This window comes from Ignavibacteriales bacterium (assembly GCA_026390595.1).
Lineage (GTDB): Bacteria > Bacteroidota > Ignavibacteria > UBA10030 > UBA10030 > UBA9647.
In genome coordinates this window covers 1-57,671 of record JAPLFQ010000016.1, presented here as the reverse complement: position 1 = coordinate 57,671, position 57,671 = coordinate 1, and the positions used below count along the sequence as shown (strand labels likewise).

Here is a 57,671-nt window from a genome sequence, read left to right as displayed (position 1 = left end):
GCTCAAGCTATATCGCTCCGATGAAGAAGGCGAACATCGCCATCGCTGCCGGACCTCCGGTGAGTTCGAACGATTATGGAGAGCTTTGGTTCCTCTTCGAACGGGAATTGCATATGCCATTTACCGGAGTCCGAACCACCGAGTTGGCGGATGCCGACCTCTCGAAGTTCGATGTGATCATTCTACCGGATGCCTCGAATTATCAATCGGCATTTGATAGTGCAAAGACCGAGAAACTGAAGAGATGGATCCAGAACGGAGGCGTTTTGATCGGGATTGAAGGCGGAGCCCAATTCATGACGAAGGGGAAATCAGGAATCACCGGCGCATCACCCAGGGCCGAGAAGAAAGAGGATGAGAAGTCCAAGGAGGAAAAGGAGCAGGAGAAGTCAAAGAAGGAGCTTAGCAAACGTCAAACGCTGTTCGAAAAAGAAGAAAAGGACAGGCTGGGACGGATTCCCGGGACGATTTTCAGGGTTCTCGTTGACACGACTCACCCCATTGGATTCGGGGTTCCAAGAGAGATTTATGTTTTGAAGAACGACGCCCTTCCCCTCGATCTGAGCGAAACAGGTCATAACGTAGCCAGGTTTGCCAAAGACTCGGTTCAAACGAGCGGCTATGCCACCAAAGAGAAGGCACAGAAGATCTCCGAGTCGGCATACATACAGGATTTCCGCATCGGACGTGGCAGGGCGGTCCTTTTCGCTGAAAATATTACATTCAGACGGTTCTGGTCCGGACTCGAGAAGCTCCTGTTGAATTCGATCCTGTTCCTGCCGCAACCTGACTGAAACGGTGCATCGTGGACTGCGATTTCGAGAATTTCGTTGACTACTAGCCCCATTTTGGCTATCTTAGAAGCCCAATTCTTTTCTGAGTTGGGCTTTGTTTTTTGTAAAGTGGCCCCTTTTTCAACGGTCAGCCTGCATTCCCCACCGCGACGGGAAGTAGCTCGCTTCGCTTTTGCTGAGGGCACTTTTTGGGATTCGCTCTTTATCTCCATTGGGGTGTAGCCAAGCGGTAAGGCAGCGGCCTTTGGAGCCGCCATTCCCAGGTTCGATCCCTGGCACCCCAGCAAGATCAGTAACATGGGTCGGCTCATGTATATCGTCTGCGTGTTGCTGAGTAAGACAGAATAAAAGTTTAGTATCGGACAGTCAAGCGATCAGGCCGACAGAATATTGCGTCACAATGGAGGAAGAGTGCGGGAGAACAAAGGCAGGCATCCCGTCAGCTTTTCTGACGGGCATTCCCAGGTTCTGCGCCAAAGGCGCATCCGCTTTCAGCGGAGATCCCTGGCACCCCAGGAACGCGGATCGGCTAACAGATCTGCTTAACCATGTCGAATCGTCATCGCAGGTCCGATTATGAGTGATCTCAAGATCTTCTCGGGCAGAGCAAACCGTCCGCTGGCAGAGAAAATAGCGAAAGCGGCGGGCATTCCGTTGGGTCGGATCGAGTTGAAGAGTTTCAGTGACGGCGAGATTTGGGTCAAATATACTGACAACATCAGAGGCGACGACGTCTTCATCGTCCAGTCGACTCAACCTCCGGCGGAGAATTTGCTGGAGCTCCTGATATTGATCGATGCGGCACGTCGCGCATCTGCACGGAGGATCACCGCGGTGATCCCCTATTTCGGATACGCCCGCCAGGACAGAAAGGATCAGCCTCGCGTGTCGGTAACTGCGAAGCTTGTTGCGAACCTGATCACGGAAGCCGGCGCCGACCGTGTCATCACCATGGATTTACACGCAGCACAGATTCAGGGATTCTTTGATATTCCGCTCGATCACTTGTACGCATCAGCGGTCTTCGCCGATTATTTCCGGAAGAAGAAGATCCCGAACCTGGCCGTCGCGTCCCCCGACGTGGGCAGCCTGAAAATGGCCCGCTCGTATGCGCGCCGACTCGACGCCGAACTCGTCTTGATCGACAAGAGACGTCCGAAAGCGAATGAAGTCGAAGTACTGAACATCATCGGAAACGCTAACGGAAAGAACATACTGATCGTCGATGACCTGATCGACACTGCCGGGACATTCGTCAACGCGGTGAAGGCGCTTCGGGAAAAGGGAGCGAGAGATATCTACGGGGCATGCACGCACCCCATTCTCTCTGGCAAAGCGATGGAGCGAATCAACGAATCAGAAGTGACCTCGGTCATCGTCACAGACAGCGTCCCGCTTCGATCGGACTCGTCAAAGATTGAACTGCGGTCCGTCGCAAAGATCTTCGCAGAAGCGATTATTCGTACACACAACAATCAGTCAATAAGCTCGCTCTTTGACGTCGACAAGGATAAGATTTATTAGTTCAGTATAACTGAGGAGAAGGTACAATGTCAGAAATAGCAGTCACCGCTGAAGTCCGAACGGACATCGGGAAAAAAGCCAAACTATTGGTCAGGCAGGGCAAAGTTCCGGGGATTTATTACGGCCACGGACAAAACAATATTCCAATTGCCATTGGGGAATTGGTCCTGCAGCCTTTGTACAAATCTTCGGCGGCAAGCGTTATCAATCTCACGCTCGACGACGGTTCGAAGCACATGTGCATCCTGCGCGATGTGCAGTTTGATCCCGTCACAGACCGTCCGGTCCACTTCGATCTCTTCGGTTTGAACGAGAACGAAGAGGTGACGATAGAGGTGCCGGTGTCAGTCAAGGGGACAGCGCAAGGCGTCCGTGATGGTGGCATCCTGCAGCACATCATCCACCGTCTGCGCATCTCGTGCCTGCCAAAGAACATCCCTGATCGCATCGAGTTGAATGTCGAGGGTCTTGAGATCAACAAGTCGATCCACGTCCGGGACCTTTCGATCCCGAACGTCAAAGTGCTCGAAAACGAGAGCAGCACCGTCGTGGCTGTGGTTCCGCCGACCGTCCTGAAGGAAGCTGAGGCAGTTCCGGGTGCGGTGGTGGCAGAAGCGGCAGCCGAACCGGAAGTCATCACCAAGGGCAAGAAGCCTGAGGATGGTGCGGAAGAAGGCGCCAAAGAGGGCTCAGGCGGCAAAGCTCCCACTGTCGGCGGAAAAGCTCCCGCTGCCGGCGGCAAAGCTCCTGCAGCAGACAAAAAGTAATTTTGTTCTGATTCGCTAACCTATGTTCTTTGTCATCGGACTTGGCAATCCTGAAGGCAGGTATTCCGGAACGAGGCATAACATCGGGTTCGAAGTTGCCGACAGAATTGCGCGACGGCTCAGGTGTTCTTTCAAAGAAGGTCGGGGCGAATATCTGATCGCCAGAGGAGAAGCCGGCGAGACACCGCTGGCCATCGTGAAACCTCAGACTTACATGAATCAAAGCGGTCTTGCGGTGATGGAAATCCAGGAGGAGTTCGGGGTCACACCAGAGCAGTTCCTCGTCGTCTGTGATGATTTTCAGATTCCACTGGGCCAGCTTCGACTCCGTCTGCGGGGAAGCGACGGCGGGCACAACGGCCTCTCCTCGATCATCTACCACCTGCAGTCAGAAGAGTTTCCGCGGCTCCGGTGCGGGATTGCCTCTTCCTCGATGCCGAAGGAGAAAGACCTGCTGGCCGAATTTGTTCTAGAGCAGTTCACGGCAGTCGAACGTCCCGTGATTGACACTATGGTAGACGATGCCGCTCAAGCATGCCTCCTCGCTGTGACAGAGGGAATGGCCAGGTCAATGAACGAGTTCAACAAGAAACAATCATCCGAACAAGATCCAACACATAATCCATAAACCCTGCTCCGGCTTGCTCAACGCAAACAGCCGGGGCCGAATCTCATACCAGTCCAAAGGGAACAAGCACCATGTCAGACGTAAAACGGGTCTACGAAACGACCTTCATTGTCAATGCTTCCCTCGATGACCATCAAATCGATGCGGTGATCGAGAAAGTGAAGGACCTCATTATTAAAAACGGCGGAGAAATCCGCGAGTTCGTGAAATGGGGACGGAAGCGCTTTGCCTATCCGATCAGGAAAAAGAACAACGGTTTCTATGTCGTCATCGAATTCAGCGCACCCGGTGAAGTCATCGCGAAACTTGAACGGCATTATTTCCTCGATGAGAACGTGCTCCGGTACCTGTCTCTCGTGCTTGACAAGCGAGCACTGAAGGCCCGCACCGCTGCGGCTCTTCTTGCTGCTGAACAGCCCGCAGCAGAGGTCAAACCGGAAGAAGCACCGAAGCCCGTAGCGCCGGAAGCGGCGGCGGCTCCGACACAGGCGCCAACAGTGGCACCGGCCTGAGCCGTCATTTCGGGTCTCGACTAACTCATCGATCTCTGGAAATATTTCAAAGGAATTTTAACAATGGCATATACAAGGAACAGCACAAGCCGTCAGGGCGATCGCCGCGGCTCCTCACAGCGTGGCTCATCTGGTCAGGTAAGAAAGAAGCGTACGTGCCGCTTCTGTGACAACAAGGAAGATTTTGTTGATTACAAGGCCGACAAGAAACTTCAACGCTTCGTGTCTGAGCAGGGTCGAATTATTCCCAAGCGTATCACGGGAACATGCGCCAGACATCAACGGATGCTCGTCACCGCCATCAAGCGGGCGCGCCATCTCGCACTTCTCCCCTTTGTCTCAGATGCAGTGAAGTAATAAAGAACTGTTTGAGTCTCTATTCGATCGAAGGAGTTTGACAATGAAGGTAATCTTACGACAGGAATTCGGGCAGCTCGGGCACATTGGTGACGTCGTTGATGTGAAGGACGGATATGCACGCAACTACCTCATTCCCCGCAATATCGCTTTTCTGGCGACCGCAAGCAGCGTTCAGCGGCTCGAAGAAGAGAAGAAACAGCACGTTCGTGCGATCGACAAGGAAAAACGCGCTTCAGAGGCGCTCGCAGCCGAACTCGAGAAAGTCTCCATCACGATTCAGATGAAGGTTGGCGAAGACGAGAAGCTGTTTGGCTCGGTGACATCACAGATGATCGCCGATTCTCTCAAGGAGAAAGGGCTTACGATCGACAAGCGGAATATCGAGCTTGAGGATTCGATCAAGGCGCTCGGCATCTACACCGTCAACGTGAAGTTGCCCGGAGGCGTGATCGGAAACGTCAAGGTTTGGGTTGTCCGCGAGTAGACCCCGGCGTATTCCCCGGTTTAAGAAGCCCATCGCTGAAGAACCAAGCGGTGGGCTTTTTTGTTCAGAATTGGTAGACGATCCCTCCGGATCCGAATCGATACTGGATTCGGCGCATCAAAATGGCAATGGCGATACCTTGACTTTTCGTGCAAAAAATGAGAAATTGTCATAGTTTGATTGAATAATGGGTTCATTTTACGAAGGATAACTGTAAGGAAATCAGGCATTTATGTCACAGAAGACGATAGAAAACGTTGATGAAGTAACGATTCGTTTCGCAGGCGATTCGGGCGATGGAATGCAGATAACGGGAACGCAGTTCACCAACACTACTGCAATTCTCGGAAATGACTTGAGTACGCTCCCCGACTATCCCGCCGAAATCCGTGCCCCTGCAGGGACTCTCTTTGGCGTCAGCGGATTTCAGATCCATTTCGGAAGCACTGAGATTCACACCCCCGGCGATCAATGTGATGTTCTCGTGGCCATGAATCCCGCTGCGCTCAAAGTCAATGTCGGCAGCCTTGTCTATGGGGGTTCCATCATTGTCAATACTGACGGCTTTAATGACAAGAATCTCAAGCTCGCCGGTTATGACCAGAACCCTCTCAAGGATGGATCGCTGGAGAAATTCCGGGTCTACGAGGTCGACATCAGCAAGTTGACCGCCCTCGCACTGCAGGATCTCAACATCTCCAGCAAGTTCGTGGACCGTTCCAAGAACTTCTTTGCATTGGGGATGATGTACTGGATGTACGGACGGCCGCTTGAAACGACGATCGAGTGGTTGAAAGGAAAATTCAAGGACAAGCCAGACATTCTTGAAGCAAATACGAGAGTATTGAAAGCAGGATGGAATTTCAGCGAGACGACGGAAATTTTCGCCGTCCGGTATGATGTGGCGCCGGCGAATCTCCCCCCCGGGAGGTACCGCAATATTACGGGAAATCAGGCAGTCGCGTGGGGCTTCATGGCCGCTGCAAAGAAAGCCAACATGGAGCTCTTTCTTGGCAGCTACCCCATCACTCCCGCCAGCGACATTCTTCATGAACTTTCCCTCTACAAGAGCCACGGAGTGAAAACCTTCCAGGCTGAAGATGAAATTGCCGGAATCACCTCAGCGATCGGCGCATCGTTTGGAGGTGCGCTCGGCATCACCACGACAAGCGGTCCTGGAGTTGCACTGAAGAGCGAAGCGATGGGCCTTGCGGTGATGGTTGAACTGCCTCTGGTCATCTGCAATGTCCAACGGGGCGGCCCGAGCACGGGACTTCCGACAAAAACCGAACAGGCAGATCTGCTCCAAGCATTGTACGGCCGAAACGGAGAAGCTCCGATGCCGGTGATCGCCGCCGCGACGCCGTCCGATTGCTTCGACGCAACCTTCGAGGCGTGCCGGATTGCAATCAAATACATGACGCCGGTGATGATTTTGACTGACGGCTATCTCGCAAACGGATCCGAGCCATGGCTCATCCCGGACTTCGACAAGATGGCAGACATTTCTCCAAGCTTCGTTACGAACCCCGAGGGCTTCATGCCTTACGCCCGTGAAGAGAAGACACTCGCGCGTCCGTGGGCCATACCGGGAACTCCTGGCCTGGAACATCGGGTTGGCGGATTGGAGAAGCAGAACATTACCGGGAACATCAACTACGAACCCGAGAATCATGATCTGATGATTCGTCTACGCGCAGAGAAAATCCAACGCATTGCCAACGACATACCGCTCGCAAAAGTCGAAGGCGAACCACAAGGTGAGCTCCTCGTCGTCGGCTGGGGCGGCACCTATGGCGCGATTAAAACTGCCGTCGCGCGGCAGCAGAAGCAAGGCAAATCAGTTTCTCACCTGCACCTCCGCTATCTGAACCAGTTGCCGAAGAACCTCGGCGAGGTTCTCGGACAATTCAAGCAGATACTCGTACCGGAGATCAATCTTGGTCAGCTCGTGAAAGTGCTGCGCTCGGAGTTCCTAGTTCCCGCGAAAGGGTTCAATAAGGTTCGCGGTCTCCCCTTCAGGTCTGTCGAACTGGAGAAAGTAATTGAAGACACTCTGAAAGGGATATCATGAGCACGCTTGTTGAAGAGACAATGAAAAACGCAAACGAGATCCCAGTGCCGAAATATACGGCGAAGGACTTCTCCAGCAACCAGGATGTTCGCTGGTGCCCGGGCTGCGGAGACTATTCGATCCTCGCTCAGACGCAGCGCGTGATGCCCGATCTCGGGATCCCAAAGAACAAGATGGTCTTTGTGTCGGGAATCGGATGCTCAAGCCGCTTTCCCTACTATATGGACACATACGGTTTTCACAGCATTCATGGTCGAGCGACGGCGATAGCGTCCGGTCTGAAAATTGCGCGGCCCGATTTGTCGGTCTGGGTTGTCACAGGCGACGGTGACGGGATGAGCATAGGCGGTAACCATTTCATCCATCTGATGCGGCGCAATCTCGATCTCCAGGTTCTCCTGTTCAACAACCAGATCTATGGGCTGACGAAGGGGCAGTATTCACCAACTTCGGAAATGGGAAAAGTCACGAAGTCCACGCCATACGGATCCGTGGACTATCCGTTCAATCCGGCGGCCCTGGCACTTGGCGCGAGCGCCACGTTTGTCGCGAGGACCCTCGACCGGGATCCCAAACACATGCAGAACGTCATAAGGCGCGCCGCCGGGCACAAAGGAACCTCCTTCGTAGAAATCTATCAGAATTGCAACGTGTTCAACGACGGTGCGTTCTTCCCTTTCACCGAGAAAGAGACCAAAGACGACAACGTCGTGTTCCTCGAGCACGGGAAACCCCTTATCTTCGGCAAGGAGAAGGACAAAGGCATACGGCTGAACGGATTCAGCCCCGAAGTCGTGTCCCTGAAGGATGGCAAGGTTTCTATGGACGACCTCCTGGTCCACAACGAGAAAGATACAACCCTGTCCTTCATCCTGGCAGATATGACGTATAAGCCGCACCTCCCCCGGCCAGTCGGGATTTTCCTTGCCATTGATCGGCCGGTGTACGAAGCCGAGATGGAGCGCCAGATAGCATTCGCGCAGGAGAAACGAGGAGTTGGCGATTTCAAGAAGCTCCTGAACTCCGGCGAAACCTGGGTTGTTCAGTAACTCTTCTGCAGGGGCGATTGAAGGTGTGGCTCGGTAGTTCGGTCACACCTTTTTTTATACCCGAATCATTATCGGATCGAACATGGAAAAAGCCTTCGAAGAGCTCCAACACATCATCGGACAACACAGCCGGTTTGTCCTCACAACTCACGTCAATCCGGATCCTGATGCTATCGGAAGCGAATTGGCTCTTGCGCGCTATCTCGCCGCCCATGGCAAAATCGTGGCGGTGCTGAACCATAGCCCGCTACCGGCGAATTGCGCATTCCTCGATCCGAAAGGCGTGATTGAGCAGTTCGATCCCGCTCAACACGCAAACATGGTCCTCGACGCGGATGTCATCATCGTCGTCGACGCGAACCAGCTGGACCGCCTCCAGGGGTTGAAACCGTACATCTCCAACAGCAAGGCCGTCAAAGTCTGCATCGACCATCATCTCGACAAACTCCCGTTTGCCGATCTCTATCTTGTCGATCCAGAGACGGCTGCGACCGGTGAAGTCTTGTACAATTTGTTTCTCTTCCTCGACAAAGATTCTGTTACGACCGAGATAGCGATACCTCTGTACGCAGCGATCATGGCCGACACCGGCTCTTTCCGGTTCCCGAAGACCGACTCCACAATTCACCGCATCGTCGCCGATCTCCTCGAGCGGGGTGCTGATCCTGTCGAGATCTACCGGAACATCTACGACCAGGGGACTGCAAATCGCCTCCAACTGCTTGGGCATGCTTTGTCGACGCTGCAGCTTGCTCACGGGGGCAAAGTCGCTCACTTGTCGGTTACGCGGGAAATGTTCAAGCAGACAGAAACCACGGAAGAGGACATTGACAACTTCATCAACTATACGCTCACGATTGCCGGAGTGCAGATTGGTTTAATGTTCACCAATCTGGGAGAAGCGATCAAGGTAAGCTTCCGGTCGCGGGGCGACATTGCCGTAAACATGCTCGCACAGGAATTTGGCGGCAACGGCCACAAGAACGCGGCCGGCGCCCGGATTCCCGGGGCAGGACTCGATGCAATCCGCGCACAGGTCATAGCAAGAGCAGAACACTACATCGTATGACGGAGTCTTCATGAAGCTCGCATTCGAACAATCATCACTGCGCACAAGCACTGCTGATGTCACAGCCCTGTTTGTGCATCAGGACAGATCGCTTTTCAAATCCGAAACCTCCTCAATTGCGCGGAGACTTGGCGTCCGCATGCCGGCTGTTGAGACCGGCGACTTCGTTGGAAAGGAAGGGGAGTCGATCGTGCTCTATTCCCCGAGAGCTGGCAAAGCACGTCGGATTATTCTGGTGGGACTCGGAGAACGGCAAAAACTCTCACCCGAGCGTTTTCGCCGATGCGGGGCAACGGCGGCGAAAAGAGCCCGTGCACTGAAAGCGAAGAGCCTTTCAATATTCATTCCTCCTGCTCTCGCTGCCTACGAGTCTGTCGTAACCGCCATTGCTGAAGGCGCATTTCTAGGATTGTATCGATTCGACAAGTACGTTTCGAAGAAATCAGACGCTCCTCCAAGCCTGGAACAGATCACTCTTTTTACAGAAGACTCCGGCAAAGTGGCACGAGGCAGGACGGCCGTCCTGCGGGCACAGATCGTCTGTGAAGCGACGATTCTTGCGAGAAACCTGGCCAATGCTCCGGGAAATGAAATCTATCCGGAAACACTTGCCGAGGCAGCCCGCCTCTCAGCACAACGCAGCCAGTACTCAGCGACTGTCCTCGATGAAAGGGAGATTAAGGAACTCGGAATGGGCGGTGTGCTTGGAGTGAGCCAGGGAAGCATCCGGCCACCCAGGTTCATCATTCTTGAATACGGCAATGTGAAGAAGCGTCCGGTGGTCCTTGTCGGAAAAGGCGTCACGTTCGATTCTGGAGGTATCTCCATTAAACCTTCTGCAGGTATGGCAGAGATGAAAATGGACATGTCCGGTGCTGCCGCAGTCATCGGCGCCTTCGAGGCAGTGGCCAGATTGAGACTCCCCGTCCACATCATCGGTCTCATTCCAGCCGTGGAAAACATGCCCAGCGGCAATTCCATTCGCCCCGGCGACATTGTCCGGCACTTCAATGGCAAGACGTCCGAAGTCGACAACACGGATGCCGAAGGCCGGCTCATACTCGCCGATGCCCTCGCATATGCGGAACGGTACAAGCCCTCAGCTGTGATCGATCTGGCAACTCTTACGGGAGCCGTTGTCGTTGCGCTCGGCCATCATGCTGCAGGGATGATGGGCAATAATGACGGGCTGATGGCGAAACTTGAACTGGCCGGTGACGCGACGTACGAGCGTGTGTGGCAACTCCCCATGTTTGACGAATATGAGAAATTGATCAAGAGTGATATCGCAGACGTCAAGAACGTGGGCGGACGATGGGCTGGTGCCATCACGGGTGCATGGTTCTTGAGGAAGTTTATCGGACCGTATAGATGGGTACACCTCGACATCGCCGGGACAGCGATGCTCGAAGAGAATGAAGATTATACTCAGAAGGGCGCATCAGGCTTCGGCGTACGTCTCCTCACGGAGTTTCTCCGGGGATGGAAGTGACAAAGTCATGAGCAAAAACAAGAGGGTTGCATTGCCCTCTTAGCGTTTTCTTGTTACCTTAGACAACCAGGACCTGCACCGCTCCTGGGCCGTTGCTGACGAAGCGAACATGGAGCTGGAGGAAACTATGAGATTCACATCACTGCTTGCAGCGTGCTGGTTGCTCGGCGGACTCGCCGCTTTTTCGCAAAACCACTTTGAGCAGAGCGAAAGCAGGAGCCCGAGTTCTCCTATATCGTACGAAGCAGTCGCCCTCTTCAATGCCGATTCCTCAACGATGACGGTCAATGTCCACTATCGGATCGGTCAGAATTTCTTCATCTTCGTCCGCAACGAGCGTGCACCGCAGCGATCCGATTATGTCGCCCGCGGCGAGCTCCTCGTGGAGCTTGTGAACGAACAGAAAGTCTCGGTGGCACGACAGATCCTTCAGCTGCCACTTACCCGCACAACCTTGCCGAGAGATTCCGATCGACCTATCAGCTTGCAGGGAGTCATCTCCTTGCAGGCGCCTCCCGGAAAATACACAATCGTGTTTTCAGTCGATGATCGTGAGTCCGGCCGCGCTTTCATCGAGAAGACAAGAAAAGTAGCATCTCCGGAGCCCAAACCTGCGGCGCTATATGTGTCTGATCTCATAATGTGCAGGCAGCCGGTCCTCGGCAAACAACCACAATTGTTCGTTCCGATGAATCGCGGTGGCAACGTCCTTTTCGCTGATGCCGGCGGATTTTTGACCGAGGTATTCCTCCCGTCCGCTTTGGACACCCTGCGCCTGACGTGGAAACTTACCGGCCAGGCCGAAGGGTTTGGCGAGAGAATACAGAAGCTCGAAGGATCCACATTCACGATTCTCGATGGAGTGCTGCACCTTCTCCCGCAAGAGCAAGGAGTGCTCTATGGATTGAAAGCGATCGTCCATAACTGGAAAGCCATCTATGTTCCCCTCCCACTGGAGAAACTTCAGCCAGGAGCGTATACTCTTGAGGTGCAATACCGCCTCGGCAAGGCTTACAAGATGGACAACCACGAATTCCGCGTGTCGTGGCCTTCCCATCCGTTCTCGCTGACCGATCCGGAACTCGCAGTCGACGCTCTCCGCCATATTGCGAAGGAGTCCGAAATCGACGGCATGCTCTCAGGTTCAGCCGAACGACGCTCAGATGCGTTCTACCGCTTCTGGAAGGAACGCAGCCGGGATACAACAACCGCTTACAATCACGCATTGGCTGAGTACTACTTCCGTGTCGACGAGGCGATGCGAAAGTTCTCGACGGCCAAGGAAAACGACGGCTACAAGACAGACCGCGGCCGGATCTACATTCTCTACGGACCGCCGCCGAAATCGGAACGAGTGCTCCAGCCGAGCTCCGGGCCCAAGGAAATCTGGACATACGAGCGGGTTCAACGGAGGTTCATTTTCATCGATCCGGCCCGAAACGGCAATTATATCCTTAGTCAAGCTGAGAATCTGTGAAACCACTGATCGCTGTAACCCTTGGTGACTTCAACGGCGTCGGGCCTGAAATAGCTCTGAAGGCGGCAACGCACGCTTCAACCCGCAAACTCTGCACTCCTCTTCTCGTGGGACCGCTCAATATTTTTGAAAGCGTCCGCGACAAACTAAAAATCAAGGCCAAGCTTCAGAGAGTTGTATTCCCGTGGAAGGAAGGCATTGCGCTGCCTGTCCTCGATGTAGGGGACGGCCTCTGGGCCGATATCCGGTACGGGGAGGTCACGAAGGCCGCGGGCAAATCAGCCGGCGTCGCGATCGAAAAATCGGTGGAGCTATGTACGTCGCGCAAAGTCGCTGCAATGGTCACTGCGCCGGTATCGAAGGAAGCCATGCAGCTGGCGGGCTACAATTTCCCGGGGCAGACGGAAATGATCGCTCTTCTGAGCCGCTCGAACAAGGTCGCCATGATGCTGGTCTCCGAGAAAATGCGCATCGGCCTGGTAACCATACACGCCCCGCTGCGATCTGTTGCAGAGAGCATTTCAAAAGAAAAGATTGTCGACAAGACTACGATTATCTTCGAAGCGTTGAAGTCGAACTTCCAGATCAGCAAACCGCGGATTGCGATCCTGAGCCTCAACCCTCATGCGGGTGAACATGGTTTACTCGGATCTGAAGAGGACGACATTCTCAAGCCGGCGATCGAGGAACTCACGGCATCCGGCTTACAGGTTGTTGGGCCTGTTTCGGCCGACGCGTTTTTCGGGACTGCGGCCTACAAGGCATTCGACGCAATTCTGGCAATGTATCACGATCAGGGACTCATACCGGTAAAAATGAGTTCTTTCAAGACGACAGTCAATTTCTCGGCAGGGCTCAGTATCATTAGAACTTCCCCAGGCCACGGGACGGCATTCGACATCGCCGGCAAGGGGACTGCTGACATCTCCAGCATGCTCGAAGCCATCAAGTATGCAGTTCGATTTTCAAAAACTCGATGATCGACCTCAAAGACGTGACGGTGGCATTTGACGGACAGGTAGTGCTTGACCGTCTCAATCTCTCGATCAAAGACGGGGAGTTCGTCTATCTGGTGGGAGCAACCGGCGCAGGGAAGAGCTCATTGCTCAGGCTTCTCTACATGGACCTCAAGCCTGATTCAGGATCGGTCCGCGTATTTGAGTACGATTCTGCGACTACGAAAGCGGACGACGTGCCACGGCTCAGACGTACGCTGGGAATTGTTTTCCAGGATTTCAAGCTCCTTGAAGACCGCGATGTTTTTGAAAACGTAGCGTTTGCGCTCTACGTGACTGATGCACGCCGAAGTGATATCAAGAAAAGAGCATTCCACGCGCTCTCGGACGTCGGCGTCACTCACAAGCGCAGTCAGATGCCCCATGAGCTGTCCGGCGGCGAACAGCAGCGCGTCGTGATTGCACGGGCACTGGTAAACTCTCCCTCCCTTCTGTTGGCCGATGAGCCAACAGGGAACCTTGACCCGACCTCTTCGTCAGAGATCATGGAGCTTCTCAAGAAGATCAACATGCGCGGTACGGCCGTGCTCATGGCAACACACAACTATGATCTGGTTCGCAAGTATCCCGCCCGAGTCATACAACTGAAAGACGGCAAGCTGGTCGATATCGAGTTCAAATAGAAAAGGCGCTGACACTCTTCGTGCCAACGCCTTGTGAGAACCTTCACCCCCACCCTCAACGGACCTGTTCCACTCTTCGAATTTCCTGATGAGCCAGCAATAACGAGCGCTCAATGCCTGCACGCAAGGTCATCAACGACATCGGGCAGGATAAGCACGAACCTGTCAGACGCACCTCAACGATCCCATCATCCGTGATCCCAACCAGTTCGACGTCACCGCCGTCTCGCTGAAGATAGGGGCGAACATGCTCAAGGCTCTTCTGAACGATTTCATGAGTGAGCATCGCTCACATCTCCTTTAGTTAGACCCTCCCAGAAGGATTTCCACCCTCTGCGAAGGCGGTGCTGAAACATGGAGCATGCTGATCTGTGACGCGAGATTCCGGGCAATGCTGCGTATCGTCTGCGCGTGCTGGGAGGCTTCGTCCATCACGACAATCGGCGTCCCTTCGTCCCCGCCGACTCTGATCCTCGTGTTGATAGGAATCTCACCCAGGAACGGAACATTGAGTTCCTTCGCAGTCCGGCTTCCACCTCCAGAGTCGAAAATATTCTCTCTCTGTCCGCAATGGCTGCAAACAAAGAAGCTCATGTTTTCCACGATTCCAAGAACGGGGACGTTTACTTTGTTGAACATCACTAGCCCTTTCCGGGCGTCAGCCAATGCGACATCCTGCGGCGTCGTCACAATAACCGCTCCGGTCAAAGGGATGGTCTGCACCAGCGTAAGCTGGATGTCCCCCGTTCCCGGCGGAAGGTCAAAAATCAGATAGTCCAGGTTTCCCCAGTTCACGTCGCTCATGAACTGCTTCACCGCCCCACTCGCCATAGGCCCCCGCCAGATCACGGCCTGCATAGGGTCAACAAGAAATCCAATCGACATGATTTTCACTCCATACCGCTCAAGCGGCACAAGCTTGTTCTCCGAAAGCTTCGGCCGCTCATTCATGCCGAACATCAGAGGGATGCTGGGACCGTACACATCGGCATCCACCAGGCCAACACTCGCCCCGTCGAGAGCAAGGGAAACCGCGAGGTTTACGGCAACAGTTGACTTGCCAACTCCCCCCTTGCCGCTGGCAACTGCAATGGTGTTCTTGACTCCGGGGAGAATAAGATCCTTCTGTTGATTCGTGTGTGTTGCAACGGACGCGGTCATTTGGATGTCAACGTCGCCCACATCTGCAATTGTGCTTCTGATTGCTCGTTCGCAATCGACTTTGAATTGATCCCGCACGGGACATGCGGGGGTCGTGAGTTCTAATGTAAAACTGACATTGTTCCGGTTAATCTTTAGGTTCTTTACAAAATTCAGGGCGACAATATCCCGATGCAAATCAGGATCCTTGACAGACTTTAGTGCCTGGAGGACATTGGCTTCAGTAAGTGGCAGCATTGATACTCCGTAGTATTTCGATTTGGTGAAAAGAAAAGAACACAGAACAATACACTTGGTGAAACGAGAAAGGCGCGCCCTTGGTTCCGACCGTCTCGGCATCGCAGGTCTTCATTACCCTTTGATAACGCCGATGGGCACCATCTTTGCCACTTTGCGCGCAATGCCCGCATTATGCACAACATCTACAACGGCACTAACATCTTTGTAAGCGTCCGGCTTCTCCTCGGTGAGACCACTCTTCGATGCTCCCCGGACGTGAATCCCTTTCTCCCTCAGATCCTGCAGCAGCTCGTCTGCGGTAGTGTCCTTTTTCGCAGCATGCCTGCTCATCGCACGTCCGGCTCCATGGCACGACGATCCGAACGTCTCCTCCATAGCCCGCTCCGTGCCAACCAATACATAAGAACATGTCCCCATACTCCCAGGTATGAGAACCGGCTGGCCCACCTCGCTGTAATCTGATGGTATCTCGGGACGATGCTTTGGAAATGCCCGGGTGGCTCCCTTCCGATGGACCAGAACTCTCCGCGCGGATCCCTCGATGCGATGAGTCTCCTCCTTGGCTATGTTATGGCACACGTCATAGACAATTGTCAGATCTCCGGAACCAAAAACTTGCTCAAAGGCCTGTCGTATCCAATGCGTGATCATTTGCCTGTTCGCGAACGCGAAGTTGGCTGCGCAAGCCATTGCCTGCAGATAGCTCCTCCCTTCCGGTGTCTGGATCGGCACGCACGCGAGCTGGCGGTCGACAACCGAAATTCCGTACTTTCGCATCGCCTCCTGCATAGTTTCAAGGTAATCTGTGCATACCTGATGGCCCAGTCCCCGGGAACCGGTGTGAATCAGTACCACGATCTGGTCCCTGAAGAGACCGAACGCTGCGGCGGCCTCGTCGTCGTACAGTTCCGCAACAAACTGGACCTCCGCAAAATGATTCCCTGATCCGAGTGTGCCAAGTTGATCCCTTCCACGCTCTTTGGCCCTTCTGCTCACCTTGCTCGCATCAGCGTTCCGTAGCTGCCCCTCCTCCTCAGTGTGCAGGAGATCTCCGGCCGTCCCATATCCGTGCTCCACAGCCCAGAGAGCCCCGCGCTCCAACACGCGGTCCAGTTCAGTGTCACTGAGGCCGGCGAGGATTCCTTTCTTGCCGGTTCCGCACGGGATGTCCCGAAACATCTGGTTGAGGAGAACATCGAGCTTATGCTTCACCTCATTGAGGCGATACTCCGAGCGAAGAAGTCGCACGCCGCAATTGATGTCGAATCCGACACCTCCTGCGGAAACGACTCCATGCTGAATATCCGAGGCGGCTACGCCGCCGATGGCAAACCCGTAGCCCTGATGAGCGTCGGGCATTGCCAACGATCGGCCCACCAAACCAGGAAGCGTGGCGACATTTGCTACCTGCATCAAGGTCAAATCGTTCTCAATCGCTTTGATCAATCCGCTGCTGGCATAGATCAGTCCTTCGATCTTCATCCCATCCCGAAATGTCTTCGGTATCAGGTAACGATATTCGTCAAGTTTCTGCAGCATGTTAGATGTCGAAGAAGACTCTCGCTGTCCATATCCCGTTCTCTTGTATGACCTTCAGCTGATGGTAGGTAATCGCCTTGACGTCTAATCCGGACTGATGCCTGACAGGATCGAGGCTCTCTCCACGGACCACTGCTTCGACGGAGAAATCGTTCAGGCTCGTGATTTCGACATTTGCCATCAGGAAGTCCTCGCCGTCGTAGAGATAGAGAATCTCCGAGAGCCAGCGAACAAGGAGGTTGTCGGTGTCACTCCCCGAGACCCGCATCCTTTTCTCTTCGCGTTCCCTGATGGTCGTGGGATCGACGATAATCGACACAAGACCAAAAGCGGCCTGCCTGAAGGCGTCACTGAGGGTGGGCCCCCAAGCTTCAATCCCCAAATCTGAGGGATGCTCCAGTATGCGAAAGCCGCTATTCATATCGACGTGGCCGAAACGGGCGTCCCAGAAAACGGCATTAGATCAAGGTCTTGCCACTCAATCGTTTGAGCGCTTCCAGATACAATGCCGTCGTCTTGAAGATGATATCTTCCGGGAGACGCGGTGCCGGCGGTTGACGATTGAAATCGATGGAATCGAGGTAATCGCGTACATACTGCTTATCGAAGCTCTCCTGCCCCTTGCCGGGAGTGTATTTGTCCTTAGGCCAGAATCGCGAAGAGTCCGGCGTCAGTAATTCGTCGATGAGAATCAGTTCCCCTTTGTCGTCGATGCCGAACTCCATTTTGGTATCGGCGATGATGATCCCCTTCTTCTCGGCTATGGCCGCTGCCCGCGAATAGATCGCGATCGAGACGTCGCGCACGCGTTCGGCTATTTCCTTCCCGACGATGCCTGAAGCCCGAGCAAAATCGATGTTTTCATCATGCTTCCCGACGTCCTCTTTTGTCGCCGGTGTAAATATAGGCTCTGGCAGTTTGTCCGATTCCACAAGCCCGGGAGGCAGTTTGATGCCACACACACTTTGAGTTTGCTTGTACTCCTTCCAGCCCGATCCCGACAAATACCCGCGGACCACACACTCGATGGCAAGCGGTTTTGTCTTCTTCACATACATGGAGCGTTGCTTCAGATCGCCCCAATACGGTTTGCACTCCGACGGGAAGTCGTACTCAATCGTCGAAAGCAGATGATTTGGAATAATATCCGTCATCTGCTCAAACCAGTAGTCGGAAATCTGGGTGAGCACCTTCCCTTTGAACGGTATCCCTTCCCCCATAATGACGTCATAGGCCGAGATGCGATCGGTCGCCACAATCAGCAAAGCCTCTCCGAAATCGTAAATATCCCTCACCTTGCCCCTATTGACGAGCTTCAATCCGGGGAAATTTGTCTGTGTCACAACTGGTATCTTGAACGATGACGACATCGGACCCCTCTTGTTTGGTCGCTTTAATATGTACGGGAATGTTTGCTTTTGCCCGGCATCGAACTTTCTACTCTCAAATACCGATGGTTATGGATAGAATGTGCATTCTTGCTTCAGAGCCTTTTTCAGGCGACGGAGGTATTCATCCCTTGTGATTTCCTTAGCCCCAAAACGGGCAAGGTGCTCTGTGACAAACTGCGTATCCAGCAGTTCATACTCTCGTTCCCGGAGTCGATCAACAAGCGACACGAGCGCAACCTTTGAAGCATCACGCATCCGGCTGAACATCGACTCACCGAAAAAGGCACCCCGGATCGCCACACCATACAGTCCGCCCACAAGCACGTCCTCCTTCCAACACTCCACGCTGTGTGCGAATCCCATCTGATGCAACCTTACATAACTTTGGATGATTTCTTCAGAAATCCAAGTCTCTTTTCTTGCAGCACACTCACGCATCACATCTTCAAACCGGGTATCGATGAGAATCTCGAAAGGTTGTTTCTTGATCGTGAGGGAAAGGCTGCGGGGAATCTGTAATTCGTTCAGTTCAAATATTGCGCGCGGGTCCGGTGAATACCATCCGATCTCCCCGTCAACGCCGTCGGCCATGGGAAAAAATCCAGAACAGTAGGCCTTCAGAAGGAAATCGGGATCTATAATGCCAACCCACGTTTGATTCTCTTTCATTGTTCCCAGACGAAGAAATGGCTTTCTGCGTACAGACAATTCAGATTCCCGAAGCCCCGACCACCGGTTGCCCCTGTCACTTCCCCTCTCCCACGGTCACCACCACCTTGCCGACACTCTGCCGGGACTGAAGGAACGTATGTGCTTCCCGGATCTTCTCAAAAGGATAGACGGCACCTACAACGGGACGCACTAGACCTTTCTTGTACCAGGACATCAGCATCGCCATCGTTTCCTGCAGGTAGTCAACTCTGTCGAAAAGAAAATACAAGTTGAACCCCATGAGACTGACGTTTTGTGAAACCAGAGACGGTGGATAAATGTGTGGAACCGATGCGGCTTCGATCAAGGCTTTGACCTTTGGTACACCCTTCCTGCCTGCAACGGCTGAGAACCCGTACAAAACGTATCGTCCCATCGGTGCAAGCAGCTTCCACCCTTTTCGAAAAACCCTTCCTCCCACAGAATCGAGGATGACATCAACTCCCTGCCCATCTGTCTCGCGTCGGATTATTTCAGCAAAGTCCTGATCAGAGTAGTTGATGACGACCTCAGCTCCGAGGTCCCGGGCAATCTGGATCTTGGCATCGGAACCGACCGTCGCATAGACGCGAACCCCAAGATGTCTGGCGATCTGGAGCACAGCTGTTCCAACTCCGCCGGCGGCGGCGTGCAGCAACAACCTCTCACCTTTCCTGATTTGACCAAGCGTGACCAGCCCGTGATACGCCGTCAGAAACGCGACACCGATAGCCGCGCCCTCCTCAAAGGACATCCCGACCGGCATTTGAGTCAGCAACGAGGCGGGGACCGCGACAAACTCCGCATACGCTTTCTGCCTCGTAAACCCCACCACGCGGGACCTTCGTCGAAAACCTTTGACGCCTCTCCCAACCTCTTCAACGATTCCGGAGAACTCGAGACCGGGGATGAAGGGTGGCTTTGGAATCGCGGGGTAGTAACCAAGCCGGGCAAAAACCTCTGCGAAATTCAGCCCTATAGCCCGTACGCGCACGAGGACATCTCCATCTCCAACTTCCGGCCGCGGCACTTCACAGATCCTCAGCACTTTAGGATGGCCGAATTTTGAAATCTCTACAGCCTTCATGACCCAGACTCCTTCTTATCCCTTCACCAGCTTTATTTCGAGGTTGGATTGAGGTTCTCGAGTTCGATGACAGACCCTTTCGCCACTTGTTTGCTCATCTGGTATGGAATCCTGGCTTTCCGCAGGTCGTTACGGGTGAGAAGGATATTGGATGATTCCGCTCCTGCGATGCTGAGAAATACAGAAGTGCCATCCAGAGCCGTGGAATTACGGACGACCGCTCCCTGGACGCGATTGAACTCCAACGCGGGGGTCACAGACGGGATGTCTGCCTGGCGCCCTGCGAAATTATCGATCTCGAGGTCCTTCACGTCTTCAACATACAACGCAGAACGCCACTGATTTGACCCAGGCTTACCCCAGAAGACTTCGACATTCCTGAGTTTCAGGTTTCTTGCCATCTGGAACTTCAGAGCGTGCACTGCCTTGTCGTACGCGACTGTTGTATCCGACGAGACATAGAGCTTCACGTTTTCAAACGTCAGACCATCCAGCCAGCTTTGCGGGTGTCCGTTCATGATGCTCGAACCCTTGCCGTGGGCGATGACATTCTGGATCAGGACGTTACGAATGAAACCTGCAGGGGGTTCGTTGTCGAACTTCACGTGCTTGTGCACTTCGCTGCGCCGTTTGATGTTAATATGGAACGGGTCGCCATCTCCCCACCAAAACCAGTCGTACCGACGGCAGTCTATCGTCAGGTTGGAGAGCACAACGTCGCTGACATAGCCGCCATCGAATACCATGAATGCTATTCCGCGGTTGGAGTTCGTGATCGTGCAGTTGTCGATCGTCACGTTCCGCACACAGTTCATATTTCCGTCGCAGAACTTGATCGCGCTGGAAGCAGAAGAGAGACGGCAATTCGTAACAGTGATATTCTCGCAAGGGAGCGCGGGTCCGAACCAGTTCATCGAATAGAAAACAATCGCATCGTCTCCGGTCTCAATGGTGCAATTCGATATGTGGACGTCCTTGCAGCCGTCCGGATCGATTCCATCTGCCCAAACACCCTCCGGGAGGCTCGATTGGATGAATACACCATCGATCACTAATCGTTCACAGCCGTACGGATGGATAGTCCATGACGGAGATCGTACCAACGACAACCCTGTGATGTACACATCCTTGCACCGGAGGAGGAGGATAAGCTTGCCGAACTGATCCTTCCTGGGGAAGGATCGCATAAGGGGTTTGCCGAGTGCTTCCATCCTCTCCATGTTCGGGCGAATGAAGTCATCCTGGATATCATTGAGCCTCCACTCGTATGCTCCCTGACCATCGATCGTCCCACGCCCCTCGATAGAGATGTTTTCCAGATCTTCGCCGTAGATCAGAGCGTCCTTGTCGAACGCTTCCTTCAGCTTGATTGAATAGAGTGTAGCCCCCGCTTCAATGTGGAATCTGATGTGGCTTCGGAGATGGAGTGTGCCGGAAGAATACTCACCCGGAGGGAGGTACACCAAGCCACCGCCAGAAAGGGCGCACGAATCGATCGCGCGTTGGATGCATTGCTGCGCATTCTGAGTTTTCTTCCCGGTGGCACCAAACTGCCGCACGTTGAAAACATTATCGTCGCCTCGTGCAGGCGTGACCAGGAAGAAGAGAGAAATCAGTGCACATCGATGGAGGATGTGAGACTTCATCGCGGGTGTCCTCGCAGGTTCACAGAAATTGTGATACAGCGGTGAAGCAGAGAATGGACCGCGGCCCGATAGGGCCGCGGTATGTCATCGGAATATACGAAATGATGGTGACTCAGTCACCAAAAGAAGTGCCTACTGCCCTTGCAGCCCGGACCAATTGAGAATCCAGCGGGACGGTACGTAATTTCAGAATAGCCTCCTTCACTGGAACGGAGGTGACTTCATTCCCCTGCAGGCTTACCATGTGGCCGAATTTCCCCTCTGAAGCGAGTTCAAGGGCCTTCGTACCGTACTTGCTGGCGAGTATCCGGTCGTACGGCGTGGGGCTCCCGCCTCGCTGTAAATGCCCCAGAACCGTCACGCGCGTCTCCAGCCCCGTCATCTCGGTGATTTTCGATCCTACCACATCGCCAATGCCCCCGAGACGTATCGGGTCGGTGCGCTTCGAATCCTGTTCGCGCACAACGAGGCCTCCTTCAGCCGGTTTTGCGCCTTCTGCTACGCACACGATGCTGAACTTGCTTCCATGTTTTCCGCGTTTGAGAACATGCTGGCAAATCTTTTCCCATTGGAAAGGAATCTCGGGAATGAGGATAACGTCAGCGCCTCCAGCCAATCCAGAACCGAGGGCAATCCAGCCTGCATACCGTCCCATCACCTCGATTATCATGACTCTGTGATGTGCTGATCCTGTGGTATGAAGGCGATCGATCGCCTCCGTCGCCACCGTGACAGCCGAATCGTATCCAAACGTGACGTCCGTGGCGGAAAGGTCGTTATCAATCGTCTTGGGAACACCGATGAGGTTCAGACCGAGGTCAGTGAACTTGTCGACGATATGCATCGTCCCGTCCCCGCCGATGGCTATCAGTGCGTCGAGGTGCCAGTCCTGATAGTTCCGTATTGCATTCTCTGAGCAATCCAGTATGTCAATACCATGGGGAGTCTCGACCGGGAAATGGAACGGATCTCCCTTGTTTGATGTACCCAGGATGGTTCCGCCAAGGTTGACGATTCCCGAGACATCCCTCGGTGCGAGCTCACGCATCCTCCCTTCAACCAGGCCTTCAAAACCGTCCAAGATGCCCACAACCGTAGCACCGAAATATGAGATGGCAGGCTTAGCGATACCCCGTATTACGGCATTCAGGCCGGGACAGTCGCCCCCGCCAGTTAATACGCCAATTCTTTTCATAGATTTCATCAGAATCCCCTAGTCTGCAAACTTCTTTATGAAACGACTTGTCAGAGTGCCTCTCATAGTATATCGGTAAGTATAAGTAAATTCTTCAGCGATTTCCAGAGAGATGCCCGGAATCGCGGAAATTGGACCACTTCCTGAATTTTTTCTTGTTTGTCAGCCGAAATTGGATTACCTTTCATCTGCAAATTAACGTACACCTCAAAGCCGGCGAATGGCGCGACCTCGCTATTTGCTGAGCAGACGTAGCCTAGCTTGTGCGTCGGCGCTGTTGATGCATTGTTCTTGTCCTCTTTTCGTGACCTTCCATTCTTCACGAGGCCAGGCACCAGAACACATCTATAGCACGCAAGAACGTTTCGTCTAGTTGCCTCGTGTACATCTACATTCATCATTTCCGAAAGGAAGTTCCATGGAAAAAGGAACAGTTAAGTGGTTCAACGGAGCCAAAGGCTTTGGCTTCATCACACGTCAGAACGGCGAAGATGTTTTCGTCCATTTTAAGGCGATTCGTGGTGATGGCTACCGTACTTTAAACGAGGGCGACCAGGTTCAGTTCGATGTCCAACAAGGACCGAAGGGTCTGCAAGCCGCGAACGTAGAGAAGGTCTAATTTCATTTACTCTCTATACAACCCCAGCGAGATATTCTCCTGGGGTTTTCTTTTTCAGTCGCTCACGATGGGAAGTTGACTACCTATGAACAATGGGACCGTAAAGTTCTTTATCGTGTCGAAGGGTTTTGGTTTTATCGTGACCGAGGCTGGCGATGAGATTTTTTTTCACAAAAGCAACGTGAAGAGTACCGGTTTTCGTGATGTTCTCTCTCAGGGCGATACAGTGAAGTTCGAACTCAAAGATGAACAAAAAGGAAAACGAGCGTACAACATCGTTCGTGTCTAGACCCTACTAACAAACGAAAGTCCCCGCAAGGGGACTTTCGTTTTGTACTCGCTTCTCCCGCCCTTTGTTCTATTTCGTCCCCCCCGACTGATCCAATTGTTTCGTTGTTCCGGCTTCCGGAATTGACTGAATCGTCCTGAACTTCTCAGTGAGCGTGTTGAGTTGTTTGTCGGCCTTGTCGAAATTGTTCTTGGCGTTGCCCAACTGGGTCCCAAGCGTCTCGAACGTTTCCGAGAACTTCCCCAAGTCGGATCCGAGCCGCTCCAGGCTCTGGAAAATCTCTTTGGCGCTCTTCTCAATCTGGAGTCCTTTGAAACCCATGGCAATCACACGCAGGTGCGCATAGAAGCTGTTTGGCGAGACCGGTATCACTCTCTTCTTCATCGCATAGCTGTATAATCCTTCTTCCTCTGAGACCGATTCGTCCTTGATAATCGTCTCATAGTATATGTTCTCCGCCGGCACGTACATCAGCGCGAAATCGAACGTCCCCTCATCCGGCAGGATGTACTTGTCCGCAATCGCATCAATGTGCTTCTTCACATCCGATCGAAATGTCCTGACAGCGGTCCTTTTTTCCTGCTCACTCTTCGCCTCCAGCATTTTCTGGAAGTTCTCAAGGGGGAACTTGGAATCGACCGGCACCATTCCCCCCGACAGGTGGATAACAGCGTCTACCGCCTGCCCGCTCTTGAACCGGTACTGCATCTCGAATGACCTGATGGGAAGCACCTGCCTGAGGAGGTCCTCCAGAAGAAGCTCGCCGAGTCCCCCCCGCAATTTTGGGGCTTTCAGCATTTCTTCAAGCTTCGAGACACTCTGTCCAAGTTCTTTGATCTCCTTCGTGGCCTGACCAAGCTCGCCAAGCTTGTTCTGGACATCCTGGATGACTTTCGCGGCATTGTCGAGCCGGGATCCGACCTGGCCGGTGTTGTTCTGCAACTGCTGCGTAACGTTGGAGAGTTGCGCCGTTACGACATTCAGCTGCTGGTTCATCGTTTCCGAGGTCATCTTAAGGCTCTGGTACAGCGCGTCCTGAGTGCCCTTGAGCGAGAGACCCAGCGAGTCGGAGGTGTTCCTCAGGCTCGAGTTCACCTCTCCGCGCAGGGAATCAATTTGCTGTTGAATCAATACTGCTGCCTGCGTACCGTCCTGCTGCTGGGGCGCGCGGAGACGAAGTACAATCACGATCAGCAGCCCCGTGATGATGAGAAGCACAAGACCAAGGACAAGTTCCATTCACACTCCACAGTTGTCGTAACCCCTGGGATATCACCCCAGCGTAGACCAAAACGTGCAGTTCAATAAACTCGGACTATGAAGACGGCAAGCAGGATCAACCCTGTAGCATAGGAGATGATACGGGCCCACCGCATAGACTTCTGTTTTATCGCAGACCAAGCTCTCGCGAATACGATCATGACGACAATCAGTGCGATGGTTGCAATGATTGCCTGAAAGACAGTAAAAGATTCTCCATAGTTGAACGCAGGACTGTTCCCATCCCAGAACCTTCCGTAGATCACCAGAAGATGCGCTGTATATACCAACAACGATTCCTTGCTCGCGTCGAGCACAAACGATTTCTCCGTCTTCCTCCATTCCGAGTAGTACCAGCATCCAACAAGAAGCAGGCATACTATACCCAGCCTTGAGGCGAAAAATATCGGATTTGCCCGTATCGCCGTTGACATATGCGGGATATACGCGGGGAGACCAACCAGAAGGGTTCCGGCGATGACCAGAAACGAGCCAAGTGCGGCAAGGATCAGGAAGTAATTCCTTACCTCTCCTCCGGCGCTGGCTTTCTTGTACGCAAATGCCGCAAGCGCCCCAAACATGAGAAACCCAAGCCATGGGAAGAGTGGAAAGATCGAACCCTGATGGTCATTGAAATACGGCGCAATGAATCCGGGCAGGTAGAGAGAACAATCGATTTCCCAGATAAACGGAGCGAGGAGAACCATAAGACTACCAAGCATCGCCAGAAACCACTGGTAGTTCAAATCCCTCCTGATGACAATGCGCCCGAGGAAAACGATGAGAAGACCGATAGCGATGCAATGAAGGATGTCGGATTGACTGAAAAGGAGGATCTGCGCAGCAGTTGAGTCACGCACAGTCCGTGTAAGCGAAAAGTACGGGAGATGAAGTCCGTACCCAATAACCCAGATAAGTACAATCCGGCTCAACTGCCTCCAGTAGGCCTTACCGAAGGTCCGGAATTCCTCGAGCTTTCGGTCACTCGCAACGACAAACACAAATCCAGCAACGAAAAGGAAACTGGGTGCTACCAGGCCATTGACAAAATTGACCCACCCGAACCACGCAGCGTTCTTGATGTCCGCCAACAGGAACGCGTTGAAGACATGGACTTCAATCATGATAATCGTGGCCCAGCCCCGGAGCAGATCCACAAAGACCAGTCTGTTCTTCACGTCCAGTGTTCTCCCCATTGAAGATGCGAAGACGCATCTAAAGCGCTCACATCACGAGCACCTATGTAATCACACCAAGATTCTTGCCGACTTTCGTAAAAGCCTTAATCGCCTTGTCGATGTGATCCTTCTCATGTGCAGCGGAAAGCTGAACCCGGATCCTCGCTGTCCCCTTCGCCACGACCGGGTAAAAGAAGCCGACGACGTAGATCCCTTCGGCATACAATTCGCGCGCCATCGTCTGGACAAGCCCGGCATCGCCGATCATGATCGGTACGATCGGATGGAAACCATCCTTGATCTTGAATCCTGCTTCACGAATCTTCAGTCTGAAATAGCGGGCATTTTCATCGAGCTTATCCCGGAGCGCAGTCGATTCGCTGAGCAAATCAATGGCCTTGATCGTGGCACCGACGACAACCGGACTCAGCGTATTCGAAAATAGATAGGGCCGAGACCGCTGGCGGAGAAGATCGATGAACATTCTGGGTCCGGCCACACAGCCGCCTGCAGCACCCCCCAGTGCCTTCCCAAATGTCGTCGTGATAATATCGACCTTTCCCATTACTCCATGATGTTCATGCGTCCCTCTTCCGGTCTTCCCGACAAACCCGGTGGCGTGGGAATCGTCAACCAGCAGGAGAGCATCGTACTTCTCGGCGAGGATCGTGATCTGGTCGAGCTTCGCCACATCACCGTCCATGGAGAACACCCCATCTGTGACAATCATGCGGAAACGCCTGGCCCCAGTCTCCTTTAGTTGTTGCTCAAGATCGGCCATGTCAGCATGCTTGTAACGGCGCCGCTCTGCCTTGCAGAGCCGGATCCCATCGATAATTGAAGCATGATTCAGTTCATCGGAAATCAGAGCGTCTTCTTCTCCAAGCAACGCCTCGAAGACACCGCCGTTGGCATCAAAGCACGATGAGTAGAGGATGGCGTCTTCCATGCCCACAAACTCGGCGATTTTCCGTTCCAGCATCTTGTGGCTGTCCTGCGTCCCACAGATAAACCGGACAGAGGACATTCCGAATCCCCTTTCATACAGGGCATTCTTCGCAGCCTCAATCAACGCAGGGTGACTCGAAAGCCCGAGATAGTTGTTCGCACAGAAGTTCAGAACCTCCTTGAGCTTCGAATGCGCGGGGTATTCGACAAAAATATCCGCCCCCTGCGGCGAATGAATGAAACGTTCCTCCTTATAGAGATTTGCCTTCCTGATCTCTTCAAGGATGCCCTGGTAATGAGTTCGTACTCGTTCGTGCACTGCCATGGACTTATCTGCCTCCTCCTGATGTTGCCAATAGAACAGATCCTCGAATTGGCCTGTTCGACGCGACGACGATTGTTCCGTTTAGGGCTTGAAGAGCACCTTGTATGCATCGCCGTTGCGAATCGCCTGGAAGCCCTCCTCGAAGCGCTCGAGCGGCAATTGATGCGTGACAAAGCCGGTCTTCATCAGCTGCTTCGCAAGCCCTGCTTTCAACAACAGTTCCATTTGGTCCCATGTCTGGAAAACCCGTCGTCCGATGATGCCGTGGACGGTCATCCCGCTGAAAATGATATTCTTCGCGAAGTCGACCTGCATCGTACCTGAGGGGATGCCGAGGAGAGAAAAAGTGCCTCCCATGCGAAGCACACGCGCCGCATCTTCGTACGCCCGATAGTTTCCCGACATTTCCAGGGCAACATCGACGCCGGTGTTCTCGGTCTCGCTCATGATCGTATCGACAAACGCAGCCCTGTCATCACCTATCGCCATGTCGAAGCAATGATCTGCCCCGTACTTCTTCGCGAGGGTGAAACGACGCGAGACGAGCTTCTCATGCGAGAAATCCTCATGGGACGCGTCGGTGACATAGATGCGGCGTGCTCCTGCCCATTTGGCCACCGCAACAGCCATGAGTCCCTGCACTCCGCATCCGAGCACGACCACAGACTGGTCCTTGATCGGAGCGGCCATGACCGTGTGCGTCGCGTTTCCCAGTGCATCCATGAAACTGATAATCTCATAGGGAATTTCGCGCTGGAAGAAGAGCCGGAGATTCTCCGCGGGGACCTTCACAAATGCAGCCCAGGCACCGTCGTCGTGCACACCGTTAATAATGGTGTTCCGACAAACGTGGAATTCACCCTGGCGGCACTGATAACATGTCCCGCATGTCACGTGCATCTCAGCGGTGCTGAAAAACTGTTTCTGGGCAAACTTCAAAAACGTTCCTTCTGACGCGAGAGAACGAGCCGTCTTCCGACGCAGGAGCTTCGCCAGATCGGGGTTCGATTTTGCCTTCTGGAACATGAGCTGAGCGATATGGTGCCGCGCCTTCTTTCCTGCATCGACGATTCTTCCGCTGAACTCGTGTCCGACCGTGACCGGGTCGGACTTTGCCCTCATCATCTGCACGCGCAATGAGTCCTTGGAGTTGTAGATGCCGACGTCGGTGCCGCAAATTGCTCCCGCCTGGACCTGAATGATCACATCGTTCGGGTTTTGAACAGTGGGTTCGGGTTTGTCAACGATCTGAAGTCCAACGGGCCATTCCTGGCCTTCTTTCGGTTTAGGTTTTACAATCGCTTTCATTGACGTGTCTTTCCCTTCCGTGTATTCGAGGCCCCAACATCGATCGGGGGGATAGCCGCATCACTTCTTCAATGATTTCCAGGCCGCATAGTTTTTCCTGATGTCATCCAGCACTTCGCGGTCGACCTGATCGTCGTCCCGGATTCGGATATCGTAGTTCTCCCATCCCATGAAATCCTGCAACGCCTTCTTCGTCTTCGGATCAAATACGCCTGTGACGGGTCCGTCATAGAACAGAAATCCCTTATACGGCTTGTTACTCAAAATCCCCTGAAGTTCCTTGCAGATTGCAGGATCAATCTTGATAAGGTTCTTTGCATCCGACCGGAAATAATAAAGTTTGTGAAGCTCATAGAGACGCTCGAGTTCCTGCAATGGCCGGGCATGGTCATAGATGCTGATGTCGATCAGATCATCCGTTGTCCCATCGTACCCTGCCCCCTTGCGCTTCACAAGCAATGCAGCCGATTCCTCTCCCCTCCGATCTCCCCCTGCCTTCCCTCCCGCGACGATGGCCGCGACAAGTTTGTCAGCCAAGGATCCGTTCGTTTGCTGGAACGTCTTTGCCAAGGCCTCGACGGTCTCCTTGCCAACAAGAGTGTTCCCCTGAGCAGCGAACCCCTGCCCGGTAATCACAACACCTTTTCCGCCACTGGTCCTCCCCGTGATGCCCCCTGCCCAGTCAAAACACTCCCTGCCTGTCCAACTTGCGGAATTTCCTTTGGCGTCGATAATGCCTACCTGCCGAACCTCGCGGCCTGAATCATTCGCGATGAGAATCCTCAGAGCCTCTTCTGCTGTCGCCCCGTTGCGAAGAAGTGAAAGTCCCTTTGGGCCGTACGAGACGTTGATAAATGATTGCGTCGCGATGGCGCCGACTCCGGCCTCGGCCCAGGGGACGATTGGCCGGACATTTGGAAACTTGGATTGTACAGCAACGCCCACATCACCTGAGACGGGATCGATGGCGACGATTGAGAAGGTTGAAGCAAATGGTTCGGAAGCAGGCACTGCGCCGTGGCCGGATCGCGAAGGGGCGATGACGATCAAAAAGAAGATCGCAAAAGAACATACTGCAGCAAAAGCTGAGATGAAGCGATTCATGACGGTCCTCCTTGGCAACGCATCCATGGGGCAACACAAGGGCAGTCTTGTCATCAGGCAGGACGACTGTTTCCTGGATCAAAACGCCGTGAGAATATAGAGAGAAATACGTTGGAAGGAAAGTACTTTGAGGCGCTGCTCCTACGGAGACTTCTTCAACCTGATTGCGAATGATCCGTCCATCATGTGGCGATGAGGAAACGTCTCGATAAAGCCGTCGGAGGTGACGATTTTTGGGTTCACAAACTGGTTCGCATTCTCGATCGTGAATTCCGAATGCGTATCAAGGAAGTTCGTTATCATGCCGAAATTTTCTTCCGGCTCCGTTGTGCATGTGCTATAAACGAGAACTCCGCCCGGCTTGACATGCTTTCCAGCGTTCTCGAGAATGGCTTTCTGGGTCTGCACGAGCCTGACCAGGTCCTCGGGTTCACGTTTCCATTTCGCGTCAGGTTTCTTCGAAAGAACTCCCAAACCGGAGCATGGAGCATCCACGAGCACTTTCTCGGCAGGCGCAGTCTGAATGGTCGCTGCGTCCGCCACCACGAAATGCGCATTCGCAATACCCAACCGCTGACACGCGCTCTTCACAAGGTTGAGCCGGCTCTCATACCTGTCAACCGCGACGACTTCACCGACATTCTTCATCAGCTCGCCAATGAACGTAGCCTTTCCTCCGGGAGCCGCGCACATATCAATCACGCGATCTCCGGGCTTTGGATCGAGAAGCTGCACCGCGAGGCCTGCACTCTCATCCTGGACAACAAAGAAGCCCTGACGGAACATCTCCGATCCACCAATTCCCGCCATGTGCTTCACCCGCACGAAGAAATCGAGATACTCCGCCTTCGAGAACTGCACCTGGTGCTGTTCCAACTGGTTGAGGAAGTAATTGAAATCGATCTTGAGGCGATTGACGCGGAGCGTCAGGTCGGGCCGCTCGTTGTTCGCTGCGAGAAACTTCTTTGCTTCGTCGTACCCGTAGCGGCTCACCCAGCGTTTTACGATCCAGTTCGGGTGTGATTCGATGACCGCCAGGTGTTGGATTTGATCCTCGTTCTGGTCCGGGTATCGGATGTTGTCGAGGTTGCGGAGGATATTCCGCAGCACCCCGTTCACAAGGTCGGCTACCTTCTGGCCCCTCAGCCGCTTGATGAACTCGACGGACTCGTTGACTGCCGCTGAGTGCGGGACCTTGTCCAGAAAGAGGATCTGGTACAGAGCGACTCGCAGGGCATTCTTGATATTGGTCTCGGCCTTCGTGAAGTTGCCATGGAAGAATCCGGTCAGGACCCAGTCTACCTTCATCTGCCAGCGGACGACACCTGTCACGATTTCGTTCAAGAGCCCTTTGTCGAGTTCGTTCATGTCCGTGTTACGCATCTCGTTGTCGAGGAGGCGGTCGAGGTACGAATCGGATCGATCGACGCGATTGAGTATCTTCACCGCAGTGCCGCGTGGTCCGCGGTACAGGTTTGTCGTATCGGAATCAATACTCATTCGGAGCGGGTCTTGCATCGTCGTTGCAGAGCCTTTTGAAGTCGTGTCATCAGAGAGCGATTATCTCATTCGGATAATCCGGCTATGGCCTTGTCGGTTGAGCGCCACCCACCTCCATGAGCGCTGCGTCAAAGGGGATTCGAAATTCGGCAGAACAGACGTAGTGCGTTCTCAGGGAGCAACGCGTGAGGATTCTTCAGATGACTCTAAAAAGAAAACGCGGAATGCAACTGCCGATTGCATTCCGCATGCTCAATGTCGAAAAACGAATGTAACTCACGCAGAAGGAGCTGCTTCTGCCGGCTCAGACGCCGGGGCAGCAGTCTTCTTTCCGTATTTCCTGTTGAACCTTTCGACTCGACCAGCGGAGTCAACCAGCTTCTGCTTACCCGTAAAAAACGGATGGCAGGCCGAGCAGATTTCAACGTGCAGATTTCCAGCCGTCGAGCGCGTCTCGAATGTGTTGCCACAGACGCAGGTTACGATTGCTTTTTTGTAGTCAGGGTGTATTCCGGGCTTCATCGAACTCTCCAAGTTTTCTTTCTCATTTGCTTTATAAGGTAGCCTTTTTTGGTCACACTTGCAACGGCATTCTTGCTCAGAAAGACCGGCTGCGATCATTCGAAGGAATGCCGAATCCTTGAAATTATGTTCGGATTTGGGTAGATTGGTCTAGATGAGACAATTGACCAAATTGATTTTTCTTCTTGGCCTGTGCGGAATGGCGTCTCTTGCTCAGGACAAAGGCACATTCAGTTTCCTTCGTAACGAAGTCGGGGCGCGCGCAGCCGGGTTGAATGGCAGCTTCGCGTCGATGACCAATGATCCCAACCTGATTTTCTATAACCCGGGCGCTCTCACAACCCTTACGCAACCCCGTGGCTCCGCCGGATTCCTGAAGCATCTGCTCGATGTCAATAGCGGGTACCTTTCGTATGCCCGTTCCGTCGATGGAGTTGGTACTGTCGGAGGCGGAATCATCTATGTCGACTATGGATCCTTCAACCAGACCGATGAATCGATGAATTCGCTGGGGACATTCAGTGCCCGTGACATAGCATTGATTATGGGCATCGGCCGCTCGATAGACGACGTAACAAGCGTGGGAATGAGCCTGAAACTCATCTACTCATCGATCGGCGAGTTCAAATCGTCCGGAATTGCCATCGACGCAGGCATCCTGTACCAGGTTCCATCACAAAACATCACCATAGGCGCGAGTGTTTTGACGCTCGGTACTCAGCTGCAATCCTACAACGGCACCAAGGAGTCCCTCCCACTCGACGTAAAGATCGGCATCACCAAACGGCCGGAGCATCTGCCCGTGTTGCTGAATCTCGATTTCCACCATATCATGGACAAGCAGGAAAAAGCGCTGGATCATCTGAGTTCGTTTTCCTTCGGGGCAGAACTGTTGATGAGTGAGTCGGTCAGACTTCGGGTTGGCTATAACAATCAACAGCGGAAAGACCTGAAACTCGGCACTAGCGCCGGGCTTGCTGGCATTTCGCTCGGCGGCGGGATTCTGCTTGGCGAGTATGTGATCGACTACGCGTTCAACTCATACGGCAAGATCGGCGGTCTGCACCGGGTCTCTGTCGGTATGGGCCTCTAGGGACTTCGCTCCCCGCTTCCCTTATCGGGTCAGACTTTCCAGCATTCCATCGCTCAGATAGAAAAGGATCATCCCCGCGAACACCACGAGCGGCGGGATGCGATCTTTCGACTTATTGATCTCCGGTATGAGGTCGCTCGCACCTACATACACCGCAATACCGGCGGAGAACGCAAACCCCACACCGATAGCTTCTGCACCGATGCTCTGAAACACAAACAGCGTGCACACCCCCAGCATGGTCGCCCCGGCCAGTCCAACCGTGGACATCATCACCGCCTTCCGCGAATATCCAGCCGCAACGACGATTGAGCCGATCGTGAGTCCTTCCGGAAATTTGTGGAGAAGAACTGCGAGGAATATCAGGATACCCAGCATGGGGTCGAACTGCTGACCGATTGCGATCGTGAATCCGTCAAAGAACGCGTGGACGAACAACCCGCTAAATGCAGAGAGGCTAGCGGTCTTTGATACCATGACGTCGCCGTGCGTCTCTTCCCCGAAATGGAGGTGCCCGACGATCGTGTGTTCGAAGAAGTGAATCGTAGCGAAGCCCAATACGCAGAACACCATCGCCTTGTCCCCAATCGCATGAATGCTTGCGGGGACCAGTTTCAAAAATACCAACGCCAGGATAAACCCCGCCCCCAACGCCAGGAGTGTTTCCTGAACGCGCCGCGGCCATGTCTTCTTCAGATAGATGATGCTGCCGCCGAGGATTTCTGCCAGCGCAGCGGCGAGACCAAAAAGGAATGTCCGAACGATCATTGAGCCCTCGAATATGGCTTGTCCATGAAACGACGAGCCTCTTTGTAGGTGTTCTCGTATTCCTTCATGTTCAACACCTTCTGATACTGTGCAAGTGCTGACCCGCGTTTCTTCTGCAGGTCGAAGATCATGCCGATAGTCAGGTTCGCCATGGACATAAAGCCTGACGATACGTGCTTGTCGATCTTCACTGAAATCTCATCACAGCGATACAGGTCCTTCAACGCATCGTCCAAACGACCCGCGAGGAAATAATGGCGGCCAGTGTAGTAGTACGCCTCCCTGGCGTCGAAATCATCATATCCCACCTGATGCTTCCGGAACCGCACCTCAACTTCGTTGAAGACCTGAAATGCCTCTGCCCAGTATCCAAGACTGACGTAGCAGCGGCCATACATCCTGTGAAAGAGCGGATTGTTCGGATACTTGCTGTGGAGTTCACGCGCGAGTTCAAGCGCCCTGACGTATTGCTTCTCGTACGAAAAGTAGGTCTGAAGCAGGAAGTACATTGCCTCGACCTTCGCGTAGCGCGCCTTGGTGGCGGCGAGCTCCAGCTGTTCCAACCCTTTCTTTTTATCTCCGCCCGGCAGGAACAGCATCAAAGGTTTCACAACCGGATACTGGCTCGGGACAACATCCGCATAATAGTTGTACATTCCCATGCCCAGCAAGACATCATAATTTGCCGGCTCAAGTTTGTTCGCTCTTCTAATCGACGGCAGCGCCACGAGACCATCTTTCGCTGCCAGCAGCCATGCGCCCCTGTTTGACCTGAGCCTTCCTTTGAACCCTGCTGCACCCCCTTTGAAGAACAGCGCCGTCACATCATTCTCGTTCGCGTCAAGACGCTTCTCGCACATCTCCACTACCTTGTCCAACATCGCCAAGAAAGCACCATCCCGCGATTCATCGTCGAAGTTGCTGAGGATACGCCACCACTCCGTCATCGCATGAAAAAAGTACCCTGCCGGATGCTCTGGTGCGAGCCGGACAACCTCCGCAAATTCCTTGTCCGCTTTTTCAAACTCGATACTGTAAATATGGCCGATCCCGCGCTGAACTCTGGCATCGATAGCGGGGTCTTCAATCCACTGACCCTTCGCTGACGCGAAGACCAGCGAAACCAGGAGCAGCAGTTGGTATCGCCGTGCTTTCAGTAACAATGCACAGTTTTGGCTGGGGTTCCTTCGGGGAAGCAAGCTACATTAGCCTCTCTGCTATGTATGAACGCAATCCGGCAGCTGCGACTCTTTCCTGTTTCATCGAATCCCGCTCGCGAACGGTCACAGTCTGATCCTGCAGGCTTTGCGAGTCGACCGTGACACAGAACGGCGTCCCCGCTTCGTCCTGCCTGCGATAGCGCCGACCAACCGCGCCGCTATCATCGTAGAAGACACGGAAGTGCTGCCTGAGATCGGACTCGATGTTTCCCGCCATCTCGGGCATCCCATCACGATTCACCAGCGGGAACACAGCGACTTTTGTCGGCGCCAGTTTCGGGTGAAGCTTCAGCACGATCCGCGTTTCCATTGCTCCCTCAGCCGATGGAACTTCTTCTTCGTTGTAAGCATCCACAAGGAAAGCCATGAACGACCGGCTCGCTCCGGCCGAAGTTTCGATGACATACGGGGTGAATTTCTCCTTCGTCGCCTCATCGAAATACTTGAGGCCTTTTCCGGAATACTGCTCATGCCTGGAGAGATCGAAGTCCGTGCGATTGTGCACTCCTTCAATTTCCCCCCAACCGAACGGAAAGAGGAATTCGATGTCGTACGCGTCTTTGGCGTAGTGGGCAAGTTTGTCCTTGGGGTGCTGATGCCATTGGAGCTTTTCCGGTTTCATGCCAAGTCCGATGAACCACTTCATTCTCTCGGACCGCCAGTACTCAAACTGCTCGACGTCCGTGCCGGGCTTCACGAAGAACTGCATCTCCATCTGTTCGAACTCACGCGTGCGGAAAAGGAAGTTCTTCGTATTGATCTCGTTACGGAATGCCTTCCCTATCTGGGCAATGCCGAACGGAATTTTGAGCCGCCCCGCCGACTGGACATTCAGAAAGTTCACGAAAATGCCCTGCGCCGTCTCCGGCCGCAGGTAGACGACTGAGGACGAATCCTCCAACGGACCCACGAATGTTTTGAACATCAGGTTGAACTTACGGGCGTCGGTGAAAGTCCCCTTGTTGCCGCAATTCGGGCACGAAAGGAACGTCACCATGACCGCCGCATCGGCGTCGGTCGTCACCCGTTTTGCGAATTCCTCCACCACAACCTCATCCTTGATCTGCCCGTCAAACTTCCCGGGCTCGATCTCCCGCAGGGCCTCCTTTTTGCGCTTGACTGACATGTCCTCGAAAAGGACATCGAGACGATAGCGGGATTTGCAGCCCCTGCAATCGACCATCGGATCAGTAAAGTTTTCGACATGGCCGGATGCTTCCCAGACACGCGGATGCATCAGAATGCTCGCGTCGACCCCCTCGATGTTATCGCGGTACGTCATGCTCTTCCACCATTGCTGTTTCAGGTTGTTGAGCATTTCCACTCCCAACGGACCGTAGTCCCAGCATCCATTGAGACCGCCATAGATTTCGCTCGATTGAAATACGAAGCCTCTCCGTTTCGCCAGAGAAACAATTTTCTCCATCAGTTTCGATTGGTCGTTCAACGCGCTTTTAGGTTGGTTCATGGTAGTTCGGTTTTGAGTTTTAGGTTGAGAGTGGTTCGACTTTGCTCACCACAGGTTTCGCGTTCCAGATTCGAAGTTCAAGGGCGAAGGCCCACAGGATCAGGGAAAGATCCAGCCGTCTGCCAACTTCTGGCTGCCATCTCTGGCATCCGTCTCACGTCTCGCTTTTCACTTCTTGCGTCTCGAGTTTCACATCTCCTGCTCCAAATCTCTACGACTCAATTACTTTGTTACTTCACTACTCCCCTACTTGTTTCTAAACACCGGCTTCCTCTTCTCCAGGAATGCGCGAGTTCCCTCCTTGAAATCCTCTGAGGCACAGCATTGGCCGAAAAGATCGGCTTCGAGCGCCTGACCAGCCGACAACGGGAGCTCAGTCGTTGCGTTCACCGCCTGCAGAGCGAACTTGATCGCTAGCTGACCCTTCCCGGCAATCTTCAACGCAAGGGCCTCCGCGGTCGCCAGAAGTTCCGCCGATGGAACAACTTTGTTTACGAGTCCCACGCGAAGAGCCTCCTGGGCGTCGATATGGTCTCCGCCGAGAATCATCTCGAGGGCTCTTCCTGTTCCAGCCAGTCGGGCCAAACGCTGAGTTCCGCCGTATCCGGGGATGATGCCGAGGTTCACTTCGGGCTGACCGAATTTGGCATTCTCTGACGCAATGCGAATGTGGCATGCCAGTGCAAGCTCCATCCCGCCGCCCAGAGCAAAGCCGTTCACTGCCGCTATGACAGGTTTCCCCAGATTCTCAATAAGATTGAAGACGGCTTGCCCCCCCTCAGAAAATGATCTCCCCGACTGTCGGTCGAGCTCAGTCAGTTCCTTAATGTCGGTTCCAGCTACGAAACTCTTCTCACCGGCCCCGGTCAGAACAATTACATCGATGTCAGCATCGTTCTTCAAGACCTCGAACGCCGATTTCAATTCATCCTTGGCCTGAGCATTGAGCGCATTGAGCTTCTCCGGGCGATTGATGGTAACGAACGCGAGTCGGTTCCGTTTTTCAACCATCAGCGTCTGATAACTCATAGATTGTCCTCGTTTTCTGGCGTTATGCGTGCGTACGAAGTCTCGAAACGTTCACCTCGGTTCGTTGGCGTTTTTCAAATACCGAAAGTCTGCCGCCACCATACGCCTGAACAAGATCCACTGCAATGTCGAAATCCCGTCCGACATCCTCCGGTGTATGCGCATCTGAGCCAATCGTGAGCGGTATCTTCAATTCCCTTGCGAGCGCCAGAATCTTCTGGCTTGGATAGGTTTCCTTTTCCGGTTTTCGTAACCCTGAGGTGTTTACCTCAATGCAAAGCCCCCCATTTCTGATCTGGGTCATGGCTTCCCTGACCAGATCGTCGACCCGTTTACTGGAGAAGATGCCGAACTTCTTTACGATATCGCAATGAGAAATGACATCGAACATCCCGGACTTCGCTGAGTCAGCAATCGTTTGATAGTAACCTTCGTAGAGCGATTCAAGCTCGTGTTTGCCGTACTCGGGACCAAAGAGCGGCTTCTCCTGTCCACGGGGTCCAATAAAATGAACCGAACCAAGGACAAAGTCGAAATCGTTCTGCCCAATGAACTTCTGATTCCACTCAGCGGCCCAATCGAGGTAGTCAACTTCGATTGCATACTTGATTCGAATCTTGCCGCCGTATTTCTCCTTCAGCGCCGATACTACAGGCGTATAGTCTGAATTAAATTCCTCCAGCGTCATCCGGTGGCGAGGATCGTAATCACCCGGCAATGGGGCATGATCGGAGCATGCTACTTCATCCAACCCAAGCCGAATTGCCGCCTGAACGTATTCTTCGAGATCTCCTTGAGCGTGTCTGCAGAGCCTGTTATGAGTGTGGTAATCTACTATCATTCCGGGTTTGCGATAATCCTTTTCTATACACTTCCAGCGATGCTCCATAAACTTGCTTCATTATAAGGAATTTTCTGCTCTTTTGGAACTGGGAAGACACGACCGCAGGTGCAGCCGGACGCAAGGAGTCGCTACTTCAGGGAGACGGGTCTTTTCGGTACCGGTTACCGGATGTCCGGACTACTCGTTATGAAGTGAAAAGAAATCTCTTGATCGAGGGAGGATGTGAAAACCAGCGGATCTAAAGAAATGCAGCGGAAAGATATCCGACAACAGCAGTTTTGTCTCCGGTGACGTCCCCCGAATTGCAGTAGAAGAGGATCTGTGACCGGCGGGCTCCCATGAGCTTGGATGCGCGCATGACCGATACCACCGGTCCTCCACCGCAAGCTTCGACTTGCTCGGCCACTATCTGCGCCATCAGGGCCGTCTCGTCAAAAGCCTCAACTTGATCTATGACACGGCGGTCGAGTCTGACCGCATCAGCGTAAGGATGATAATGGGAAAGGTCGCTGCTCGCAACGAGCAATACATTCTTGCCGCGGGTCGCCCGAGCGATGGCACCCCCCAGTGCAGGACACACCTCCTTCGTCTGATTGCCGATAATCATAGGTACAAAGGAGAAGTCACCGAGCACTCGCTGCAAAAATGGAAGCTGAACTTCGAGGCTGTGTTCCCCCCGGTGGCCAATTTCGGAAGCCTCGATGTACGGGGACTCCTCCACCAGCGCTTTGCGAATTTCCTGATGAACAGGGACATCACCCAGCGGCGTTCGATAGGCATCCCCCGGATAGACCGAGACCCCATCAAAATATTCCCGGTGGCTGGGGCCGACCATCAGGACGGCATCGTATTTGGAACCGCGCAATGCCTTGTACCCTGTGGCAGCAGCCATTCCCGAATACATGTATCCCGCGTGCGGTGACACCAACCCCCGAATGGGCCCCTTCACGTCCGGCGCGTCTGCCTGATCGAGCAGACGATCGACATGATCACGCAGTGTTTCAGAATCTCCGTCATAGAACGATCCGGCTGCGGCGGGCTTCCTGACTCGGGACACGGCCTCTCCTCCTTAATGCTTCTTTTTCTGGAACTCAGCTTCCGAGAATACATCCGACGTAAAGGTAAGAATTGAGACCCCTTTCTTCTTCCAGGCGTCGACAGGCAAGCCCGCTTTGCGGCACGTCTGGGAAAGGAATTGCTCCCTCCCCCATCCATATTCAGTCGCCACCTGAGGCAGCAAGAGGCCGCGCGCATGTCCCGCATCGATCACCAGTCCATGCCTTCCCACTACGATCTCTTCTATGTTTGTGGTCTTCTGCAGCGGAGAAAGGACCGAGATCTCTATTTCGACGTTTTTCAGTTCTTCGGCAGTCAAAGGAAGAAACCTGGGATCTTCCAACGCCGCCTTGACTGCGGCTTCCTCGATGGTTTCATGAAGAGGGAAACGAGCTTCGATATACCCGATACAACCGCGCAATTCGGAATGAAGGTGAAGGGTGACGAAAGCTCCGCAATGCTCCTTCAATGCAGTCCTGCGTCCTTCGCTTCGAGCGTGCGGGCGACCGGAAAGCGCCGACGCGATCGATGTCCGGGCAATTCTCAGAAGTTCCTTCTTGTCGGCGACGCTCAACTGCATTCATTTCTCCCTGAATCTTACAGCACAAGGTACTGATGCGGAGTGCAACATTCAAGTAATGGAAATGCCAAGCGAAGAGCGTGACCTTTTCTTGCTTATGGAGCGGTCGTTTCTTACATTCGCATTACAACACGGAGCGGAATCAGGTATGTCTTTGATGGTAAGTATTTCGGGGATTCGCGGAATTGTGGGAAGCAGTCTCACTCCCGAGACGGTGGTCAAATATGCTGCCGCATTTGCCGAGTACTGCCAGGGGGGTACGGTTGTGATCGGCCGGGACGGCAGAATCACCGGAAAGAGCATTGCCCATCTTGTCTCCTCCACCCTCTCGCAAATGGGGTGCGACGTGATCGCGATCGGAATATGTCCAACACCCACCGTCGCACTCGGTGTTGAGATGACCCAGGCTTCCGGAGGCATATCCATCACAGCGAGTCACAATCCGATGCAGTGGAACGGCCTGAAATTCCTCGCAGCGACCGGCCTCTTCCTCGACGCAGGCGAGAATCAAAGGCTCTGGGAAATAGCGGCTCGACAGCCGAGAACCTATGCGTCTTGGGAAAAGCAGGGTACGCACGTCTCCGATCCGGGAATGATCGACAAGCACATTACGAACGTGCTGTCGCTCCCGTACATAGACATTGAAAAAGTGCGCAAACGGAAATTCAGGGTGGTAGTCGACTGCGTGAACGCTGCGGGGGGCGTCATCATCCCAAGATTGCTTCGCGAATTTGGATGTGACGTCATCGAAATGAATTGCGAGATTTCCGGAGTTTTCTCACACACTCCTGAACCGATCCCCGAAAACCTCGGCGACCTCTCAGCTCGCGTTCGCCGGGAAAAGGCCGACCTCGGCGTAGCAGTCGATCCTGATGTCGATCGATTGGTCCTCATCGATGAGAAGGGGGACCCGATCGGAGAAGAATATACCATCGCCAGCGTTGTCAAATTCGTACTTGCCCGGGATGCCGCCCGATCGCGGTCACTCGCTCCTAAGGTTGTGGTTAACCTGTCGACGACCCGAGCCGTCGATGATATCTGCGCTCAATTTGGCGCTGAGCTTCTTCGCACCCCCGTTGGGGAGATCAACGTAGCGAAAAAGATGAAGGAAGTCGGCGCTCTTGTCGGCGGAGAAGGAAGCGGCGGTGTCATTCTGCCCGAGTCTCATATCGGCAGGGATGCGCCGGTCGGCGTCGGGCTGACATTGCAGAACCTGGCGGAATTTGGCGGTACCGTATCCGAACTCAAACGAAGCCTTCCACAGTACTCGATCACGAAAGGGAAAATCGACCTCGGCACTGTCAATCCCGACGACGTCCTCAGGAGAGTTCAGGACAGATACAGCGCGAAGGGAAAGGTGACAACCGCCGATGGCCTCAAACTCGATTTCCCGGACAGTTGGGTCCATCTCCGCAAGTCAAATACTGAGCCTATCATCCGCATCATTGCCGAAGCCCACGAGAAGAAGAGAGCCGATGAGTTGGTTTCTGAGTTCATCGGAGAGATTCAAAAGGGCTGACATCAGCACATACTGCACAAAGCATCTATTCTTCCTCACCTGCCTCCTGACATATTCGCAAGGCCGTGTCTGCTCCTTCCATGTTCAAGGTCCGGGATCTTCTGCGACTCTCATCTGTACCGCTGATTGGCCCTCACAAGATCAGGGCGCTTGTGTCCCATTTCGGAGACCCTGCATCCGTCTTGAGAGCGACTCCGCGCGATCTCATTCGTGTGCCCGGGATTCAACGGAAGATTGCGTCGACCATTGTGCACCACGAAGAGGGTGAGAAGTTCGCCGATGAGCAACTCCGGCGCCTGAACAGAATCGGCGGTCGCATCGTGACGATTTGGGATCCGGAATATCCTGATCTCTTGAAGAAGACGTACGACCCTCCCGCATTGCTCTACGTGCTCGGACATTTCAGATCAACCGACAAGCACGCAATCGCACTCGTAGGCACCCGCCGCCCTTCGCAGTACGGACAGATGGTCGCCGAACTGTTTTCACGATTTCTCGCAGAACTTGGACTTACCGTTGTCAGCGGACTAGCCAGAGGTATTGACACTATAGCGCATTCTACGACACTTCAGTCCGGCGGCCGCACCATCGCAATCATCGGGTCCGGACTCGACGTCCCGTATCCACCAGAGAACAGGAAGCTCCTCGATGCAATCGCTCAGCAGGGTGCGGTGGTATCGGAATTCCCGATGGGAGCAAAACCCGACGCAACGAATTTCCCTCGCCGCAACCGGATCATCAGCGGGCTCTCGCTCGGTACTGTCGTCGTCGAGTCGGGTGAAGAGGGTGGCGCAATGATCACTGCTTCCACAGCCCTCGACCAGAACCGGGAGGTTTTTGCCGTGCCGGGAAACATCACCGACAAGCGAAGCGGCGGGCCGAACAAGTTGATAAGGGAAGGCAGGGCGAAGCTGGTGCAGCGCGTGGAGGACATACTGGAGGAACTGGGTCCTCAGGTGAGACATCTCATGAGAACCGAGCGTGTAACCGAGCCGCCAGTCGAATTGACGCTGTTCGAGAAGAACATCATGAACGTCCTAAACGATCAACCTCTTCAAATCGACACTATCGCGGAACTCGCTGAGACATCCACGGCCGATGCGCTTGTGAATCTCCTCTCTCTCGAATTCAAAAACCTCGTGCGACAGCTCCCCGGGAAGATGTTTGTTCGTCTCTGACTGCAACCGATACCGGTCGGTTCTAGCGGGACCACCAGTACGTGAATTTCAACATGAAAATGTTGTCAGGCCGCGCGCTCCAAAGCCTGGTAAACGAGCGGTTGAATTGGAATTCTCCGAAGTTTTCGTTATCGGACCTGCTTTGCGTCCAGACAAGATACAAAGCAGAACCGGGTCGATATTCCCACCTCAACACCGCATTGCCACGCAATGATTCATAATTGAAATCAGGATTGTCGAGAGTTTTCGGTAACGAAGGCCCAACGCCGTCGGCGTCCACCTCGTATCCCGTGATTCCACCGCCCAGATCTGTCTGAGGTCTTAGTGTGGATCCGTCTCTGCCAAAATACCCAAAATCGAATGTTCGGGGGTGACTTAGTTGCTTGAGATTCCGGTATGCTCCGGAGGATATAAGCGGTTGCATGAATACCTGCAGGCTCAAATCGGGAGAGAATGTCCAATTCAGCCGAATGTTAGCCGAGACCGTCTTCTGATCCATTTCGGCGAACACGTAACGGCTTCCATACGTAGCCGTCGCCGTGGGATCGGCATATGATCCCACCCATTGGGCCTGGTTGAGATTACGATTGAAACCTGGACCTATCGTAAGCGCGATATTCGGTGCGGGTTTGTATTCGAGATCGATCTCGGTCTGAAACTGCTCCCCTCCTCCCCCGATGTAGCAGAATCCGAACGCGCTGACCACGATCTTCTTCCTGCCATCTGACGAGAAATTGAGATCGACTTCCCAACCGGTCGGGTTCAACATCACCGGCCCGCCCCGGGTACTCCTTGTATCCATCGTATACGGGTTATATGCATACGTGACTCCGACCTGATAGAAATTCGGAAATTCGATTCTGGTCGTCCCAAAGTAGCCCTGCCATACCTTGTTCCCGCCGAAATCATTGCTTTCGAATGCTGCAAGACTCAGGCGCAGATTGTTATAGTATTCCGTTCTGTCTGTCCATTTGTAACCAACCACCAGGTGATAGTTGATGACATCCGTTCTCCAGATGAATCCCAGGTCGTCAACATCGAACCCGGGGCTGATGAGCCCCACGGCGGAATTAAGCTGCCACGCCCCTTTCTGTTTGTTCAATGTCACCCGGCCTGCGTATCCGCTCATGTTTGTGGCAGTGGTGTCCAGCGAGAGCTCACTCAGGCCGGGCCGTTGAAAATAGTGCCGTGAACCCTTCTGAACTGCGGTTATGCGCGATTTCGTCCCATTGACATTCGAGAATGCGCCCCATCCTGTGAGAACGTAGGTTTTGTCCGAATCAAGAAATTGCCAGCCGTCCACGCCGATCGCGAGCGCATTCGCGTTGATGTCGTCCTTGAGACGATCGTCCGAGAAAAATCTATTCGTGTACGTCGTGATGAACCCAATCCCTTGTTTGCCGTCGTCGAAGTCCTTCTGGATCCGACCAACCCCGTAATATGTCAGCGGCTCGATCTCAACATTCCGTTTCACGCCGTTTTCCTGAAGCTCGGCGTACTCACGAGCTGTGCCCGCGTGGATCATTCCAATATTCCAATCACCTGCCACCTTCCCAGTGAGCTTTGCAGCTCCAAGTATGTGCGTCCCAAGCGGCAAATCGATATAGTCGTGCGAGGGGAGACTTCCCTGGGGAGGGCGACCGATCCTTCTGGTGTAGAAGAAATTCGGATTTCCCCAGTTGAAGCCCCAGAAGTTGTTCGACCCCCCCTGGCCAAATTGAAATACATTCGCGCCTTCGATGAAGAACGGGCGCTTCTCATCATAAAAGGTCTCGACATCGCTGAGATTGACGACGGCGGGATCGACTTCGACCTGACCAAAATCGGGGTTGACGGTTCCGTTGAGCATCAAGTCACTGCCAAGCGCCACCTTGAAATCTGCCCCCAATCCAGGCGAGTACTTCGATCCGTTGTTAAACGGGTCACCGTATGCATGCTGGGAGAATTCAGCGCGAGAGGTCAGATACGGCAGGATTTCCAGGTCGCGCGGTGGATCTATGTTTTCGATGCCATCGACGTCGATGAAGCGCGACACGAACCCGCTCCCCTTCTGCGGGGTATAGACCACAAAATCCGACTCGTTGGCCCGTCCCACGAACCTGCTGAAATTGACGGCCCACACATATTTTTCTGCCTGGTGAAACCGAAGCTGTGAAAACGGAATGCGCATTTCAGCCGTCCACCCCTGGCTGTCGATCCTGGCCCTCCCTTCCCAAACCCCATCCCAAGAATTGTCGTCCCAATCATCGTTATAGAGAGTCCCGTCGCGCAAGGTGCCTGCGGCGCTCAACGCGAAGAAGAAGCCGCTCCTCCGATCATGGTAGGGATCGATACTGAATGTGAACCAATCGGCTGTGACCTCGGCGTCGCGGCGCCCGAGAATTTGGATGATGGAATCCGGAGAGGAATCATGCATGCGGGCCGCGACGTACAGCGCCTCACCGTCATACGCCAGCCACACTTCGGTTTTTTGTGAAGGGGGAGCCGCTTCGTTCGGCAGTTTCTGCGTGAAAGTCGTAAAGCCCGGGCGCTGCCAAACCTGTTCTGAGATGATGCCGTCTATCGTCATCGTTTCCCGAACCCGATCCGCGGTGATCTTCGGGAGGGGTGTTGAAGTCTGAGATTGCAGACAGGCGAAACCACCAACGAGGCACATCACCACGCGTATCCACCGTGTGCACATGTGAAGCCCTCCTCCAAGAATTCCCGTGAGTGTCAGACTCTAGTAAGACCTGTGCTCTGTGGAAAAGGTTGCATGGTGGGATGAACGAGAAGGGAGCTGACGAACGACGCTAACAACCCATAGACAACTTCACCGTCTCACTGGACCACGAACGTCAGCGCTATCCGAGCGGCCGAAACGCAATGTCGGCCGGCATCGAAGCCTATTTCCGGACGATTGCGATCAATGCGTCGAGTGCCCGGGGATCCTTCGATTGTCCCAGACACTGAATTGCCTGCTTGCGAATACGGAGATTGGGATGCGTGTTTGCGATTATTATCACCCGATCGGCTCCTTCCGGTGTCCGGATCTGCGCAAGTGCGTAGAGAGCCTGCCGCTGCACATCTATCTCCTCATCGTCGGCAATGATGGATTCGAACGTCGCGACAGCTTTGAGGGACGCTTTTTGGCCCAGCCAGAATGCAGCCTTGGCCCGGACCTTCATGTCCTTCGCTCCGCGTGCGAGAGCGATCAAAGATTCCACTGATTCCTCTGAGGAAAGCTGACTCAGAGCGAAAACAGACTGTTCCCTCACTTTTGCTGAACGGTCATCCTGCGCAGCGTCCGTGAGCACGCGCAGGCACTCGGGTCGATTTTGCTGCCCGATCCAGAAAGCGGCCTGAGAACGGACATTGTCTGTCTGTTCGCCCCTGAGGACAGTGACAAGGAATGAAAATGATTCTCTCGAATTCTGGTGAATGCCGATCGCCGTCAGCAGATCTTTCCTCAGATCGACCGACGATTGCCGGCCAAAGAACTCAATGAGGAGGGCGACACTCTGATCATCGTCTGCTCCTCCGAGCCAGAGCAGAGGTTCGTTTCTCAGATCGGCATGGAGTTCCATGTCTGAGACGTTGAGTTTCTTCAGTGATCCATCATCGCCGAGGTTTCCAGATATTCGCGCAAGGATTGCCACCTCCTTGAGGACCTTGACGAGTTCGTTCCTCTCGACTCCTCCCCACATCCTGTCCCCGGCACCATGCCGGGAAGTGTCACCGGCGACAACATCATTGAGGCTGCATGTGCCATCCATATCGCCGGAATAGAGACTGCCAGAACTTAGATACGAGCCTTCATGCATCAGGCGTTTGATAGAGTACCCAATCCAGTATTCCTTTCCGCCAATCAAACGCGCACACTCGCTTGAAGCCCACCGCAGCCGCTCACCCAGAGAACGATGCGCGTCGGGGCATCGGACCACGCTCTGCCCTTCCAACCCGGAGGCGAGGAACACCAGAGCCGACAAGAGAGACAAGAACGAACGGGTTCGCATGGGATTAGTCTTTCGTTTTCCCTTCAAGGATCTTGAGCAAAGCCTCTTGCGCTTTCTTGGTGCCGATGTTGCTGAGCGCACTTACCGCCGCGGTACGCGCCTTCTTGGCGGCATCGTTTCGGGCAATTTCCAGCAACACGTCGACCGCTTCATCATTCTTCGCGTTGCCGAGGACATAGACTGCCGCAATTCTCAAATCGGGGTCTTTCTCATCCTTCACGAACTGACCCAGGGTCTTGGCGGCCGATGACTTGTTCGTATTCGCGAATTGATACAGAGCGGCCTTTTTGACCTCGAGCGATCGAGCCTTGCGCAGAACTTCGAGATAGAAACTCGCGTCCGAGTCACTCGAGCCCTCGCGAGCATTTCCAACGGAATAGATTGCCATGCGGGCGACATTATCATCCTGATCCGAGAGTGCGATTGTTTTCAGAAACTCGCGTGCCTCAGTCCCACCGTTGTTTCCGAGAGCCTGAACCGCAGCTTCCTTAATCTTCGAGTCTTTCGCAGACGTGACGATGTATTTCAATGCCTCAAAGGAAGCCGGGGAGTGAATATTACCAAGAGCGTACGTCGCCGTCCTTTTCATGTCGTTGTCTGACTCATTCACCGCGATGTCTTTCAGCACCGAGACTGCCGACGCATCCCCCCTATTGCTGATGGATTGGAGGGCGGCCTTTTTTACTTCCGTTGATTTTGCCTCCTTGAGCAGCGATTGCAACGCCTTCGTCGACTCATCGCTATGAACGTTGGAGATGGCAATTGCTGCTGTGCGGGCGATCTTCTCGTTCGGGTCAGTCCTCGCGACCTCTGCGAGATACGGTACGAGGTCATCGTCACCGACGTTTGCCAGAGCATAAAGCGCAGTTGTCCGGATTTCAGTGTCTGCCTGCGATTTGGCAATTTTCTTCAGCGAGGATGACGCTTCACTCTTCTTTGTATTGCCAAGAGCATACACCGCATTCTTCCGAACGGTCATGCTCGGATCGTTGACAGCGATATCAGCGAGTTTCGGCACAACCTGCGGTGCGTCGTAGCTGCCAAGGACGTAAACGATCTTCTCGCGCATCTTCTCGCTTTTTGACCGATCATAGAGGCCGATGATCACCGGCAGGGATTTCTCATCCGCGCTGCTCCTGAGTGCATACAGTGCCGTCAGTTTCACGTCTTCATCGTCTCCTTGCTGCAGAGTCTGGACAATCGCTGCATATTCGCCCTTCCCCTGCTTCGCGAGTTCAGAGCCAAGCCGGATCATGTTCGTCCTGGCATCGTCAGCCCACCTGCTGTGAGGATATGATTTGACATATTCCTGATATTTCTTGAAGGCCTCTTCATTCGATGTCCCGGATTTCTCCTGGGTATAGCATCTCCAATAGCGAGCAGCATCGGCATTCGAGCTATTCCTGTATGAGCCGATGAAATTGTCCAACGCCTTCTGGGCTTCCACCCACTTCTTATCCAGCACCAAATCATACGCCTTCTGGTATGCTTTCGAAGCTGCGCCGGATTCCTGTCCCGCAACTGTGGCGGCATCCTGCCCATAGTAGCCCACTCCGGCGATCGTTGGACTCAGGTTGGATAACTCATACCGCACCGACCCGATCTCAGCCGCCGCTTGAGCCAACGCCACTGGTGGCATTTCGAATCCTGCGATGGTGAGAGAGTGTTCCGCATCGTAATACAACCGGCCTGGAACCTGCGCAAGCTCGAATTCCAGCTGGCCGAGAGTCGTACCAATCGATCCCAATGCAACCGGAAGCTCACTCAGGCTGGACGAGAGCCCCCCGAGCGTCACTGCCGCCGCCGCGGCATCCTGCGCTGCAGCGTTCGGCGCAGCTACCGCCGACGGTGTCTTTGATGGCTTTGTGATTGAAACGCCGTGCTGTGCGAATGCATGCTGGCCCATCGATATCCCCAGCGCCGCAAGCACAAGAGCAGAAAACAAGTTGATGCTCCAGAAATGTTCCCGATCGTTCTTCATGTTCATACTCCCTTCAAATAATCGACTTCGTCTTGTTTTCAATTCCCTTGCCTGGTGAGGACCGAGTTACCCTCTCTATCTCCTCAAGGTTTATCTTAAAGAGAACGCCGTTTCGCTCGACGCCCCCTTGTACAATCTCAACTCCCTGGGCTCCATGATTAGACTCAATGTTGGCGATCTGGACAAGAATGAGGCCCAGATCCGAGACAAGCTCCCGCAGACGCTGCTGGGACGGATCGGTGAGCTCCGAGGAAATCTCATGAGATTCGCGGACGAGCGTCCTGGAAATCTCGCGCTCGCGTTTCAGGAGTGACTTCGATTCTACCAAAGATTTTGTATCTGTGTTCATGATCCCGATCAGGATGATCTTTGACTGCTCGAGATAGTCTGCAGTGCGCGCTTCAAGGGAGGTCTTTTCGACGTTCACACCCAGCCCGTTCGGTGTATGACCGGCAGAGTCCGAGGCGATCTGGTCGGGTACCGGGGCCTTGATCCAAAGACTCCAGACCGCGAACGCAAGGACAATCAAGGACAACGCCGATGCAAATCCGAAACTGAATGGCTTCCGGTTTTCCACGAGTACGTTCATGAGTCGTCCCACAAACGATTGCGGCTCGTCTTCCGCCGCCGCCATTTGAATCCGTCGGTCGACCTTCTGGGCAAACTGCTGCCAGTACAACTCACTACGCTGCCCGCTTGGCCGCCGTACCTTTTCGATGAGGAGACCCATCGTTTCGCGCATCGCCTGGAGTTCGCCGGCACACGACGCGCACGATTTCACGTGCGCTTCACAGGCCTTTGCGTCTTCGGCAGACAGCTCACCGTTGAGGTACCCGTACAAATTGTTCTTGATTGTCCGATGTGTTTTCATGATCCGTCGTCCTTCAGATGCTCCAACTTCATCCGCATTTTCCTTAGTCCCCTGTGAAGATGAGTCTTCACGGTCCCTTCCGAGCATTTCAACATGTCACTGACTTGTTTCGTCGAGAACCCGTCGATGTGCCGGAGCATCACGACAGCCCGCTGGAGCGTCGGAAGCTCGTGCAGAGCGCGTTCGATCATCATGCTCTGTTCACCTTGATCGGTTCCCTGGCCGGCTGACATCCCACTCAGATCTGATTCCTCCATTGGTACAAACCGGGCAGTGGATCGCTTTTTTTGTTTCAGCCTGTCAAGCGCGCTGTTTGTCGTGATGCGGTACAACCAAGTGCTGAAACCAGATTCCTGCCGGAAGCTCCCGAGAGCGTGGTATGCTTTCACAAACGCTTCCTGTGCAACGTCCTCTGCGTCATCATGGTCGTTGACGAACCCATATGCGAGATCATAGACACGTCGCATGTGCAATTCGACCAGTTCTCGAAATGCATCGTGGCTTCCTTCCTGCACAGCCAGTATCAGTTGCCGCTCCCGGTCAGGGGGCATTCGGAAGCCTTCCATTTGATGTTCAAAGATTAGACGACGCCACCGGCAATGCGGTTGACATCATCGTGTAGAACCACCGTGTTTATTTCAACCAACCTACTTCAGATGTAACCAATAGTCAAACAAAAACCCCCGGTCCAATGGGCCGGGGGTCTGCGGTTGACAACACATCGAGAATGACTTACTTATGGAGTTTCCGGATGGAAATGTCGGAATTTACCGTCTTGAGCGTAATGAGTTCCCCACCACCATTAAGCTTGTACGTTGCCCTGATTTCGCGCTCGTCCTGGTCCTGCTCGTTCGTATCAGCCTTGAAATCAGATCGCACCTTGTAGTCGCCTTTGCTGCTTCCCCACCGTCCTTCGATCCGGATTGTTGCTTCGATTGTGGCTTTTGCGTCCTCTGGGATGGAGAGTGTAATCTGTCCCCCGGCGGATGACAGCTTGCTCCGACCTTTTCCGCTTGGCCGGAGTTCCGCATCAACGTCTCCGCCGGCAGTGGCGGCTTCGATCGACCCGGAAATATTCTGAAGAGAAATATCACCGCCGGAAGTATTGGTCTTCACGGTCCCACTCGCGCTTTCCAGGTGAATATTGCCACCCGAGGTGCTCAGTGTTGCATTTCCCGTCACTTTGCGAACACGCACATCGCCGCCTGAGGTCGAAACTCTCGCCTCTCCCCCAACATCCCCAATCTCTATATCTCCACCAGACGTGTGTGCTTTCAACGATTTCCCTACGCCCTTGACAACAATATCACCGCCTGAAGTCGATATGTTGGCTTCTCCTCCGACGACGCCCATCTCAATATTGCCTCCGGAAGTCTTCAGGACGACGTCTCCCTGAATATCTCCGGTTCTCATGTCACCGCCTGACGTCGACAACTCAACTCTGCCCCCTTTGACGTCTTCGAGCTTCACGTCACCGCCTGACGTGCCACCAGAGATTCTCCCACTCATTGTCCCCTTCACAGCGATATCTCCGCCAGACGTGTGAAGATCCGCATTATACTGTGATGGAACTGTGATTTCGAACCGCAGATGGCCGCTATTCCATCCGCCCCAGCTCTTGCGATTTCGGAATTCCACCCGAACATCGTTCCCGCTCTGATTCATCTTCAAGCGATCAAGGTCTTCCTCATTGATTCCGTCCACTTTCACGAAGACCTCGTTCTTGTCCCACACGTTGATTTTGATGTCACCTCCGTCCACGGAGACCTCGAGCGTCCCGCCTTTGCCAACTGTGAACGACTTGGAGCGCGAATCATCTTCGACGAACCCGCTGAACGCGAGCAGCATCGGAACTGCAACCAAAATGGTCGCGATCATATACCTGGCATGTTTTTTCATTGCTGGTTTGCCTCCTCGTAGATGTTTTTCGCACGGATGCGAATGTAGTTGTTGTTATCAGACTGCATGCTCTGCTTCAGACCATTGAGGACGTCCTGATCAATATTCTTACTGCCCAGCATTGGCTTTTCCAGAAAGTTGATGACGTCGATACGCATGCTCGGGTTTGATTCATTTTTCAGAACGAAGAGCAGCGCGTCCTTGATTTCCCTATCAGTCTGGAATCTCTGAACAGCCTTGAGAGCTTCTCTTCGAACACCGACGTTTTCGTCTGCTTTCATCGCCTGGATCAAGGCGCTCTTGATCTCCTTGTCGGGTGTTTTTGTCGACTCGACCTGATTGGCCAGAGCACTCACCGTGAGCAATCGCGCACCTGGGTTCTGATCACTCATGAGGGCTTGGGCCATGACTCGCTGCATTGCGTTGTCATTCGAATTGCCCTTCATGCGGACAGGCGTCACCATGTCGAAACTCACCTCAACTTCAGATGTCTCTGCCGTTTGCTGAATGATCCGAAAATTCGAAACCCGCGTTTGGCTCTGCTGGATGGACGCCTGGCGGAGACCCGGCATCATTCCTCGTGCACTTCCTTCATCTGATGGCATGAAGACAAGATACCCGATGGCAACACCGAGGACGAGTGCGGCCACTCCCCCAAACGCAAGGCGAAGACCCGGGGAAGAAAACACGTCGAGCTTCTCCAGCCATTCGGATAGAGAAGAATGCCTCGTTCGTTCAAGACGCAGCGCGACTCTCAGATCTCGGCGCGCTTCATCAAGCAACACGTCGTTCACCTCGAAGCGAGGAGCCTTTGCGAGCACCGACTCCAGCTTACCGAAATCCACGGCCTCAGCCCGGCACTCCGCACAGGACGCGAGATGCTCGTTCAGGACCACCTGTTCTTCGTCGCCGAGTTCATGGTAGAATGAGAGATGAAGCAATTCTATGTACTGATCATGTTTCATAGCGTGTCCTTCGTGTTCACCATGTGCGACCTATATCAAATCCTGCAGTGACGAGCGAATCTTCTTTGTGGCTGCGAACAAATACCGCTTGACCGTTCCTTCTGCAAGCCCCATCATCTCGGCGATCTCGCGGATCTTGTAGCCATCGTAAAACTTGAGCGTGAAGACCATTTTCTGCTTCGAAGAGAGTCGGTCAATTGCCTTTGAAATGTGCAATGCCGTATCTGCCCGTTCCACCTGCCGGTCCGTTGTTCTCGACTCGGCAATCGCTTCAGCTATTCCTGCGGCGTGTTCATCATCAGGTTCATGACTCAGCGACGTGTGAACGTGGCGCTTACGTCTTGACCTGTGCGTCAGACAAACATTCGTCGTAATGCGAAACAGCCAGGTTGAAAACTGACTCTTGAGCTGAAACTTCGGAAGCGAGCGATAGACCCTCATGAATACTTCCTGATAGATGTCCTTCGCATCTTCCGAGCTCTGGACGTAGCGCGCTGCGATCGTCAGAACCTGCCTGTCATACCGGAAGACGAGTTCCTCAAATGCCCCCGTATCCCCACGCTTTGCCCGTTGAACCAGGTCCAGATCAATCATCTCATCCGTCGTGTTCGTTTTTGATGTCGTTGACATAGGATTAGATCTCGCAATTTCCAGAAGGTTGTAGCAGTAACTTGGGAGAATTCGAAGGCATTTTCAAGTTCAGCGGGGGCCGCTCCCTATGGTTTTTTAAGAAAATAGATGATACTATACGGCAGGTGCTCCAGAATATGGCAATGTTGGACGAGTTTCTCATCGACGCTGCGATACCCAAAACCCTTTTCGTATGCGATTTGGATCGCTGCAAAGGGGCCTGTTGCACGATGCCCGGTCAAAGGGGGGCGCCCCTTCTTGACCAAGAGGTGGTGGAAATTGAGAATGCATACCCGATTGTGAAGAAGTATCTCACTTTTCGCCACAAAGACACCATTGACGAGCGGGGATTGATCCAGGGTCGCAAAGGAGACCATTCGACTCAAGTAGTTGACCGAAAAGCCTGTGTTTTTGCGTTTTTTGAAGATCAAGTCGCGAAATGCTCATTTGAAAAAGCGTTCCAAAATGACGAAATCTCCTGGCGCAAACCGATCTCGTGCCATCTTTTCCCGATTCGCGTAGCTCCCGGCTTGCCAACCAAGCTCCGGTTCGAGGAACTTGCAGAATGCCGGCCAGCACTCGAGCGAGGAGCTTCGGAGCATGTTTCACTCGTGGAGTTCGTCCGCGAATCATTGACGCGAGCCTTCGGAAAAGATTGGTATAAAGAATTCGCTTCGCATTGCAGAGACAAACGAGAAAAAGAAAACCATCAGTAGCTTGTGAGCTAACGCTTTAACGTATGATCAATCTCTCTCAACAGATGCGGCTGGGGCTGAAGCTCACGCCGCAACAAGTCCAATACCTGAAGCTGCTCCAGCTCCCGACAATGGCGCTCGAGCAACGCATCAAGACCGAACTGGAAGTGAATCCGCTCCTCGAGACAGTCGAGGAAATGGATCAAGTGGAAGAACAGTCAGAGCCCGAAGAAACTCCTGATGATTCCGCTCAGGCGGAGAAGGAAGAAAAAGAAGAAAAAGTCGAGAACAAGGAAGATGATTCCTACTCTCTCGAAGACTACATCAACGATGAATCTGCCGGGTATAAGAGCCCCGAAGCCTACAAGTCGCAGGACGAAGACGAAGAATACGAACGCCCCATCGCGTCGAGCGTTCCGATGTCCGAGCGGCTCCTGAGCCAGTTCCGCCTCCAATGCGAGGATGACACGGAGTTTCTGATCGCCGAAGAGATTATCGGCAATGTGGACGAAGATGGATACCTCCGTCGCGAGCTGGCACTGATTGTCCAGGACCTCAACCTCACATTTGGTCTCGAGATCACCCTTCAACAGGCGGAAGAGGTCCTCAAACGTTTGCAGGTTCTTGATCCTCCGGGGATCGCCGCCCGAACACTTCAAGAGTGCCTGATCGCTCAAATGAAGACGATCAAGTGCGATCCTTATATCAAGGAGTTATCACTCAAGATACTGCAAGTGCATTTTGATGATCTGAAACTCAAGAGATTTGACAATCTCGGCAATAGTCTCAAGGTCGGGATGGAGACCCTCAAGAAGGTCATCGAGCTGATCCAGCACCTAAATCCAAAACCAGGGGAAGGCGAGTTCTCGGCGCAGGAGAACTACATCACGCCGGACTTTATCGTCGAGAATGACGATGGCGATTTTATCATCTCACTTCACGACCGCAACCTCCCTGCCCTTCGCATTAACAAAGCATACAGAGACCTCGTTGCCCCGAAAGGGAAAAAAGCCTCGAAGGAGGCAAAGGATTTCATCAAGCAGAAATTCGAAGCAGCAAAATGGTTTATTGCCTCGATTCACCAACGACGCGAAACGCTCTTGAAGGTCATGCGGGCAATCGTGGCCCGGCAGCGCCATTGGTTCGAACACGGAGAAGTCCTGAAGCCGATGATATACAAGGACATAGCAGAGGTTGTCGGCGTCGATATCTCCACGATCAGCCGCGTCGTCAACAGCAAATATGTGCAGACCGAGTTTGGTGTACACTCTCTGAAACAGTTTTTCACGTCCGGCCTCGAGACCGATTCGGGAGAGGACGTGTCCAACCAAACGATCAAACTTCGGATCAAGGACATTATCGCAGCGGAAGACACCAAGAAACCTCTGAATGACGACAAAATCGCGGCGATGGTGGGAGGCGAAGGAGTCAAAATCGCCCGCCGTACTGTCGCGAAATACCGCGAGCAATTGGGCATTCCCATAGCGCGCCTGCGCAAGAAAATCTAGATCCTACCGGAAAGAAGTTCCTATGATAGAACAACTCCACGCAACGACGATACTCGGGGTGCGAAAGGATGGCCGTGTCGCCCTCGGAGGCGACGGTCAGGTGACGCTCGGATCAACCGTGATGAAGCAGAACGCGAACAAGATCCGCAAATTGCATCAGGGGAACGTCCTGGTGGGGTTTGCTGGCGCCGCTGCAGATGCTTTCAGCCTTCTCGACCGATTTGAAGAGAAGCTGGAGCAGCACCAGGGTCAACTTGTCCGGGCCGCGGTCGAGCTTGCGAAACTCTGGCGAACCGACAAATACCTGCGCCAGTTGGAGGCCCTGCTTGCTGCAATGGACAAGTCGCACTCACTTGTCATTTCCGGGACGGGAGAAGTCATCGAACCCGACGACGGGATTGTGGCCATCGGATCCGGGGGAGCGTACGCGCTGGCTGCTTCCCGAATGCTGCTCAAACACACGCAGATGAGCGCGAAGGAAGTTGTGAGCGAGTCGCTCCAGGCGGCCTCGCAAATCTGCATTTACACAAATGGCAATCTTACCATAGAAGAGCTCTAGCATGTCCGGATCAAAGAAGAAACCTCCTGTAGACAACGGTCGCGAGCTTACACCGCGCGAGATCGTCAAGGAGCTCGACGAGTACATCATCGGTCAACAGAACGCGAAGAAATCCGTTGCCATCGCTCTCCGTAACCGCTGGCGCCGACTGCAGGCACCCGAGCATCTCCGGGAAGAAATCATGCCGAACAACATCATCCTGATCGGCCCCACGGGCGTCGGTAAGACAGAAATTGCCAGACGTCTGGCAAAGCTCGCGAATGCGCCCTTCATCAAAGTCGAAGCATCGAAATTCACTGAAGTCGGCTACGTCGGCAGAGACGTGGAATCGATGATCCGTGACCTGACGGAAATCGCGGTGAACATGGTCAAGGCCGAGAAGACGGCCGAGGTTCAGACGAAAGCCCTCACACTTGCCGAAGAACGCATCCTCGACGAACTGCTTCCCCCCATCCGCCGGCCGGAAGGATCATCGCAGGAAGGGCATGATGCAGCCGCGGACGATGAGAGTCGAAAAACCCGCGAGAAATTCCGTGAAAAACTAAAGGCCGGCGATTTCGACCACCGGACCATCGACATCGATGTTCCTACGTCTCAGGTTCCTCTCATGCAGGTCATGGGCCCGATGAGCCTCGAAGACATGGGAATCAACGTACAGGACATGTTCGGGAATTTATTTCCGAAAAAGAACAAACAGCGTAAGCTGAGCGTTGCCGAGGCGAAGCTCCTGCTCACACAGGAGGAAGCCCAGAAGCTCATCGACATGGAAAAGGCAACGAGAGAGGCACTGCAGCGTGTTGAGAATTCCGGCATCGTGTTCATCGACGAAATTGACAAAATCGCTAGCAGCCGGGGACAGACATCCGGTCCGGATGTGTCGCGAGAAGGAGTTCAGCGCGACCTCCTTCCTATTGTGGAGGGTTCCAGCGTTACGACCAAGCACGGGATGGTGAAGACGGACCACATTCTCTTCATCGCATCAGGGGCGTTTCACGTGGCCAAGCCTTCCGACCTCATCCCCGAACTCCAGGGCCGCTTCCCGATTCGCGTAGAACTTCAGAGTCTGACTGAAGAAGATTTCGTGAAAATTCTGACGCTGCCAAACAACGCCCTTCTCAAGCAGTATGCGGCGCTGCTTCAGACCGAAGGTATAACGCTTGAATTCGAGGACGAAGCGGTGAAAGAAATTGCGAGGGTTGCTTTTGAGGTGAACGAACAAGTTGAGAATATCGGTGCGCGGCGCCTCCACACAATCCTTACTACCCTACTCGAGGAGCCCCTGTTCGATGCCCCTGACGCAATCACATCGACGACGATCAGTGTGACGAAGAATCTTGTCGTCGAAAAGCTGAGCTCAATTGTCAAGAACAGGGATCTCAGCCGTTACATTTTGTGAACCAGCAGTCCTCCTGTGAGCCCGCTAGTTCACCTTCTCTTCTTTGCCGGGTGGCTGGAATCCGAACAACGGAGCGCCCGCTGCCTCCCCCACCAGCTTGATCTCTCCGAACTTCTTCTCATAGTTCTCAATATTGCTCTTGATGGCGGAGAGAAGCATCTTCATGTGTTGAGGCGTCATGACGATGCGGGCATGGACTTTCGCTTTTGGAATACCCGGCAGGACGCGTGTGAAATCGATGACGAATTCCGCCGGCGAATGCGTGATGATAGCCAGGTTGGAATAGATTCCTTCCGCTTCCTTCTCGCCGAGTTCGATATTGATTTGCTGCGGCTGGTTCTGGTCGTTCATGGTCATCCCTTCTGCGCCACGTGATGAAAGAAAAGCCCATCGGCGAAACGGAGTTTCGAGCCGATGGGCATAAAGAGTGTACTAGAAAACCCGACTCACCACGGTAGGTTTACTTCGCGGCCTTCCGGATCTTTTCTGCCTGATCGAACGCCTTCATCGCTTTGTCTTGCTGTCCGAGACGTGCATAGACCGTTC

Annotated in this window: 55 protein-coding genes and 1 tRNA gene (1 of these 56 running past the window's edge); 24 read left to right on the top strand and 32 right to left on the bottom strand. The window is 53.7% G+C overall.

What is annotated here, in order from left to right:
- The 15 genes from NTU47_07150 to ftsE all read left to right on the top strand — a co-directional run.
- On the top strand, positions 1–794 hold the end of the coding sequence (locus NTU47_07150) for a M14 family metallopeptidase (GenBank protein MCX6133573.1). Its footprint begins 1,819 nt before the window's first position; only the last 794 of its 2,613 coding nucleotides appear in the window; its start codon lies off the left edge, out of view; the stop codon is at positions 792–794.
- Between the two features lie 212 nt (positions 795–1,006).
- A tRNA-Gln gene (locus NTU47_07145) sits at positions 1,007–1,078 on the top strand.
- Positions 1,079–1,370: 292 nt separating this feature from the next.
- Entirely contained in the window at positions 1,371–2,318 is a 948-nt protein-coding gene (locus tag NTU47_07140; GenBank protein MCX6133572.1) for a ribose-phosphate pyrophosphokinase, read from the top strand.
- A 26-nt stretch (positions 2,319–2,344) separates the two neighbouring features.
- Positions 2,345–3,085: a 50S ribosomal protein L25 gene (locus NTU47_07135; GenBank protein ID MCX6133571.1), complete on the top strand. Its 741-nt coding sequence runs from the start codon at positions 2,345–2,347 to the stop codon at positions 3,083–3,085.
- A 22-nt stretch (positions 3,086–3,107) separates the two neighbouring features.
- Complete coding sequence (gene pth, locus NTU47_07130) at positions 3,108–3,713, top strand: aminoacyl-tRNA hydrolase (protein MCX6133570.1); 606 nt, start codon at positions 3,108–3,110, stop codon at positions 3,711–3,713.
- Between the two features lie 71 nt (positions 3,714–3,784).
- Positions 3,785–4,225, top strand: a complete 441-nt coding sequence (gene rpsF / locus NTU47_07125) for a 30S ribosomal protein S6 (GenBank protein ID MCX6133569.1) — start codon at positions 3,785–3,787, stop codon at positions 4,223–4,225.
- Positions 4,226–4,288: 63 nt separating this feature from the next.
- Entirely contained in the window at positions 4,289–4,582 is a 294-nt protein-coding gene (rpsR, locus tag NTU47_07120; protein MCX6133568.1) for a 30S ribosomal protein S18, read from the top strand.
- A 43-nt stretch (positions 4,583–4,625) separates the two neighbouring features.
- Positions 4,626–5,069 carry a 50S ribosomal protein L9 gene (gene rplI, locus NTU47_07115; protein MCX6133567.1) on the top strand — a complete coding sequence of 148 codons (444 nt, stop codon included), beginning with the start codon at positions 4,626–4,628 and terminating at the stop codon, positions 5,067–5,069.
- Between the two features lie 232 nt (positions 5,070–5,301).
- Positions 5,302–7,143: a 2-oxoacid:acceptor oxidoreductase subunit alpha gene (locus NTU47_07110; protein MCX6133566.1), complete on the top strand. Its 1,842-nt coding sequence runs from the start codon at positions 5,302–5,304 to the stop codon at positions 7,141–7,143.
- Positions 7,140–8,192, top strand: coding sequence for a 2-oxoacid:ferredoxin oxidoreductase subunit beta (locus NTU47_07105; GenBank protein ID MCX6133565.1), 1,053 nt, complete (start codon positions 7,140–7,142; stop codon positions 8,190–8,192). Before NTU47_07110 ends, NTU47_07105 begins: the two co-directional genes overlap by 4 nt.
- Positions 8,193–8,274: 82 nt before the next feature.
- Positions 8,275–9,261 carry a bifunctional oligoribonuclease/PAP phosphatase NrnA gene (locus tag NTU47_07100; GenBank protein ID MCX6133564.1) on the top strand — a complete coding sequence of 329 codons (987 nt, stop codon included), beginning with the start codon at positions 8,275–8,277 and terminating at the stop codon, positions 9,259–9,261.
- A gap of 10 nt (positions 9,262–9,271) precedes the next feature.
- Positions 9,272–10,753: a leucyl aminopeptidase gene (locus tag NTU47_07095; GenBank protein ID MCX6133563.1), complete on the top strand. Its 1,482-nt coding sequence runs from the start codon at positions 9,272–9,274 to the stop codon at positions 10,751–10,753.
- A gap of 127 nt (positions 10,754–10,880) precedes the next feature.
- The gene (locus tag NTU47_07090) at positions 10,881–12,230 is read left to right on the top strand and encodes a GWxTD domain-containing protein (GenBank protein MCX6133562.1); all 1,350 of its coding nucleotides are present in this window, start codon (positions 10,881–10,883) and stop codon (positions 12,228–12,230) included.
- Positions 12,227–13,210 carry a 4-hydroxythreonine-4-phosphate dehydrogenase PdxA gene (pdxA, locus tag NTU47_07085; protein MCX6133561.1) on the top strand — a complete coding sequence of 328 codons (984 nt, stop codon included), beginning with the start codon at positions 12,227–12,229 and terminating at the stop codon, positions 13,208–13,210. The genes NTU47_07090 and pdxA overlap by 4 nt, the downstream gene beginning before the upstream one ends.
- Positions 13,207–13,869 carry a cell division ATP-binding protein FtsE gene (ftsE, locus tag NTU47_07080; GenBank protein ID MCX6133560.1) on the top strand — a complete coding sequence of 221 codons (663 nt, stop codon included), beginning with the start codon at positions 13,207–13,209 and terminating at the stop codon, positions 13,867–13,869. Before pdxA ends, ftsE begins: the two co-directional genes overlap by 4 nt.
- Before the next feature lie 55 nt (positions 13,870–13,924).
- On the opposite strand, the gene NTU47_07075 is transcribed toward ftsE, so the two are convergent.
- From NTU47_07075 to NTU47_07035, 9 genes are all read right to left on the bottom strand, one after another.
- Complete coding sequence (locus tag NTU47_07075) at positions 13,925–14,155, bottom strand: NifU family protein (protein ID MCX6133559.1); 231 nt, start codon at positions 14,153–14,155, stop codon at positions 13,925–13,927.
- A gap of 14 nt (positions 14,156–14,169) precedes the next feature.
- Positions 14,170–15,267, bottom strand: coding sequence for an iron-sulfur cluster carrier protein ApbC (gene apbC, locus NTU47_07070; GenBank protein MCX6133558.1), 1,098 nt, complete (start codon positions 15,265–15,267; stop codon positions 14,170–14,172).
- Positions 15,268–15,381: 114 nt separating this feature from the next.
- The gene (locus NTU47_07065; protein MCX6133557.1) at positions 15,382–16,809 is read right to left on the bottom strand and encodes an RtcB family protein; all 1,428 of its coding nucleotides are present in this window, start codon (positions 16,807–16,809) and stop codon (positions 15,382–15,384) included.
- Position 16,810: 1 nt separating this feature from the next.
- Positions 16,811–17,230, bottom strand: a complete 420-nt coding sequence (locus NTU47_07060; protein ID MCX6133556.1) for an archease — start codon at positions 17,228–17,230, stop codon at positions 16,811–16,813.
- 37 nt (positions 17,231–17,267) lie between these two features.
- Positions 17,268–18,179, bottom strand: coding sequence for a phosphoribosylaminoimidazolesuccinocarboxamide synthase (locus NTU47_07055; protein ID MCX6133555.1), 912 nt, complete (start codon positions 18,177–18,179; stop codon positions 17,268–17,270).
- Positions 18,180–18,266: 87 nt separating this feature from the next.
- Positions 18,267–18,869, bottom strand: a complete 603-nt coding sequence (aat, locus tag NTU47_07050) for a leucyl/phenylalanyl-tRNA--protein transferase (GenBank protein MCX6133554.1) — start codon at positions 18,867–18,869, stop codon at positions 18,267–18,269.
- A gap of 76 nt (positions 18,870–18,945) precedes the next feature.
- Entirely contained in the window at positions 18,946–19,977 is a 1,032-nt protein-coding gene (locus NTU47_07045; GenBank protein MCX6133553.1) for a zinc-binding dehydrogenase, read from the bottom strand.
- A 32-nt stretch (positions 19,978–20,009) separates the two neighbouring features.
- Entirely contained in the window at positions 20,010–21,623 is a 1,614-nt protein-coding gene (locus tag NTU47_07040; GenBank protein ID MCX6133552.1) for a glycosyl hydrolase family 28 protein, read from the bottom strand.
- 112 nt (positions 21,624–21,735) lie between these two features.
- Positions 21,736–22,818 (bottom strand): ATP-dependent 6-phosphofructokinase, encoded by a 1,083-nt coding sequence (locus NTU47_07035; GenBank protein MCX6133551.1) that lies wholly within the window; start codon positions 22,816–22,818, stop codon positions 21,736–21,738.
- A gap of 418 nt (positions 22,819–23,236) precedes the next feature.
- On the opposite strand from NTU47_07035, the gene NTU47_07030 reads away from it, so the two are divergent.
- Together NTU47_07030 and NTU47_07025 are read left to right on the top strand one after the other, a co-directional pair.
- On the top strand, positions 23,237–23,437 hold the full coding sequence (locus NTU47_07030) for a cold-shock protein (protein MCX6133550.1): 201 nt from the start codon (positions 23,237–23,239) through the stop codon (positions 23,435–23,437).
- 85 nt (positions 23,438–23,522) lie between these two features.
- Positions 23,523–23,726 carry a cold shock domain-containing protein gene (locus NTU47_07025; GenBank protein ID MCX6133549.1) on the top strand — a complete coding sequence of 68 codons (204 nt, stop codon included), beginning with the start codon at positions 23,523–23,525 and terminating at the stop codon, positions 23,724–23,726.
- A gap of 69 nt (positions 23,727–23,795) precedes the next feature.
- Here NTU47_07025 and NTU47_07020 read toward each other — a convergent pair whose 3' ends face one another.
- The 5 genes from NTU47_07020 to NTU47_07000 all read right to left on the bottom strand — a co-directional run bounded on the left by NTU47_07020 (position 23,796) and on the right by NTU47_07000 (position 29,690).
- On the bottom strand, positions 23,796–24,965 hold the full coding sequence (locus tag NTU47_07020) for a DNA recombination protein RmuC (GenBank protein MCX6133548.1): 1,170 nt from the start codon (positions 24,963–24,965) through the stop codon (positions 23,796–23,798).
- A gap of 62 nt (positions 24,966–25,027) precedes the next feature.
- A complete protein-coding gene (locus tag NTU47_07015; GenBank protein MCX6133547.1) occupies positions 25,028–26,164 on the bottom strand; it encodes a heparan-alpha-glucosaminide N-acetyltransferase domain-containing protein in 1,137 nt (378 codons plus the stop codon).
- Positions 26,165–26,225: 61 nt separating this feature from the next.
- Positions 26,226–27,437, bottom strand: coding sequence for a glycine C-acetyltransferase (gene kbl / locus NTU47_07010; protein ID MCX6133546.1), 1,212 nt, complete (start codon positions 27,435–27,437; stop codon positions 26,226–26,228).
- An 81-nt stretch (positions 27,438–27,518) separates the two neighbouring features.
- On the bottom strand, positions 27,519–28,745 hold the full coding sequence (locus tag NTU47_07005) for a zinc-binding dehydrogenase (GenBank protein ID MCX6133545.1): 1,227 nt from the start codon (positions 28,743–28,745) through the stop codon (positions 27,519–27,521).
- 60 nt (positions 28,746–28,805) lie between these two features.
- Entirely contained in the window at positions 28,806–29,690 is an 885-nt protein-coding gene (locus tag NTU47_07000; GenBank protein ID MCX6133544.1) for a DUF1028 domain-containing protein, read from the bottom strand.
- Positions 29,691–29,709: 19 nt separating this feature from the next.
- Here NTU47_07000 and NTU47_06995 point away from each other — a divergent pair, with 19 nt between their 5' ends.
- Positions 29,710–29,949, top strand: coding sequence for a hypothetical protein (locus NTU47_06995; GenBank protein ID MCX6133543.1), 240 nt, complete (start codon positions 29,710–29,712; stop codon positions 29,947–29,949).
- A gap of 41 nt (positions 29,950–29,990) precedes the next feature.
- On the opposite strand, the gene rsmB is transcribed toward NTU47_06995, so the two are convergent.
- Both rsmB and rpmE read right to left on the bottom strand, forming a co-directional pair.
- Positions 29,991–31,349 carry a 16S rRNA (cytosine(967)-C(5))-methyltransferase RsmB gene (gene rsmB / locus NTU47_06990; GenBank protein MCX6133542.1) on the bottom strand — a complete coding sequence of 453 codons (1,359 nt, stop codon included), beginning with the start codon at positions 31,347–31,349 and terminating at the stop codon, positions 29,991–29,993.
- A gap of 276 nt (positions 31,350–31,625) precedes the next feature.
- Positions 31,626–31,871 (bottom strand): 50S ribosomal protein L31, encoded by a 246-nt coding sequence (gene rpmE, locus NTU47_06985; GenBank protein MCX6133541.1) that lies wholly within the window; start codon positions 31,869–31,871, stop codon positions 31,626–31,628.
- Between the two features lie 163 nt (positions 31,872–32,034).
- Here rpmE and porQ point away from each other — a divergent pair, with 163 nt between their 5' ends.
- The gene (gene porQ / locus NTU47_06980) at positions 32,035–32,964 is read left to right on the top strand and encodes a type IX secretion system protein PorQ (protein ID MCX6133540.1); all 930 of its coding nucleotides are present in this window, start codon (positions 32,035–32,037) and stop codon (positions 32,962–32,964) included.
- Positions 32,965–32,985: 21 nt separating this feature from the next.
- Here the strand turns inward: porQ and NTU47_06975 are convergent, their stop codons facing one another.
- The 7 genes from NTU47_06975 to amrA all read right to left on the bottom strand — a co-directional run bounded on the left by NTU47_06975 (position 32,986) and on the right by amrA (position 39,929).
- Positions 32,986–33,732 (bottom strand): ZIP family metal transporter, encoded by a 747-nt coding sequence (locus tag NTU47_06975; GenBank protein ID MCX6133539.1) that lies wholly within the window; start codon positions 33,730–33,732, stop codon positions 32,986–32,988.
- Positions 33,729–34,895, bottom strand: coding sequence for a hypothetical protein (locus NTU47_06970; GenBank protein MCX6133538.1), 1,167 nt, complete (start codon positions 34,893–34,895; stop codon positions 33,729–33,731). Before NTU47_06970 ends, NTU47_06975 begins: the two co-directional genes overlap by 4 nt.
- 37 nt (positions 34,896–34,932) lie before the next feature.
- Positions 34,933–36,420 (bottom strand): glycine--tRNA ligase, encoded by a 1,488-nt coding sequence (locus NTU47_06965; GenBank protein MCX6133537.1) that lies wholly within the window; start codon positions 36,418–36,420, stop codon positions 34,933–34,935.
- 246 nt (positions 36,421–36,666) lie between these two features.
- Entirely contained in the window at positions 36,667–37,449 is a 783-nt protein-coding gene (locus NTU47_06960; protein ID MCX6133536.1) for an enoyl-CoA hydratase-related protein, read from the bottom strand.
- Between the two features lie 22 nt (positions 37,450–37,471).
- Entirely contained in the window at positions 37,472–38,338 is an 867-nt protein-coding gene (gene hisJ / locus NTU47_06955; protein ID MCX6133535.1) for a histidinol-phosphatase HisJ, read from the bottom strand.
- Between the two features lie 193 nt (positions 38,339–38,531).
- The gene (amrB, locus tag NTU47_06950) at positions 38,532–39,350 is read right to left on the bottom strand and encodes an AmmeMemoRadiSam system protein B (GenBank protein ID MCX6133534.1); all 819 of its coding nucleotides are present in this window, start codon (positions 39,348–39,350) and stop codon (positions 38,532–38,534) included.
- 12 nt (positions 39,351–39,362) lie between these two features.
- On the bottom strand, positions 39,363–39,929 hold the full coding sequence (amrA, locus tag NTU47_06945; GenBank protein ID MCX6133533.1) for an AmmeMemoRadiSam system protein A: 567 nt from the start codon (positions 39,927–39,929) through the stop codon (positions 39,363–39,365).
- A gap of 157 nt (positions 39,930–40,086) precedes the next feature.
- Here amrA and glmM point away from each other — a divergent pair, with 157 nt between their 5' ends.
- Positions 40,087–41,448 carry a phosphoglucosamine mutase gene (gene glmM, locus NTU47_06940; protein ID MCX6133532.1) on the top strand — a complete coding sequence of 454 codons (1,362 nt, stop codon included), beginning with the start codon at positions 40,087–40,089 and terminating at the stop codon, positions 41,446–41,448.
- A gap of 80 nt (positions 41,449–41,528) precedes the next feature.
- The gene (gene dprA, locus NTU47_06935; protein ID MCX6133531.1) at positions 41,529–42,626 is read left to right on the top strand and encodes a DNA-processing protein DprA; all 1,098 of its coding nucleotides are present in this window, start codon (positions 41,529–41,531) and stop codon (positions 42,624–42,626) included.
- 22 nt (positions 42,627–42,648) lie between these two features.
- Here dprA and NTU47_06930 read toward each other — a convergent pair whose 3' ends face one another.
- The 8 genes from NTU47_06930 to NTU47_06895 all read right to left on the bottom strand — a co-directional run bounded on the left by NTU47_06930 (position 42,649) and on the right by NTU47_06895 (position 52,967).
- Complete coding sequence (locus NTU47_06930) at positions 42,649–45,309, bottom strand: DUF5916 domain-containing protein (protein MCX6133530.1); 2,661 nt, start codon at positions 45,307–45,309, stop codon at positions 42,649–42,651.
- A 202-nt stretch (positions 45,310–45,511) separates the two neighbouring features.
- Complete coding sequence (locus NTU47_06925; protein MCX6133529.1) at positions 45,512–46,621, bottom strand: HEAT repeat domain-containing protein; 1,110 nt, start codon at positions 46,619–46,621, stop codon at positions 45,512–45,514.
- Positions 46,622–46,625: 4 nt separating this feature from the next.
- Positions 46,626–48,602, bottom strand: coding sequence for a HEAT repeat domain-containing protein (locus NTU47_06920; protein MCX6133528.1), 1,977 nt, complete (start codon positions 48,600–48,602; stop codon positions 46,626–46,628).
- A gap of 13 nt (positions 48,603–48,615) precedes the next feature.
- Positions 48,616–49,473: a zf-HC2 domain-containing protein gene (locus tag NTU47_06915; GenBank protein ID MCX6133527.1), complete on the bottom strand. Its 858-nt coding sequence runs from the start codon at positions 49,471–49,473 to the stop codon at positions 48,616–48,618.
- Complete coding sequence (locus tag NTU47_06910; protein MCX6133526.1) at positions 49,470–50,024, bottom strand: RNA polymerase sigma factor; 555 nt, start codon at positions 50,022–50,024, stop codon at positions 49,470–49,472. Before NTU47_06910 ends, NTU47_06915 begins: the two co-directional genes overlap by 4 nt.
- Positions 50,025–50,205: 181 nt before the next feature.
- Positions 50,206–51,372, bottom strand: coding sequence for a DUF4097 family beta strand repeat-containing protein (locus NTU47_06905; protein MCX6133525.1), 1,167 nt, complete (start codon positions 51,370–51,372; stop codon positions 50,206–50,208).
- A complete protein-coding gene (locus NTU47_06900; protein MCX6133524.1) occupies positions 51,369–52,337 on the bottom strand; it encodes a HEAT repeat domain-containing protein in 969 nt (322 codons plus the stop codon). The genes NTU47_06905 and NTU47_06900 overlap by 4 nt, the downstream gene beginning before the upstream one ends.
- A gap of 30 nt (positions 52,338–52,367) precedes the next feature.
- Positions 52,368–52,967 carry an RNA polymerase sigma factor gene (locus NTU47_06895; GenBank protein MCX6133523.1) on the bottom strand — a complete coding sequence of 200 codons (600 nt, stop codon included), beginning with the start codon at positions 52,965–52,967 and terminating at the stop codon, positions 52,368–52,370.
- A gap of 739 nt (positions 52,968–53,706) precedes the next feature.
- On the opposite strand from NTU47_06895, the gene rpoN reads away from it, so the two are divergent.
- From rpoN to hslU, 3 genes are read left to right on the top strand one after another with little or no spacing between them, the layout of a single operon-like run.
- Positions 53,707–55,170, top strand: a complete 1,464-nt coding sequence (rpoN, locus tag NTU47_06890) for an RNA polymerase factor sigma-54 (GenBank protein MCX6133522.1) — start codon at positions 53,707–53,709, stop codon at positions 55,168–55,170.
- A 22-nt stretch (positions 55,171–55,192) separates the two neighbouring features.
- Positions 55,193–55,729, top strand: a complete 537-nt coding sequence (gene hslV / locus NTU47_06885; GenBank protein ID MCX6133521.1) for an ATP-dependent protease subunit HslV — start codon at positions 55,193–55,195, stop codon at positions 55,727–55,729.
- Position 55,730: 1 nt separating this feature from the next.
- Complete coding sequence (hslU, locus tag NTU47_06880) at positions 55,731–57,125, top strand: ATP-dependent protease ATPase subunit HslU (protein ID MCX6133520.1); 1,395 nt, start codon at positions 55,731–55,733, stop codon at positions 57,123–57,125.
- Between the two features lie 24 nt (positions 57,126–57,149).
- Here hslU and NTU47_06875 read toward each other — a convergent pair whose 3' ends face one another.
- Positions 57,150–57,476: a DUF3467 domain-containing protein gene (locus NTU47_06875; protein MCX6133519.1), complete on the bottom strand. Its 327-nt coding sequence runs from the start codon at positions 57,474–57,476 to the stop codon at positions 57,150–57,152.
- Positions 57,477–57,671: the final 195 nt, after the last annotated feature.

Excerpts from the sequence above, each read along its gene's own strand:
- NTU47_07140 (MCX6133572.1), top strand. The coding sequence starts at position 1,371 with ATGAGTGATCTCAAGATCTTCTCGGGCAGAGCAAACCGTCCGCTGGCA.
- NTU47_07135 (MCX6133571.1), top strand. The coding sequence starts at position 2,345 with ATGTCAGAAATAGCAGTCACCGCTGAAGTCCGAACGGACATCGGGAAA.
- pth (MCX6133570.1), top strand. The coding sequence starts at position 3,108 with ATGTTCTTTGTCATCGGACTTGGCAATCCTGAAGGCAGGTATTCCGGA.
- rpsF (MCX6133569.1), top strand. The coding sequence starts at position 3,785 with ATGTCAGACGTAAAACGGGTCTACGAAACGACCTTCATTGTCAATGCT.
- rpsR (MCX6133568.1), top strand. The coding sequence starts at position 4,289 with ATGGCATATACAAGGAACAGCACAAGCCGTCAGGGCGATCGCCGCGGC.
- rplI (MCX6133567.1), top strand. The coding sequence starts at position 4,626 with ATGAAGGTAATCTTACGACAGGAATTCGGGCAGCTCGGGCACATTGGT.
- NTU47_07110 (MCX6133566.1), top strand. The coding sequence starts at position 5,302 with ATGTCACAGAAGACGATAGAAAACGTTGATGAAGTAACGATTCGTTTC.
- NTU47_07105 (MCX6133565.1), top strand. The coding sequence starts at position 7,140 with ATGAGCACGCTTGTTGAAGAGACAATGAAAAACGCAAACGAGATCCCA.
- NTU47_07100 (MCX6133564.1), top strand. The coding sequence starts at position 8,275 with ATGGAAAAAGCCTTCGAAGAGCTCCAACACATCATCGGACAACACAGC.
- NTU47_07095 (MCX6133563.1), top strand. The coding sequence starts at position 9,272 with ATGAAGCTCGCATTCGAACAATCATCACTGCGCACAAGCACTGCTGAT.
- NTU47_07090 (MCX6133562.1), top strand. The coding sequence starts at position 10,881 with ATGAGATTCACATCACTGCTTGCAGCGTGCTGGTTGCTCGGCGGACTC.
- ftsE (MCX6133560.1), top strand. The coding sequence starts at position 13,207 with ATGATCGACCTCAAAGACGTGACGGTGGCATTTGACGGACAGGTAGTG.
- NTU47_07075 (MCX6133559.1), bottom strand. The coding sequence starts at position 14,155 with ATGCTCACTCATGAAATCGTTCAGAAGAGCCTTGAGCATGTTCGCCCC.
- apbC (MCX6133558.1), bottom strand. The coding sequence starts at position 15,267 with ATGCTGCCACTTACTGAAGCCAATGTCCTCCAGGCACTAAAGTCTGTC.
- NTU47_07065 (MCX6133557.1), bottom strand. The coding sequence starts at position 16,809 with ATGCTGCAGAAACTTGACGAATATCGTTACCTGATACCGAAGACATTT.
- NTU47_07060 (MCX6133556.1), bottom strand. The coding sequence starts at position 17,230 with ATGAATAGCGGCTTTCGCATACTGGAGCATCCCTCAGATTTGGGGATT.
- NTU47_07055 (MCX6133555.1), bottom strand. The coding sequence starts at position 18,179 with ATGTCGTCATCGTTCAAGATACCAGTTGTGACACAGACAAATTTCCCC.
- aat (MCX6133554.1), bottom strand. The coding sequence starts at position 18,869 with ATGAAAGAGAATCAAACGTGGGTTGGCATTATAGATCCCGATTTCCTT.
- NTU47_07045 (MCX6133553.1), bottom strand. The coding sequence starts at position 19,977 with ATGAAGGCTGTAGAGATTTCAAAATTCGGCCATCCTAAAGTGCTGAGG.
- NTU47_07040 (MCX6133552.1), bottom strand. The coding sequence starts at position 21,623 with ATGAAGTCTCACATCCTCCATCGATGTGCACTGATTTCTCTCTTCTTC.
- NTU47_07035 (MCX6133551.1), bottom strand. The coding sequence starts at position 22,818 with ATGAAAAGAATTGGCGTATTAACTGGCGGGGGCGACTGTCCCGGCCTG.
- NTU47_07030 (MCX6133550.1), top strand. The coding sequence starts at position 23,237 with ATGGAAAAAGGAACAGTTAAGTGGTTCAACGGAGCCAAAGGCTTTGGC.
- NTU47_07025 (MCX6133549.1), top strand. The coding sequence starts at position 23,523 with ATGAACAATGGGACCGTAAAGTTCTTTATCGTGTCGAAGGGTTTTGGT.
- NTU47_07020 (MCX6133548.1), bottom strand. The coding sequence starts at position 24,965 with ATGGAACTTGTCCTTGGTCTTGTGCTTCTCATCATCACGGGGCTGCTG.
- kbl (MCX6133546.1), bottom strand. The coding sequence starts at position 27,437 with ATGGCAGTGCACGAACGAGTACGAACTCATTACCAGGGCATCCTTGAA.
- NTU47_07005 (MCX6133545.1), bottom strand. The coding sequence starts at position 28,745 with ATGAAAGCGATTGTAAAACCTAAACCGAAAGAAGGCCAGGAATGGCCC.
- NTU47_06995 (MCX6133543.1), top strand. The coding sequence starts at position 29,710 with ATGGCGACGATTGAGAAGGTTGAAGCAAATGGTTCGGAAGCAGGCACT.
- rsmB (MCX6133542.1), bottom strand. The coding sequence starts at position 31,349 with ATGAGTATTGATTCCGATACGACAAACCTGTACCGCGGACCACGCGGC.
- rpmE (MCX6133541.1), bottom strand. The coding sequence starts at position 31,871 with ATGAAGCCCGGAATACACCCTGACTACAAAAAAGCAATCGTAACCTGC.
- NTU47_06975 (MCX6133539.1), bottom strand. The coding sequence starts at position 33,732 with ATGATCGTTCGGACATTCCTTTTTGGTCTCGCCGCTGCGCTGGCAGAA.
- NTU47_06965 (MCX6133537.1), bottom strand. The coding sequence starts at position 36,420 with ATGAACCAACCTAAAAGCGCGTTGAACGACCAATCGAAACTGATGGAG.
- NTU47_06960 (MCX6133536.1), bottom strand. The coding sequence starts at position 37,449 with ATGAGTTATCAGACGCTGATGGTTGAAAAACGGAACCGACTCGCGTTC.
- hisJ (MCX6133535.1), bottom strand. The coding sequence starts at position 38,338 with ATGGAGCATCGCTGGAAGTGTATAGAAAAGGATTATCGCAAACCCGGA.
- amrA (MCX6133533.1), bottom strand. The coding sequence starts at position 39,929 with ATGCAGTTGAGCGTCGCCGACAAGAAGGAACTTCTGAGAATTGCCCGG.
- glmM (MCX6133532.1), top strand. The coding sequence starts at position 40,087 with ATGGTAAGTATTTCGGGGATTCGCGGAATTGTGGGAAGCAGTCTCACT.
- dprA (MCX6133531.1), top strand. The coding sequence starts at position 41,529 with ATGTTCAAGGTCCGGGATCTTCTGCGACTCTCATCTGTACCGCTGATT.
- NTU47_06930 (MCX6133530.1), bottom strand. The coding sequence starts at position 45,309 with ATGTGCACACGGTGGATACGCGTGGTGATGTGCCTCGTTGGTGGTTTC.
- NTU47_06925 (MCX6133529.1), bottom strand. The coding sequence starts at position 46,621 with ATGCGAACCCGTTCGTTCTTGTCTCTCTTGTCGGCTCTGGTGTTCCTC.
- NTU47_06920 (MCX6133528.1), bottom strand. The coding sequence starts at position 48,602 with ATGAAGAACGATCGGGAACATTTCTGGAGCATCAACTTGTTTTCTGCT.
- NTU47_06915 (MCX6133527.1), bottom strand. The coding sequence starts at position 49,473 with ATGAAAACACATCGGACAATCAAGAACAATTTGTACGGGTACCTCAAC.
- NTU47_06910 (MCX6133526.1), bottom strand. The coding sequence starts at position 50,024 with ATGCCCCCTGACCGGGAGCGGCAACTGATACTGGCTGTGCAGGAAGGA.
- NTU47_06905 (MCX6133525.1), bottom strand. The coding sequence starts at position 51,372 with ATGAAAAAACATGCCAGGTATATGATCGCGACCATTTTGGTTGCAGTT.
- NTU47_06900 (MCX6133524.1), bottom strand. The coding sequence starts at position 52,337 with ATGAAACATGATCAGTACATAGAATTGCTTCATCTCTCATTCTACCAT.
- NTU47_06895 (MCX6133523.1), bottom strand. The coding sequence starts at position 52,967 with ATGTCAACGACATCAAAAACGAACACGACGGATGAGATGATTGATCTG.
- rpoN (MCX6133522.1), top strand. The coding sequence starts at position 53,707 with ATGATCAATCTCTCTCAACAGATGCGGCTGGGGCTGAAGCTCACGCCG.
- hslV (MCX6133521.1), top strand. The coding sequence starts at position 55,193 with ATGATAGAACAACTCCACGCAACGACGATACTCGGGGTGCGAAAGGAT.
- hslU (MCX6133520.1), top strand. The coding sequence starts at position 55,731 with ATGTCCGGATCAAAGAAGAAACCTCCTGTAGACAACGGTCGCGAGCTT.
- NTU47_06875 (MCX6133519.1), bottom strand. The coding sequence starts at position 57,476 with ATGAACGACCAGAACCAGCCGCAGCAAATCAATATCGAACTCGGCGAG.